Annotated in this window: 65 protein-coding genes and 1 riboswitch (2 of these 66 running past the window's edge); of the genes, 14 read left to right on the forward strand and 51 right to left on the reverse strand. The window is 31.9% G+C overall.

Annotated features, from left to right (window positions below):
- From KFV12_RS07570 to KFV12_RS07640, 15 genes are all read right to left on the reverse strand, one after another.
- A protein-coding gene (locus KFV12_RS07570) for a tetratricopeptide repeat protein (protein ID WP_436970145.1) crosses the window boundary here: on the reverse strand, nt 1-188 show its 5' portion. 1,027 nt of this gene lie to the left of the window's left edge; the window shows 188 of its 1,215 coding nt (coding positions 1-188); its start codon is at nt 186-188; the stop codon falls past the left edge of the window.
- Nucleotides 188-1,495 carry a 3-phosphoshikimate 1-carboxyvinyltransferase gene (aroA, locus tag KFV12_RS07575; protein ID WP_254256481.1) on the reverse strand — a complete coding sequence of 436 codons (1,308 nt, stop codon included), beginning with the start codon at nt 1,493-1,495 and terminating at the stop codon, nt 188-190. The genes KFV12_RS07570 and aroA overlap by 1 nt, the downstream gene beginning before the upstream one ends.
- Nucleotides 1,482-2,606, reverse strand: coding sequence for a 3-dehydroquinate synthase (locus tag KFV12_RS07580; protein WP_254256482.1), 1,125 nt, complete (start codon nt 2,604-2,606; stop codon nt 1,482-1,484). The genes aroA and KFV12_RS07580 overlap by 14 nt, the downstream gene beginning before the upstream one ends.
- Nucleotides 2,607-3,764 (reverse strand): chorismate synthase, encoded by a 1,158-nt coding sequence (gene aroC / locus KFV12_RS07585; RefSeq protein ID WP_254256483.1) that lies wholly within the window; start codon nt 3,762-3,764, stop codon nt 2,607-2,609.
- A gap of 257 nt (nt 3,765-4,021) precedes the next feature.
- The gene (locus KFV12_RS07590; protein ID WP_254256484.1) at nt 4,022-5,620 is read right to left on the reverse strand and encodes an SNIPE associated domain-containing protein; all 1,599 of its coding nucleotides are present in this window, start codon (nt 5,618-5,620) and stop codon (nt 4,022-4,024) included.
- Nucleotides 5,621-5,929: 309 nt separating this feature from the next.
- Complete coding sequence (locus KFV12_RS07595) at nt 5,930-6,373, reverse strand: ArpU family phage packaging/lysis transcriptional regulator (protein ID WP_254256485.1); 444 nt, start codon at nt 6,371-6,373, stop codon at nt 5,930-5,932.
- Between the two features lie 347 nt (nt 6,374-6,720).
- Nucleotides 6,721-7,053, reverse strand: coding sequence for an HNH endonuclease (locus tag KFV12_RS07600; protein WP_254256486.1), 333 nt, complete (start codon nt 7,051-7,053; stop codon nt 6,721-6,723).
- A gap of 52 nt (nt 7,054-7,105) precedes the next feature.
- Nucleotides 7,106-8,068, reverse strand: a complete 963-nt coding sequence (locus tag KFV12_RS07605) for a hypothetical protein (RefSeq protein WP_254256487.1) — start codon at nt 8,066-8,068, stop codon at nt 7,106-7,108.
- A 657-nt stretch (nt 8,069-8,725) separates the two neighbouring features.
- Entirely contained in the window at nt 8,726-8,980 is a 255-nt protein-coding gene (locus tag KFV12_RS07610) for a hypothetical protein (RefSeq protein WP_254256488.1), read from the reverse strand.
- Nucleotides 8,981-9,110: 130 nt separating this feature from the next.
- Nucleotides 9,111-9,917 (reverse strand): ATP-binding protein, encoded by an 807-nt coding sequence (locus KFV12_RS07615; RefSeq protein WP_254256489.1) that lies wholly within the window; start codon nt 9,915-9,917, stop codon nt 9,111-9,113.
- Between the two features lie 18 nt (nt 9,918-9,935).
- Entirely contained in the window at nt 9,936-10,859 is a 924-nt protein-coding gene (locus KFV12_RS07620; RefSeq protein ID WP_254256490.1) for a DnaD domain protein, read from the reverse strand.
- Between the two features lie 96 nt (nt 10,860-10,955).
- On the reverse strand, nt 10,956-11,306 hold the full coding sequence (locus KFV12_RS07625; protein WP_254256491.1) for a type II toxin-antitoxin system toxin TscT: 351 nt from the start codon (nt 11,304-11,306) through the stop codon (nt 10,956-10,958).
- Nucleotides 11,307-11,357: 51 nt separating this feature from the next.
- Nucleotides 11,358-11,633 (reverse strand): type II toxin-antitoxin system toxin TscT, encoded by a 276-nt coding sequence (locus KFV12_RS07630; RefSeq protein WP_254256492.1) that lies wholly within the window; start codon nt 11,631-11,633, stop codon nt 11,358-11,360.
- A 17-nt stretch (nt 11,634-11,650) separates the two neighbouring features.
- Entirely contained in the window at nt 11,651-11,920 is a 270-nt protein-coding gene (locus tag KFV12_RS07635) for a helix-turn-helix domain-containing protein (protein WP_111744924.1), read from the reverse strand.
- A gap of 184 nt (nt 11,921-12,104) precedes the next feature.
- Nucleotides 12,105-12,347, reverse strand: a complete 243-nt coding sequence (locus KFV12_RS07640) for a DUF739 family protein (protein WP_111744923.1) — start codon at nt 12,345-12,347, stop codon at nt 12,105-12,107.
- A 146-nt stretch (nt 12,348-12,493) separates the two neighbouring features.
- Between KFV12_RS07640 and KFV12_RS07645 the strand changes: the two genes are divergently transcribed.
- The 4 genes from KFV12_RS07645 to KFV12_RS07660 all read left to right on the forward strand — a co-directional run bounded on the left by KFV12_RS07645 (nt 12,494) and on the right by KFV12_RS07660 (nt 16,483).
- On the forward strand, nt 12,494-13,399 hold the full coding sequence (locus KFV12_RS07645) for a helix-turn-helix domain-containing protein (protein ID WP_254256493.1): 906 nt from the start codon (nt 12,494-12,496) through the stop codon (nt 13,397-13,399).
- A gap of 26 nt (nt 13,400-13,425) precedes the next feature.
- The gene (locus KFV12_RS07650; protein ID WP_254256494.1) at nt 13,426-14,676 is read left to right on the forward strand and encodes a tyrosine-type recombinase/integrase; all 1,251 of its coding nucleotides are present in this window, start codon (nt 13,426-13,428) and stop codon (nt 14,674-14,676) included.
- A gap of 775 nt (nt 14,677-15,451) precedes the next feature.
- Nucleotides 15,452-15,679 (forward strand): hypothetical protein, encoded by a 228-nt coding sequence (locus tag KFV12_RS07655; RefSeq protein WP_254256495.1) that lies wholly within the window; start codon nt 15,452-15,454, stop codon nt 15,677-15,679.
- Between the two features lie 600 nt (nt 15,680-16,279).
- Entirely contained in the window at nt 16,280-16,483 is a 204-nt protein-coding gene (locus tag KFV12_RS07660; protein ID WP_254256496.1) for a tyrosine-type recombinase/integrase, read from the forward strand.
- 724 nt (nt 16,484-17,207) lie between these two features.
- On the opposite strand, the gene KFV12_RS07665 is transcribed toward KFV12_RS07660, so the two are convergent.
- The 13 genes from KFV12_RS07665 to cmk form a co-directional block, all read right to left on the reverse strand.
- A complete protein-coding gene (locus KFV12_RS07665; protein ID WP_254256497.1) occupies nt 17,208-17,804 on the reverse strand; it encodes a hypothetical protein in 597 nt (198 codons plus the stop codon).
- Nucleotides 17,804-19,153, reverse strand: coding sequence for an AAA family ATPase (locus tag KFV12_RS07670; RefSeq protein WP_254256498.1), 1,350 nt, complete (start codon nt 19,151-19,153; stop codon nt 17,804-17,806). Before KFV12_RS07670 ends, KFV12_RS07665 begins: the two co-directional genes overlap by 1 nt.
- A 151-nt stretch (nt 19,154-19,304) precedes the next feature.
- A complete protein-coding gene (ndk, locus tag KFV12_RS07675) occupies nt 19,305-19,751 on the reverse strand; it encodes a nucleoside-diphosphate kinase (protein WP_240837896.1) in 447 nt (148 codons plus the stop codon).
- 72 nt (nt 19,752-19,823) lie between these two features.
- Nucleotides 19,824-20,795, reverse strand: a complete 972-nt coding sequence (gene hexs-b, locus KFV12_RS07680) for a hexaprenyl-diphosphate synthase large subunit (RefSeq protein ID WP_254256499.1) — start codon at nt 20,793-20,795, stop codon at nt 19,824-19,826.
- 21 nt (nt 20,796-20,816) lie between these two features.
- Complete coding sequence (locus KFV12_RS07685; protein WP_254257646.1) at nt 20,817-21,524, reverse strand: demethylmenaquinone methyltransferase; 708 nt, start codon at nt 21,522-21,524, stop codon at nt 20,817-20,819.
- Between the two features lie 40 nt (nt 21,525-21,564).
- Nucleotides 21,565-21,960, reverse strand: a complete 396-nt coding sequence (locus tag KFV12_RS07690) for a hypothetical protein (RefSeq protein WP_254256500.1) — start codon at nt 21,958-21,960, stop codon at nt 21,565-21,567.
- Nucleotides 21,961-22,078: 118 nt separating this feature from the next.
- On the reverse strand, nt 22,079-22,351 hold the full coding sequence (locus KFV12_RS07695) for an HU family DNA-binding protein (protein ID WP_096076444.1): 273 nt from the start codon (nt 22,349-22,351) through the stop codon (nt 22,079-22,081).
- Nucleotides 22,352-22,471: 120 nt separating this feature from the next.
- The gene (locus KFV12_RS07700; protein ID WP_111715033.1) at nt 22,472-23,185 is read right to left on the reverse strand and encodes a YphF family lipoprotein; all 714 of its coding nucleotides are present in this window, start codon (nt 23,183-23,185) and stop codon (nt 22,472-22,474) included.
- Complete coding sequence (locus KFV12_RS07705; RefSeq protein WP_099578261.1) at nt 23,178-23,384, reverse strand: DUF2768 family protein; 207 nt, start codon at nt 23,382-23,384, stop codon at nt 23,178-23,180. Before KFV12_RS07705 ends, KFV12_RS07700 begins: the two co-directional genes overlap by 8 nt.
- A 9-nt stretch (nt 23,385-23,393) precedes the next feature.
- Entirely contained in the window at nt 23,394-24,392 is a 999-nt protein-coding gene (locus KFV12_RS07710) for an NAD(P)H-dependent glycerol-3-phosphate dehydrogenase (protein WP_254256501.1), read from the reverse strand.
- Nucleotides 24,393-24,404: 12 nt separating this feature from the next.
- Complete coding sequence (der, locus tag KFV12_RS07715) at nt 24,405-25,715, reverse strand: ribosome biogenesis GTPase Der (protein WP_254256502.1); 1,311 nt, start codon at nt 25,713-25,715, stop codon at nt 24,405-24,407.
- Nucleotides 25,716-25,842: 127 nt separating this feature from the next.
- Nucleotides 25,843-27,003 (reverse strand): 30S ribosomal protein S1, encoded by a 1,161-nt coding sequence (gene rpsA, locus KFV12_RS07720; RefSeq protein WP_254256503.1) that lies wholly within the window; start codon nt 27,001-27,003, stop codon nt 25,843-25,845.
- Between the two features lie 81 nt (nt 27,004-27,084).
- The gene (gene cmk, locus KFV12_RS07725; RefSeq protein WP_254256504.1) at nt 27,085-27,741 is read right to left on the reverse strand and encodes a (d)CMP kinase; all 657 of its coding nucleotides are present in this window, start codon (nt 27,739-27,741) and stop codon (nt 27,085-27,087) included.
- 75 nt (nt 27,742-27,816) lie between these two features.
- Between cmk and KFV12_RS07730 the strand changes: the two genes are divergently transcribed.
- Nucleotides 27,817-28,779, forward strand: a complete 963-nt coding sequence (locus KFV12_RS07730; RefSeq protein ID WP_254256505.1) for an asparaginase — start codon at nt 27,817-27,819, stop codon at nt 28,777-28,779.
- A gap of 24 nt (nt 28,780-28,803) precedes the next feature.
- Here the strand turns inward: KFV12_RS07730 and KFV12_RS07735 are convergent, their stop codons facing one another.
- The 5 genes from KFV12_RS07735 to KFV12_RS07755 all read right to left on the reverse strand — a co-directional run bounded on the left by KFV12_RS07735 (nt 28,804) and on the right by KFV12_RS07755 (nt 34,109).
- Nucleotides 28,804-29,778 (reverse strand): YpdA family putative bacillithiol disulfide reductase, encoded by a 975-nt coding sequence (locus KFV12_RS07735; protein WP_254256506.1) that lies wholly within the window; start codon nt 29,776-29,778, stop codon nt 28,804-28,806.
- Between the two features lie 50 nt (nt 29,779-29,828).
- Nucleotides 29,829-30,470, reverse strand: coding sequence for a CBS domain-containing protein (locus tag KFV12_RS07740; protein ID WP_111715043.1), 642 nt, complete (start codon nt 30,468-30,470; stop codon nt 29,829-29,831).
- 23 nt (nt 30,471-30,493) lie between these two features.
- Complete coding sequence (locus tag KFV12_RS07745) at nt 30,494-31,669, reverse strand: LysM peptidoglycan-binding domain-containing protein (RefSeq protein WP_254256507.1); 1,176 nt, start codon at nt 31,667-31,669, stop codon at nt 30,494-30,496.
- Between the two features lie 62 nt (nt 31,670-31,731).
- On the reverse strand, nt 31,732-33,159 hold the full coding sequence (locus KFV12_RS07750; protein WP_170122454.1) for a RecQ family ATP-dependent DNA helicase: 1,428 nt from the start codon (nt 33,157-33,159) through the stop codon (nt 31,732-31,734).
- Nucleotides 33,156-34,109, reverse strand: coding sequence for a helix-turn-helix domain-containing protein (locus KFV12_RS07755; protein WP_111715047.1), 954 nt, complete (start codon nt 34,107-34,109; stop codon nt 33,156-33,158). Before KFV12_RS07755 ends, KFV12_RS07750 begins: the two co-directional genes overlap by 4 nt.
- A 105-nt stretch (nt 34,110-34,214) precedes the next feature.
- Here KFV12_RS07755 and KFV12_RS07760 point away from each other — a divergent pair, with 105 nt between their 5' ends.
- Nucleotides 34,215-34,466 (forward strand): ferredoxin, encoded by a 252-nt coding sequence (locus KFV12_RS07760; protein WP_099578285.1) that lies wholly within the window; start codon nt 34,215-34,217, stop codon nt 34,464-34,466.
- Between the two features lie 73 nt (nt 34,467-34,539).
- On the opposite strand, the gene KFV12_RS07765 is transcribed toward KFV12_RS07760, so the two are convergent.
- From KFV12_RS07765 to KFV12_RS07805, 9 genes are all read right to left on the reverse strand, one after another.
- Entirely contained in the window at nt 34,540-35,103 is a 564-nt protein-coding gene (locus KFV12_RS07765) for an ECF transporter S component (protein WP_111715049.1), read from the reverse strand.
- A gap of 59 nt (nt 35,104-35,162) precedes the next feature.
- Nucleotides 35,163-35,281, reverse strand: a riboswitch (FMN riboswitch).
- 37 nt (nt 35,282-35,318) lie between these two features.
- Complete coding sequence (locus KFV12_RS07770; RefSeq protein ID WP_254256508.1) at nt 35,319-37,067, reverse strand: ATP-binding protein; 1,749 nt, start codon at nt 37,065-37,067, stop codon at nt 35,319-35,321.
- Nucleotides 37,067-37,774, reverse strand: a complete 708-nt coding sequence (locus KFV12_RS07775; RefSeq protein WP_111715052.1) for a response regulator transcription factor — start codon at nt 37,772-37,774, stop codon at nt 37,067-37,069. Before KFV12_RS07775 ends, KFV12_RS07770 begins: the two co-directional genes overlap by 1 nt.
- 18 nt (nt 37,775-37,792) lie before the next feature.
- The gene (gene ccsB, locus KFV12_RS07780) at nt 37,793-39,001 is read right to left on the reverse strand and encodes a c-type cytochrome biogenesis protein CcsB (protein WP_254256509.1); all 1,209 of its coding nucleotides are present in this window, start codon (nt 38,999-39,001) and stop codon (nt 37,793-37,795) included.
- Entirely contained in the window at nt 38,994-40,631 is a 1,638-nt protein-coding gene (gene resB, locus KFV12_RS07785) for a cytochrome c biogenesis protein ResB (RefSeq protein WP_254256510.1), read from the reverse strand. Before resB ends, ccsB begins: the two co-directional genes overlap by 8 nt.
- 13 nt (nt 40,632-40,644) lie before the next feature.
- Nucleotides 40,645-41,175 carry a thiol-disulfide oxidoreductase ResA gene (gene resA / locus KFV12_RS07790; protein ID WP_111715056.1) on the reverse strand — a complete coding sequence of 177 codons (531 nt, stop codon included), beginning with the start codon at nt 41,173-41,175 and terminating at the stop codon, nt 40,645-40,647.
- Between the two features lie 80 nt (nt 41,176-41,255).
- Complete coding sequence (locus KFV12_RS07795) at nt 41,256-41,993, reverse strand: pseudouridine synthase (RefSeq protein WP_111715058.1); 738 nt, start codon at nt 41,991-41,993, stop codon at nt 41,256-41,258.
- 1 nt (nt 41,994) lies between these two features.
- Nucleotides 41,995-42,540, reverse strand: coding sequence for an SMC-Scp complex subunit ScpB (gene scpB, locus KFV12_RS07800; protein WP_111715059.1), 546 nt, complete (start codon nt 42,538-42,540; stop codon nt 41,995-41,997).
- On the reverse strand, nt 42,530-43,255 hold the full coding sequence (locus tag KFV12_RS07805) for a segregation and condensation protein A (protein ID WP_254256511.1): 726 nt from the start codon (nt 43,253-43,255) through the stop codon (nt 42,530-42,532). The genes scpB and KFV12_RS07805 overlap by 11 nt, the downstream gene beginning before the upstream one ends.
- Before the next feature lie 29 nt (nt 43,256-43,284).
- Here KFV12_RS07805 and KFV12_RS07810 point away from each other — a divergent pair, with 29 nt between their 5' ends.
- The gene (locus KFV12_RS07810; RefSeq protein ID WP_170122455.1) at nt 43,285-43,794 is read left to right on the forward strand and encodes a DUF309 domain-containing protein; all 510 of its coding nucleotides are present in this window, start codon (nt 43,285-43,287) and stop codon (nt 43,792-43,794) included.
- Here KFV12_RS07810 and KFV12_RS07815 read toward each other — a convergent pair.
- The 4 genes from KFV12_RS07815 to KFV12_RS07830 all read right to left on the reverse strand — a co-directional run bounded on the left by KFV12_RS07815 (nt 43,729) and on the right by KFV12_RS07830 (nt 46,053).
- Nucleotides 43,729-43,947: a hypothetical protein gene (locus tag KFV12_RS07815; RefSeq protein WP_254256512.1), complete on the reverse strand. Its 219-nt coding sequence runs from the start codon at nt 43,945-43,947 to the stop codon at nt 43,729-43,731. The genes KFV12_RS07810 and KFV12_RS07815 overlap by 66 nt on opposite strands.
- Before the next feature lie 9 nt (nt 43,948-43,956).
- The gene (gene xerD, locus KFV12_RS07820) at nt 43,957-44,844 is read right to left on the reverse strand and encodes a site-specific tyrosine recombinase XerD (RefSeq protein ID WP_111715066.1); all 888 of its coding nucleotides are present in this window, start codon (nt 44,842-44,844) and stop codon (nt 43,957-43,959) included.
- Nucleotides 44,845-44,936: 92 nt separating this feature from the next.
- Nucleotides 44,937-45,416 carry a ferric iron uptake transcriptional regulator gene (gene fur, locus KFV12_RS07825; protein WP_111715067.1) on the reverse strand — a complete coding sequence of 160 codons (480 nt, stop codon included), beginning with the start codon at nt 45,414-45,416 and terminating at the stop codon, nt 44,937-44,939.
- Between the two features lie 103 nt (nt 45,417-45,519).
- Nucleotides 45,520-46,053 (reverse strand): NUDIX hydrolase, encoded by a 534-nt coding sequence (locus tag KFV12_RS07830; RefSeq protein WP_111715069.1) that lies wholly within the window; start codon nt 46,051-46,053, stop codon nt 45,520-45,522.
- A 64-nt stretch (nt 46,054-46,117) separates the two neighbouring features.
- Here KFV12_RS07830 and KFV12_RS07835 point away from each other — a divergent pair, with 64 nt between their 5' ends.
- Both KFV12_RS07835 and KFV12_RS07840 read left to right on the forward strand, forming a co-directional pair.
- On the forward strand, nt 46,118-47,035 hold the full coding sequence (locus tag KFV12_RS07835) for an aldo/keto reductase (protein ID WP_254256513.1): 918 nt from the start codon (nt 46,118-46,120) through the stop codon (nt 47,033-47,035).
- On the forward strand, nt 47,032-48,021 hold the full coding sequence (locus KFV12_RS07840; RefSeq protein WP_254256514.1) for an alpha/beta hydrolase: 990 nt from the start codon (nt 47,032-47,034) through the stop codon (nt 48,019-48,021). The genes KFV12_RS07835 and KFV12_RS07840 overlap by 4 nt, the downstream gene beginning before the upstream one ends.
- 52 nt (nt 48,022-48,073) lie before the next feature.
- Here the strand turns inward: KFV12_RS07840 and KFV12_RS07845 are convergent, their stop codons facing one another.
- Nucleotides 48,074-48,829, reverse strand: coding sequence for an SDR family NAD(P)-dependent oxidoreductase (locus KFV12_RS07845; RefSeq protein ID WP_254256515.1), 756 nt, complete (start codon nt 48,827-48,829; stop codon nt 48,074-48,076).
- Nucleotides 48,830-48,935: 106 nt separating this feature from the next.
- Here KFV12_RS07845 and proC point away from each other — a divergent pair, with 106 nt between their 5' ends.
- On the forward strand, nt 48,936-49,739 hold the full coding sequence (proC, locus tag KFV12_RS07850; RefSeq protein WP_111715075.1) for a pyrroline-5-carboxylate reductase: 804 nt from the start codon (nt 48,936-48,938) through the stop codon (nt 49,737-49,739).
- A gap of 52 nt (nt 49,740-49,791) precedes the next feature.
- On the opposite strand, the gene rnz is transcribed toward proC, so the two are convergent.
- Nucleotides 49,792-50,712: a ribonuclease Z gene (rnz, locus tag KFV12_RS07855; RefSeq protein ID WP_254256516.1), complete on the reverse strand. Its 921-nt coding sequence runs from the start codon at nt 50,710-50,712 to the stop codon at nt 49,792-49,794.
- Nucleotides 50,713-50,820: 108 nt separating this feature from the next.
- Between rnz and zwf the strand changes: the two genes are divergently transcribed.
- From zwf to KFV12_RS07870, 3 genes are all read left to right on the forward strand, one after another.
- Entirely contained in the window at nt 50,821-52,299 is a 1,479-nt protein-coding gene (zwf, locus tag KFV12_RS07860) for a glucose-6-phosphate dehydrogenase (protein ID WP_111715078.1), read from the forward strand.
- 79 nt (nt 52,300-52,378) lie between these two features.
- Nucleotides 52,379-53,014: a hypothetical protein gene (locus KFV12_RS07865; RefSeq protein ID WP_254256517.1), complete on the forward strand. Its 636-nt coding sequence runs from the start codon at nt 52,379-52,381 to the stop codon at nt 53,012-53,014.
- Nucleotides 53,015-53,040: 26 nt separating this feature from the next.
- Nucleotides 53,041-53,877: an effector binding domain-containing protein gene (locus KFV12_RS07870; protein ID WP_254256518.1), complete on the forward strand. Its 837-nt coding sequence runs from the start codon at nt 53,041-53,043 to the stop codon at nt 53,875-53,877.
- 47 nt (nt 53,878-53,924) lie between these two features.
- Here the strand turns inward: KFV12_RS07870 and gnd are convergent, their stop codons facing one another.
- Together gnd and KFV12_RS07880 are read right to left on the reverse strand one after the other, a co-directional pair.
- Nucleotides 53,925-55,328: an NADP-dependent phosphogluconate dehydrogenase gene (gnd, locus tag KFV12_RS07875; protein WP_240839312.1), complete on the reverse strand. Its 1,404-nt coding sequence runs from the start codon at nt 55,326-55,328 to the stop codon at nt 53,925-53,927.
- A gap of 60 nt (nt 55,329-55,388) precedes the next feature.
- Entirely contained in the window at nt 55,389-56,492 is a 1,104-nt protein-coding gene (locus KFV12_RS07880) for a M20/M25/M40 family metallo-hydrolase (RefSeq protein ID WP_111715085.1), read from the reverse strand.
- A gap of 126 nt (nt 56,493-56,618) precedes the next feature.
- On the opposite strand from KFV12_RS07880, the gene prli42 reads away from it, so the two are divergent.
- Nucleotides 56,619-56,720 (forward strand): stressosome-associated protein Prli42, encoded by a 102-nt coding sequence (prli42, locus tag KFV12_RS07885; RefSeq protein WP_157742174.1) that lies wholly within the window; start codon nt 56,619-56,621, stop codon nt 56,718-56,720.
- A 30-nt stretch (nt 56,721-56,750) separates the two neighbouring features.
- On the opposite strand, the gene KFV12_RS07890 is transcribed toward prli42, so the two are convergent.
- Nucleotides 56,751-57,671: the 3' portion of an aromatic acid exporter family protein gene (locus KFV12_RS07890; RefSeq protein WP_111715087.1), read on the reverse strand. 48 nt of this gene lie beyond the right edge of the window; 921 of the gene's 969 nt are visible here — the last part of the coding sequence; its start codon lies off the right edge, out of view; it ends in the stop codon at nt 56,751-56,753.

Raw genomic sequence — 57,671 nt, forward strand, 5'->3', positions numbered from 1 at the left:
TCAGGGTACAACTCAAATAATCTTGCGAACACCTTCAATCCTTGTGGATTAAGACCATATTGCAATAATGTATCCCCGAGTTGAAATAAAGCGTCATGATCATCAGTAAATAGTGCTCCGTCAATTGATTCGTCCAGATTGTCCAAATTTTGCAGATGAATCTGGTCAATGATCTGATAAATATCCATTATTTTCCTCCTTGTAGTGTTCTTAAATCATCCATAAATGATGGATACGATATATTAACTGCTTCAAAATGATCAATTTCAATATCTTCATTTTCTAATAAATTCGCAATTGCAAGCAGCATACCAATACGATGATCATTAAAAGATGAAAATCGCGTGTTTAGCATCGATTCTTTTTCATGCCCATAAATTATCATACCATCATCAGTAGCTTCTAAATGATAACCGAGCTGATTCAAACTTTCAACTACCTTGTCTATTCTGTTCGTTTCCTTTACCTTCAATTCTTCTGCATCACGTATCACACTTCTACCATGTGCCTGTGTCATCAATAATGCAATAATCGGTATTTCATCAATCAATGTTGGAATCATGTCTCCATAAACATCTGTTGCATTTAACTGGGCTGTATATTTCACCTCTATATCGCATATCGGTTCCGCACCGTCAGAAACAGACTTTAAAGAAATTTGTCCACCCATTGCCTGTACAACTTCAATAATACCAGAACGTGTAATATTTGTTCCGACATTTCTGATGACAATATGACTTCCTGGAATGATTAAACCGGCTACGATAAAGAATGCAGCAGAAGAAATATCACCAGGTACTTGTACATCAGTAGTTACTAACTTATCTATGGAATAAGCTGGTAAGTGAATATAATCATCTTGTTTCTCAACTTCAACGCCAAACTGTTGTAACATGAGTTCTGTATGGTTACGTGAAGTCACCTGCTCTTTTATCCTTACATCGCTTTTTGCATACAAACCTGCAAATAATATTGCAGACTTAACTTGAGCACTTTTAACTTGCATATCATATGTCATCCCATTAATATTTACAACATTATTCATGCAATTGATAACAAGCGGTGTACGACTATTTTTTTGACTACCAGTAATATCCACCCCCATTAAACGCAATGGATCAATGACACGATCCATTGGTCTTTTTGCTATTGAATCATCACCACTCATCACAGACATAAATGGCAGCCCGGCAAGTACACCTGACAATAAACGTGTCGTTGTGCCTGAATTACCCGTGTCAAGCACTTGTGTTGGTTCAACAAAATTACGATAACCTTGCGCATTAATTATTATTTCTTTATTTACTTCATCAATCTGAATATCCACGCCTAACTTTCGGAAAATATTAATCGTACTTAAACAATCTTCACCTAATAAAGGGTCTATAATTTTCATTTTTCCTGTCGATAAACTACCTAAGATAATCGCACGATGTGTGATCGACTTATCGCCAGGCACTTTTATCTCACCTGTTAATCCTTTACTTTTCACCATAACAACTCCTTAATACAGTAACCCAGCGCTCAAAAGACTTTTTCAATGTGCCGTATTCAAATGATTTCAAATAAAACACATCTTCTAAATGACCTTGTCGTTGCTCCATAACAACAAAACTAATACTTTCGGTCTCATTTTTCTTATCTTTACTGAGCAGAGCGTAATAATGTTCAAATGATTTCACTTCTACTTCTGGATAACCTAACTGAATCAGCCAATGATAAAACTTTTCGATTATATTATCTTTATAACCACTTAAAATAAGCGCATACATCATCCCATGTATAACAGCAATACCATGTGGCAATTTGTGCGAAAATTCTAAAGCATGACCTAACGTATGTCCAAAGTTTAAATATTTACGTACGCCACTTTCTAACTCATCACGCTCAACGATATTCAGTTTTGTTTGAATGCCATAAGTAAGCCATGTTTGCATTTTAAGCATATCTTTTAAGTCGTCCGGTTTATTAAATACCTGCATTAATCTTGATAAATCATCATTTACGATATCACTTATCTGATTTACTTTGTAATTCCCATTCAATAATACGTGCTTCACGATTTCAGCAAACCCACTTAAAAGCTCAGCATCATTTAAAGTATTCAAAAAAGAAATATCATATATCACTCTATCAGGTCGTTTAAATGCACCGATTAAATTCTTGCCATGTTTAGAATTTATTCCTGTCTTACCTCCGATTGCAGCATCATGAGCCAAAATCGTAGTCGGTACCTGAATGAACGAGATACCGCGCAATAAACTTGCAGCAACGTATCCTGTGAAATCTCCAGTAGCCCCTCCACCGATAGCAATCAGACAGTCATTACGTTTAATATTCTTTTCAAGTAGTAGTTCTATCATTGTACTAAAATGATGCATCGTCTTTACAGCTTCACCTGAAGGAATCAGCACTTTTTCAATATCATATCTTTTCATGAATGCATCTATTTTTGCTTTGTGAAGACGATACACATAAGTATCAATCAATGCATAACATTTGTGATAATGACTTAGATCATATTCCAGTTCCAATGCATTTTCTGAAACAATAATCTCATAATTTTTCGCCTTTTGGTCCACCTGATAATTTGTTATGAGTTTCATCTAGAACTCCTTAATATAAGTTTTGTGACGTTCAATATTATCCTGTAATTGAGCTAAATCATTGGATTGAAACTCATCTAGTATTTCTTTCGCAATCTCAAAAGCAACAGCATGTTCACAAACAATTGATGCTGCTGGCACAGCACAGCTATCACTGCGTTCTATAGAAGCTTTATATACTTCCTTTGTATTAATATCGACTGAATCAAGCGGTTTGTATAGTGTTGGAATAGGCTTCATTACAGCATTAACGATAATTGGCATGCCATTGGTCATCCCGCCTTCAAATCCTCCAAGCTGATTAGATAAGCGATAATATCCTGACTTATTATAACCAATGGGATCCTGCACTTGACTACCAGGTAAATGCTTCATATCATAGCCTGCACCAAATGACACTGCTTTAAATGCATTAATGCTAATAACAGATTGTGCTACTTTACCATCTAATTTACGGTCATAATGCACATAGCTTCCTAAACCAGCTGGAACGTTCTCTACAATAACCTGTACTTCACCGCCGATAGAATCCCCATTTGATTTTGCCTGATCGATTGTATCTCGCATCTGTTGTGCAACATAGTCATCTATACAACGCACATCATTATTATCATTATTTTCTTTAATCGTATGAATTGGATAATCGTTATTATCTCTAGCACCACCAATTTCAACGACACGTGAAAATATATCAATACCCAGCTGACTCAATAACACTTTGCAGACAGCACCTACTGCAACACGCGCAGCCGTTTCACGTGCACTAGAACGTTCTAGCACATTACGGAGATCACGATGGCGATATTTCATGCCGCCTACTAAATCAGCATGGCCTGGACGTGGTTTCGTAATAACGCGCTTTACAGGTTCTGTATCATCTTTTGGATCTACACCCATCACTTTCAACCAATGTTTATGATCATCATTTGTAATCACTAAAGTAATCGGTGAGCCAAGTGTAACACCATGCCTCACACCAGAAGTTATCTCTACAGTATCTTTTTCAATCTGCATACGTCTACCTCGGCCATAACCACCTTGACGTTTAAATAATTCCTGATTGATCATATCGCTTGTAAGCTGCATATTTGAAGGCATACCTTCTATAATAACAGTTAGTTTAGGACCATGTGATTCTCCCGCTGTTAAAAATCTCAAAATAATCGCTCCTTAATATTTATCATTACTAAATCTTATCAAATATATGCTTGTTTCTCCAATGTATTATATTTAAATCCAAATAAAAAAAGACAGTCATCAAAATGATAACTGTCTATCTTATGAATTAGTACACCCAAGCAGATTATACTAAATAATGTGATTTTTCATTATTTTCATTTAAGAATTTCTAATAATTAAACTGACCCTAAAATATATCTTTATAGTTAAAAACTTTAACGACATACTATATATCTTTAGTAATTATATCTCAAAGACTCTCTGTATTGTTCAGCTTTAGGCTCTTTAATAAATTGAACAGTATTGTTATGGTTATCTCTAACAACTTGTTCAACTTCTTCTAAATCAACATTAAAGAATTCTTTTCTATGATTTACTTTGTTTACTTCTCTATCCCTAAAGCGATTATGTAATATGTTCTCTAGTCTTGGTGCATCTTCAGAAAATATTAAGGCATGAACATCAAATTCAAATGGTACAGATGCATCACCTAATTCTTTTATTCTATCCATAGGTTCTAAACGTCTTGTAACACCAATTTTAAGTACGTTTTCACCAAATGAACCAATATTAGAAATAACATACACATATCCAGCACGAGTATTTAATAAACGATTTTCTACATCTTTTTTATCTTCTTCTAATTGCTCTACTTTACCATTTAATTCATTAATTTTATCTACATACAATTGTTTTTGCACCTCATCACTTGATGAAGCTAAATATTTCATTAATTTACTAATCTCTTGGTTAAATTGTTTTTGCTCTTTAGCAATCTCATTCTTCTTCTTTTCAAGTTCTCTTTCAGCTTTTTGTTCTTCTGCTATTCTAAGTCTTTCTTCTTTTCTAATTTCAGCCTCTTCTTGAAGTTTTATTTGTAATCTATGAAATAGCTCTAATTTTTTTAATTTAATCTGTAAAAAGCTATCTTCTAAATGAACACCATCAGTTTCAAATAGTTTATTTAATTGTTCAAAGTTTTTAATAATCCTATTATAAGTAGTATCAAAATTATTTGAAGTCAATTTATTAAATAAAAACTCACATTCTACATTAAACAATGTAATAATTTGTTTAAGTTGGTTTTTAGCATATTTCTTATTATCAATATCAGCATTATTAATTATTTCATTAACATTAGATGTTCTTTTTTCTTGCATATTCAATTCATTAATTTCATTTTTAATATCATAAGATGACATATCATCAAACATACTAATTGGATATAGGAGATTAAAATTATAATCTTCAAGTTTCGGTTTAATTTGCTCGTTGATTTCATTAAGAATATGTTTTTTGTTCTCAATATCTTTATCTAGATTGATTAAAGTATTTTTATTTCTATGTATTTTATCTTCTAATGTTTCGTTATCCGTATGTAATAATTTGTTTTGTTGTTGTCTATTGTAAATACTATGTTTGACATCATATAGATCAGGTATGTATTCAACATCTTTCTTTGATACACCTATAAACTTAACAAGCAGTATGATAACTAATATTAAAGTAAGTAAAGCAAACATAGGCTCTATGAACGTCAATAAGCTAGAAATTACTAAAGTTATACTAATGAAAGTATACAAACTACTCTTTTTAGGCTCTGTAATGGTCTTATTATTGATATTAGTTTTAATTTCAGTATTTTTATCTTGATTTTCATCAATTTTTTCTTTATTCCATTGACCAGTTTCAACTAACCATTCATATACAATTCTATTTTTATCATCTTCAGGTAACCTTTTAAATTTTTTCTTATCTTCATTATCTAATGTTTTTAAGTAGTCAGGTTGTTTATAAGATATTTTAAATATTTCTTTCATACTAAATTTCTTCAAAAAAATTTCTCCTTTTTCAATACAGATTAATTACTTTTATAAAAATTTACTCTTTTTTATCAAAAATTTTAAAAAAGTAGCTATAAGCTTCAGAAAAGCCTATAGCCAAAAGGTTTATTAAATTAAATATTAATTAGTACACCCAAGCAGATGTAACTTTAGATTATATTTTTCTCTGTATTTCTCAGAAAAATAAAAAGCCATTATATCAGTGTTTTCTCACTCTTTCCATTTCTTCATTTCCCACTCCTTTTCTCAAAAAAATATTTTTCTGCCCTTTTTCTGCCCTTTTTATTATCATAAATTAGTTTATAACGATTCATATACCTCAAGACCCAAAAATATGGCCATTTTCATTAAGGCCGAATTCTTTATATCATAATACTTAGTTTTTCCAATATGTAAATCCATATATAATGAAATATCTGATTCAGTATATTTTTTCAAAAATTTATTTTCGATAATAAACCTTTCTTCTTCATCTAATATATTAAAGGATTCAGATATGTCTTTTTTTAAGTTCTCTCTTTCTTTTAATAATTGCTCACGTTTTATATTTTTATCTACAACTTTTTCTAATTTATTTAACCCATAGTTTTGTGTGACGATTTTCTCGGAATAACTACTTGTAACTCTCATTTCATTCGTAAACAAGCACAATTCATCTAATTTTCTATATCTTTTCAGGCATTTAATCATGTTTTTTCTCGTCATCTTAACGTTTAATAGTAAATCATCATTAAATTCTTTCATATATATACACCTTTTATTATATTATATTTGAAAAATCCCTGATCACGTGTTTTTAACATGTAACCAGGGATTTAAGATTGTTGCTGAACAAAAGTTGATAGAAATTTTTATTTCACAAAACATTAGCGTAGGAAGGAGGCCTCCGCCTATATTCAATTATAATATATTTACATAAAAGCATTCAATAACACTGAAAAAACGATGTATTTTTATAAAATCTTCATTTTATAATCATTAATTTAAATCTATATATTTTACCCCCTTTAAGCAAAAATTTTAACTTTTTCACACAGGATCCTCCCGTCGCCGATGTCCATGGGCTTCGTCTCAATACTTAGGGAAGGGGGCTATAACTTTACGACATTAATATTTCTTTTTCGATAATTTTCTTCACGTATTTTTTTCTTCGTCGTTTTAATCCTCTTTTCATCTTCACCATGAACACGATTGTGACATTCATGACATAAACTAATTAAGTTATCTATGTCTAATGCCTTATGAATATCATGTTCGATATATACAATATGATGTACAACGTCAGCAGGTGTCATTTCATCGTATTTTTCAAAGCAATGTTGACATAAATGATCATCACGTTCTAATGCAACAAGTCTAATCTTTTTCCATGCTTTTTTCTTATAGAACCAATCAAATTTCTGTTTCTTTCTGATGTTACTCATATAAATCACTCCTCAAAAAAGAGGTCACAGCAACTAAGCTATGACCTCTTCATTAATTTGCTACTTTTGCAATTCTAAAAGCCATCGGAACAAAGTTAATATCATAAATGTAGCTTAATACAAATGTACAAATGCCTAAACTTGTTTTCTTGTAAAACTCAAATTGATTAAATGTATAGTTAGCATGTAAACATTTAAAGTTTCCTACAACCGGTTCTTTAATATACGAGTTTACAATGATATTACTAATTCCAAAGTAAGCTTTTAAGTCGATAGAACCTAATCCAATAGAAGCAAGTTCTTTCATTAACTTAATGTAATCATCATTGTTAATAGCTAGTGTAGATAATGGTCTTACTGATCTGTGCAAATCTTTAACTGCGTTTGTGATGGCTTCCAGAACTGTTGTTCCCATTACTTGTTTAATTGGATCCTTAGTTCGGTATAAGTTCATATATGAATTATCTCTATCATCCGATGATGTTTGAACTTCACCTGTTATTAATCGCATTTCTTTATCAATCATAGCATTCATTAAATTAGTATTAATGGCTTCATCTAAGTAACCAACATCATTACAATAAACTATAGTGTCAGATACTTCAGCAAGTACACGTTCACCGTGATACTTAAAATCAATCTCATACGCTTTTAGTTCAACCTCTGTTAGCCCCTCATATTCAGCTACATCTTTAGATACATAATCTAATAATACAGTGCTTCTAATGTCATCTAAGTCAGTTACCTGCATCACACCACGTAATGACTGTGGTGCATCCTGAGTAAGTAACAAAGGTTTAGTGAATGAAGGTTTAATAAGTGAACTATCATGAGATGTAAGTGTAACCTCACTTTTATTAGCCTGAACCATTCTGTTAGCTGTCCTACCGATTCCATTGTTATTTGCGTATTGTTCTTGCATAGATATAGTACGAACTTGTTGATAGTCCTCAAAGTCTTTACTAGATAGCTTACCACTGATATATAGGTCATATTCATTAATTGTATTACTCATTGTGTTATCTCCTTTAGTTATGTTTAGTATTGGTTTTCCCTTATTCACTAACTTATTCTGTCTAGCTATACTATTACTTTTAATAATGTTTGGTTTATCTGAAAGCTTAGTGAATGAAGTCTTATATGGTTGTCGCTTATTTGCTTTCATAATTTCGTTAGCGTTGTTGATGATAAGTTCCCTATTATTTTTTATATAGTTCATATTTGCTATTGCTTCAGACATTAATGATTCTTGTTTACCACTGGACATTGTTTTTACCTTTAACTCTATGAATATTCAATTCACTATACTTCTTTAACAATATCTTACTTATAGTCAATTATATGACCTCCATTGATGATTATAGTTAGTATCTCACCACATGATGTATTATTGCGAATCTTGTTTAATTCAGTCTATATCCCTATCGTGATCTAATAATTATCTCATAGTGTATGGTTATCTAAGCCACACAAAACGTAAAATAGCATATCCTAAAAGCCCCATTATCCTGGGTATTTTATTTGTATTACTTAATATAACATCATGTGGTAATTACTAACTTTATTAAATATATGTAGTTATCGACAATTCTACATATATAGTTCTTGTTATTCTTAATCAATGTTTACGAAAAGCGGAATAACTGTCATATAATAGTCTAATAAATAAGTTCTAAATTTCCGCTTCCAACTCAACTTTAATAGCATTTTGTAGTTCAATTCGTCTTTTCCTTCTAGCTTTAGACATGCTGTTAATTCTTTTGTTCTTATTACTTTTAAGTAATTCTAGTATATTACTATCTATTTCCGCATATATATTTAGTTTTGTTTCTTTATCTAATTGTTTTAATCTCTTTTTCTTTTCAATTTTCAATTTATTTTTTTCACGGTACTTTCTTTGATATTCTCTTCTTTCAACCTTGTTCAATATATACACCTCATATTTTGCATTTTAGGATATGTACAAAGAAGAATTAATTTTTTGATAGTTTTATCCTAGAATTTAAAATTACAGCGATAGAATTATGGATTTAGCTAATATTAACTATGCAATATATTTAAAAGGGTGGAAGTGTCCTATAGTCATCACCAATTACTTTTAATACTGTGGTAGTAGTTCTATCAAATAATCTTGACTTTATTCTTTGCATGTTTTTATTTCGGCTAAAATCATCATTGCTTAGATTGCTAGTATATATATTCGCCCTTCCCTGACGTACCTCTATAATGTTTTCAAGCGTGTTAATTTCATATGGTGTACCTGATGTAACCATTATGTCATCTAATATAAAAACATCACATCGCTCAATAGTTTTAAAAATTTCTGTTTGTGTCATATCATTTCCTTTATCCATTGTTTCTCTGATATTCCTCATTAGAGTTGGAAAAGATGTAAAGTAAACACTGAACCCCCGTTTAACCAAATCCTTACCACATGCAATTGATAAATGTGTTTTGCCTGTCCCCATCGATCCAATCACTGTTAATGTCTTTGGATTTTCTTTCTCTAAAGAGTTTGCATAATATTTAAAGCCATGATACATATTTCTGATGTTATTAGTTAAATCTTTTTCAAATAATTCAAATGTTGATTTCTTTAGATTTTCAGGTATATTACTAATTCTCCAGTAATAATGTATCTTTTTTGATGTCTTACTTCTTACATTAGCTTTTATCTGACAATCACATAATTGTTCAATATGATCATCATATTCAGCAATGTCACATAATCTTCCACATTTATCGCATTCAACATCATATCTCACTGATAACAATTTATTTTTCACTTTACCTTTTTCATAAAGATAATTATGAATTGCAACTGGATCACTGATTTCAAATGACTTCGCAATAATCTCTTTCATGTCAATCCTCCTCCCTGCTTAAAGATAATATCTTTCATACGCCTTATATTCTTCTGCAGTAAAAGAAGCAATACCGCTTTTCTCCTTTTTTAGTTCTAAAGCCTGAAAAGATAGGTCTTGTCTATCACCGAATATATTAGTTACACCATTTCTTTCATTACTAAAATTGTTTACCTGCTTAGGATGATTTCTCTTATTTTCATATTGCTCTACCGCTTCTAGAGTTCGTAACTGTTGTTTACGCCATTCTTTTGTAAGATAATCAATAAATTTATAATCTCTATTACCTGCAATAGCAGACTTCTCAATGGCATATAACATTATTTCTTTTCCGAACATATCAAAGTCATCAGACAATTTATTTATAACGGTTAGTGGTGGTGTGGCCTGTATATCTCTTTGATAAAGATTTATAACTTCTGCAAAGTCATTATTCTGATTAGGCTCTACTACAACATTATTACTCATTATTAATTCATTATTTACATTATTGTTTGTGTGCTTTTGATATGCGTCTGTTTCTCTTTTGATATGCATTTCTGTCGTTTCTGTGTCGCTATCGTGTTTCATTTGCGTTTCTTCTGTGTCGTTTCTATGTCGCTTTTTAATTTCTTGATTTTGATATTTGTCATAATTCACAACGGTTATAACCGTTTTTTTAGTGTCGCTTTTTATTAATATCATTCCGTCATGTTGCAACATATCTAGATACTTTTTTACTTTATTATTCGACCATTTCCATCTGTCGCATAATTTGCGTATACTGGTTACTTTTTGACCTCTTTTTACAGTTATTAACTCATTTCCTAATGTAATTTTTTTATCTGTATGATTAACCATTAGTAATATATCTATCCAGGCTTCAAATTTAGAAAAAGTTCTATCTTCTTCATAAATCCAATGATTTTCTATGCTTCTATACAAACTTATCCACCCTGTCATATTACCTACCTCCTTTCTTAAGAAGAACTATATTAATTCTTTACTTCGCTTTTCTATTAACAATAAGTTTGTTATAATTTAATAAAGGTTTTTTCCTTAAAACCCTATGTTCACTGATATTACTTCGCTTTCGTCGGTTGTAGTGATATCAGGTTTTTTTGTATCTTCGTTCTCCTTTAATTCATTGAATATCTTTAAAAACTCACTATGTATTTCATCCATTGTATTAAGATATAATTCTAGTAAATCTCTATGCTGATTTATAAATACATATTGTTTTCTATAACTTAAAAAATGAACTTCAAGTTCTGATTGTTTTGATATACTTGGCTTAGAAAAATTATTATCTTTAAACCATGTTAAATTTACTTCTAACATTTCAAATTTGTCTTTTAATATATCTAATTTCGTAACAGCATTATCCAATTTCCATAAAATATTTCCCATATTAAATCTCCTTATAAGTAATTTGTGTACTTTATTTTCAAAAAATTTTTATTAATTTTGCAACGAGTTAATAGTTTGTTCCAACATAGCTATATCATTTTTCAGCCTCTTGATGTAAAGAAGTAATAAATCATTACTTTGCTCATTACCAAGTCTCATTTCATAAAACGATCTTCCAAATTCAAAAAAATCTTCATGTGTTTCTGGTGCTTTTCCTTCAAAATAATCTTCAGTGTAATAAGTATTTGTTATTTCCAATCCAGTTAATTTTTCTACCGTAACACTTAATGATGATTTAACATCTTGTAATTCAACTAATATTGACATATTTTATCCTCCGATTTTTATAAGTATTTTTTGTGCATAGAATATAAATATTTATCGAATTCATCTAAGTTAATAAGTTTTAATGAAGATGATAATTCTACATAAACACCTGGAAACTGTTGTTCATCTAAATTTTCTAGCCATCTATAAACCGTTGATTTACTTACATCATAGATATGTGAAATAGTAGAAATTTTAGCGAACCTTTTATTTTTCATATATATTTCCTTTGGAGACATATATGAATTTTCAATATTAGGTTTTTCCATGCTTATTAAATTAGTCATTTATAGAACCCCCTTTTTTATGTCATTGCAAATCACTTCATAACTTAAGATCCCTAAAGATAAGAAATAACTTAATGATAAAAATCCCAAACTGGTACTTGTAAATGTATTGCTCACACAAAAAATAACAATTAAATAAATAGATGATTTTAATATTCTCCACATAAAATCTCCCTCCCACATATTATTTTTGTACGGTTTTCTGTACAACTTCTTTAAAAAAATAATCATTAATTTTTGAGCTTTTAATTTTTAATAGTTTACACATCAATTTGATTTCATTTTGTTTAAAAAGTGTATTATTTGAAAGTTTTTCATTCAATGTGGTTCTACCTATAGACATTTCCTTAGCCAATTTAGTTTTAGTATAGTTCATTTCATTCATTCTCTCGATTAATAGAGAATAATCAAATTTTACATCCGACATATAAAACCTCCTAGTTCAGTTTTCTGTACAAAACTATCTTATTCTATATAATTAAGTATGTCAACAAAAAATGCACAGAAAACCGTACAAATTTTATTGAAGTTTATTATATATAGTGGTATATTCCTTTTTAGAGGAGGGATAAAATGACTTCATTCAGTAGTAGACTTAAATTAGTTCTAAAAGAAAAAAACATATCCCAATCAGAATTATCAAAGAGTACAGGTATTGGAAGAAACTCAATAAGTGACTATATCAATGGAAAGTACGAACCCAAAAACGATAAGTTAAATCTTATTGCAAAAGCTTTAAATGTTAATGAAAAATGGCTTGCTGGTTTTGATGTAGAAAAAGAAAGAATTAATGAAGATCTAATATACATGAATGTTGGAAAGCAAATATATGATGAAATTATTAAATCTGATGTTTTAAATGATTATGATATAAAGGCTCTAAATTATTTTAAAGATACTTATGAATTCGAATCGATATTAATCTATTCTATAAAAAAAATATTATCTGTACCCTTTTTAGAAGAAACTTTCAGATCTCCCCAGGATATAATAGACAAATTACCAACACATAAATCAGTTATCTATTTTTATTTTTTGCAAACTTTTAAAGATTACTATAAAGATATGGTAAAAACAAATGAAAATTTAATCTTAAACACTTTAGATTCATTGTATTATCTAAAGCCTGATGAAGAAATAGATAGATACCCTGAGTCAATGAAAATAGAATTCGATGAAAGAAATATATATGTTCTAGATATATTAGAAAATAATTTATCACAACAACTTATTAATGACATAGATAATATACTTGATAATGCTATGAAAAAAATTAAAGATTTGCAAAATAAATATCCTATGTCAGATAGTAAAAAAATTGCTTATCTCTATAATCTAGCCATAGAAGATATAGATGAATTTGAACAATCAATTAAAGAAATTGAAATACACCCTCAAAATTTCGCTTCTAAAAAAGAATATATAGAATATCTTGAAAATATTATTAATGAGTACTATCAAAACATAAGTAAGAATTAATATTTAAATAGTTATGAGGTGATTATATGTGGTGTGAAGCATTCATAGACAAAGAAGGTAATACTAAGTATCGCTTCTATGAAAAATATAAAGATCCACTATCTGAGAAATGGCGTCGTGTTTCCGTTGTTATGAATAAAAATACTAAACCATCTCAAAAAGAGGCATTGAAGCGGTTAGAGTTAAAAATAAATGAAAAAAGAAATTCAATAGAAAATACTGATTTACAATCTCTAACCTTTCATAAAGCATGTGATGAATGGTTAAAAGTATATTCAAATACTGCTGGTGTTAAAAGTAGTACAGTAAAGGAAAAAAGAAGTATAGTAAATGCTATAAAGTTAATTGTTCCTGAACATGATTTAATAAAAAACTATAAATATCAACATGTACAAGATATGTTTATTAAATGGCATGAAAATAATTTAAGTAATTCAACTATGATAAGTTATAAATCTGTTATTAATCGTGTGTTTAAACATGCTTCTGTTGTATATGGTTTAGATAACTTAGCTTTTTTACAAGATGTAAAGGTACCTACAAAAGTAAAAACAATACAGGATATTGAAAGTAAACGTAATAATTATTTAGAGATTGAAGAGTTAAAAATACTTTTAAAAGCCATGCATGATTTAAATTCTCAAAATAATCATCCAAGCAAAAATAGAAATAATATGCTTATTCCCCTTATCGTAGAGTTCCAGGCATTAAATGGTTTGCGTATAGCTGAATTACTAGCAATAAAAAATGAGAATATAGATTTTGAGAATGAAAAATTATTAATAAATGGTTCTATTCTGTGGGAAAAGAATAAAGCGGAAAATACTTATGGTATTAAAGACACCACTAAAAATGATGGAAGTTATAGAAAAATAGGATTAAATAAAAGAAGCATTGATATTTTAAATAAAGTCATGCTTGAAAATAAAAAATCAATTCAGTGGGAAGAAAATTATAATGATCGTGGTTTTGTTTTCACCAATACTTTAGGGAATCCAATTCATACTAGCAAAATTAACGAAAAATTAGCCTCTACAGTACAATTTATTCGAAGTAATGATAAATACCCCGAAAAAATAAACAAGCGCATAACGACCCATACACTTCGCCATACGCATATATCTACTTTATCACAATTAGGGGTATCTCTAAAAGCTATAATGGATCGTGTAGGACATACAGATCATAAAACTACATTGCAGGTATATTCACACGTTACTGAAAAAATGGATAAAGATTTAATTAATAAGTTAGACACAATAATTCTTACCTCATGACCTCGTGAAATACGAGGTCACTATTATTTATATAGGTCATAATAACACTAAATTATATGGCCGAAATCTTGTCTCTATTATTTTTAAATATGTAATAACCTCAAATTTGAGGCTATTGCCTTATATTGTTAATACGTCTGAAATATTGGGCTATATTTATATATAAATAAAACTGTAAGTGGTTTGTGACTATAAAGGCGACAATAATGGGGACATGTTATAAATATTTTTTTATCTGAAAATCTTAAAAATACCACATTTCCATTTTGACAATGTGGTTTAGAGAGTTTGAATTATTATTTTAAGGTATGTTCTCTTTTTAGCAGAACATACACCTACTTAATTTACAATAATAATCAAAACGCAAATTTACGTTGTGATAGTCGTAATAACATAACGTATTAACTATATAATATTATTTATATATACTAACTATGCATTTTAAAAATTTATTAATTATTGAATAGGTTTATCTATACATTTATCACAATGTTACTTAGAGATTTAATTAACGTTTGTATATATTACTATATATATTTTAAAGGGGGTCGTGTTTTACGACCCCCATTTTTAAATATATAAAAATCTAAGAAACCCTCTAAATAAAATAGTATAAAAAATATGAGGTCGTGTTTTACGACTCCATTTTCAAATGTATAAAAAGCCTAAGAAGTTTTCTAAATATTAAAATGAAATAAATATAGGATAAAAACATATACTGAACTTTATGGAAACATAAAGAAGCCGTGGATAAAAAGCCACGGCGATAACAACTTTGGATCTTGGAACAGTCGCCGTCTCAGATTTAATGGGGTTAGGTAAACTCACTAACCCACTTGGTCACTATACAGGTAAATCAGCATTAATTAAAATCGAAGGGATGGAAGACTCTATTAATAATATGAACTTAGGATCAACTATCTCGTTCGACAGACCTTTATCAACGCCAAAAACTACTGAGCCGTTTAAATTATCAGGTATTAATTTGCCCCTCTTTACGTAATGTATAGAGTGAATCGGGTGAATTCAAAGGAAGACTAAGTCATTCGATATGACACTTTAAACTTAGCTGTAGAACTCATTTTTAAGTAGTCAAAAAGTGTATCGCATAATCAATAAGTATGAGTACAACAATCTGACTACAATCGCCCGATATGCTATATAAAAAATATAACACACATTTATTAAAAACAATAAAAAATACATATATTTATTAATACAAAAATATATAGCATTTTACCTATTTACTTGGTAGAAGATTTTGGCGGAAAATAAACCTATAACAAAACATTCTAACAGAGAAACTAGATCATTAAATAATACAAATCCTATATGACCGAAGCACCAGGCTCTAAATAGTTAAAATATTATCAAATTAATAGCAGTTAAGAGAGAATTATATAAATATAAAATAATAATTTAAAAAGATTGTGATTAAAATGACGGAGCCTAAGAACATTGACACTACTATTGATGGAAGTTATAGAAAATAAGAAATCTAAGCAGTGGGAATATAATAATAACAATCGTGGTTTAATAATTTGCCAATACCTTAAGTAAGCCATTATATACTAGCAAAATAAACTAAGAATTAGCCAATACAGTGCAATTTATAAAAAATAATGATAAATACCCTGAAAAAATAAATGAGCGCATAACGACCCATACACTTCGCCATACGCATATATCTACTTTATCACAATTAGGGGGGTCTCTAAAAGCTATAATGAATCGTGTTGGGCATACAGATCATAAAACAACATTACAAGTGTACTCACATGTTACTGAAAAATGGATAAAGATATAATTGAAAAACTAAATTCAATATCACTTACTTCATGACCTAGCTTATTGCGGTTCTTTTTTTATATTTATGTTGTGCATAATTTAACGAGTCCATATATAGGCTTGATAACTATATTTAATTACGCTCAAAATTGAGCGCATTGATTAATGTATCCACACTTGGACGTATTTAAAGTTATTCAGAAAACGGAAATGTCGGTTCTCTAAAATACGAATGCATTTACTTAGCTCAAAATTTAGTTAAATAGTATTAACCTCATATTTGAGGATAATCAAAAATTTTCAATACAACACAAATATGTGGTATATAAATATTTAAGAATGGAAAAGTTATTAACTGCGAGTTACTTCATAACTCATGCTATAGTAGGCAATTTTTATATTAAACGGATTATATTATTTAAATATGCTCAAAATTAAACAAATTTACTGATTTTTAATTTGCATACATAAATATTATTAAATCTATACCTGGATGCATTTAAATTTAAAAATATAATAGTTATCTAAATAATAATGTATACACAAAGATCAAAATTTAGCACCGAAGTAATATGGCAGGAGTGCAGTAGCAAAAGATTTAAAAAAGTAACCAACGGAATACTTCATTTGTTATCAAAGAGTTAATAAATAATACTTCATCTAGTAAAAATTTATATATATATTAATAAATTAGGTAATACTATGATTGAAGCTACATGAAATTTCTTTCTTTATTAAAATTACTAATTCATTATTAATTGTGGAACAAATTGATCATCAAAATCTTCATTTGAAATTAGTATTATATCTTTGAATGGATAACCTTTATATTGATTCATTTTTTCTAATAATGCTTGATGATTTCTATAAGTGTACCTAAACCTAGCTTGTCTATTTGATCTTTCTGAAATTTTATTAACTTTTTCATCATATTTTTCTTTAGAATAAACAAGAACAAATTTCATTGGATAATTATGTATGTCTGATCTTCTATTAAAAACATTACATTCGATAAAAATATTTATCAAGTTCTCTATTCCTTCAATCATTTTCAATCTGATATCCTCAAAAAAATCCTTATTAAGAGCATCCATATTTCTAAATTCAATAAAATGATAGGTATTAGATGTGCAATAAATTGAATCAGGTGTTTTTGTTGCATTACAATTCTTTCTTTGACAATAGTCAAAATGTAATTTATCAAAGTTATATGCATTTTCAAGTGATTTTACTAGATAGACTCCATTACTATCATCATAAGAAATATTTTTAAACGATTCAATATGCTTGTTATTTAAATTTTTTATATCTTTTAAGTCAATTATATTATCGTTATTCATCACTTATCCTCGTCAGAAAAATATTTATTAATCTCTAAAGTATCTAACAAATCAAATGCACCATTTAATTCTTCATATAATAATTGAATTTTATTTTCTAAACTCACCGAATTTGAATATTGATTTATATCTTCAAGCATATAAAAATTTGTTTTATCATCATTTTTAGATAGTATTTGAAAAGCTTCAATTATGTGAGTACTATGAGTATTTATATACATCTTCACACCTAATTTTTTATGCAAATAATAAAGTATTTCAGCATATTTAACCTGCCATACCGGATGTAAATTAGTTTCTGGCTCATCAAATATAAGTAATAATTCATCATTTATCCAACCATTTTCAATTAAAATTTGTAAAATTGAAAAAGATTTAATTCCACTTGCCACATTTCGAGTTTCAATTTGATAACTTCCTTTTTCAAAATAATATGCTTTAGAAAGTGAATTTTTTCTTTTTTTCATATTACCTTTCACAATATTATTTATTTCTTTAAGAATATTATTGTTGTTACCAATCTCTTTAAAAGTAAGCTCTCTATCATTCTTGTGCATTAACATGTTATTTAGAGAATCATTAAAAATGTTATTATCCATAAAATCATTAAAGAGTAAAAATGCATTGCTTGAAACATTATCTAATATCTGAGGATTATCTATATAAGCTATATTTTTAATCAAACTATTATTCACGATATTCTTTTCATAGTTTATTTTCCCATGATCATTAAACTCTAAGTTAAAAACCACTGAATTATTTTCAGAAATCTTAATTTGAGCGTCTTTAGTATTGTGAAAACTTACAATTTGTTTTCCGAATGTTTGTTCGAAAAATTCTAAAATTAATGATGATTTGTGATCATTAATATTTGTAATAAAAAATTTATCAATATCATCAAAATATTCTTTAATTTTAGTTTTATTCTCATAAGTAATATATTTATTCAGTTCATTATATAAACCATTTAATGCTTTTAAATATATTTCTAAATTCTCTTTAAAGCTTTTTTTATTTAACCTTCTAAAAGTTCTAAAGTTAAATATTCCACCATCTTCAAAATCAATTAATTCACGTAGTTCAATTGGTAATTCATTAATATTGATATTGTTATCAATTAATGTATTTTCAAGCAAATCAATTATTCTATTTGTAATTTGTTGTATATTATTTATTCTATACATTTGAAATTTATCTTTATATTTATTCATGCTAATAAACGTAGTACCTAACACTTTAGAAATTGTACTTTTTCCACTATCATTTTTCGCACCAACGACAGTTATTCCATCTATGTTTATGTCAGCATTTCTAATTTTACCAATATTATTTATTTTTAAGTTAATCATGATTGCTCCTTAATAAATAGGAATTATCTAAATATATTTTATATAATAAATATGCCCTTTTTTTGCCCTTTTTTTAATCAAAAACTTTAAAAAAGTAGCTATAAGCTTTCAAAAAGCCTACAGCTATAAGTTTTTTAAAACAAAATATCAATTAGTACACCCAAGTAGATGTAACTAAGTTGTAATCTATAATTTCTTCTTGTTTGAACCATAATGCGATTTCTTTTTCCGCTGATGCTACTGAATCAGAACCGTGGATAATATTTTTACCAACTGTCATACCATAGTCACCACGAATTGTTCCTGGTGCACTTTCAGCAGGATTAGTTTTACCAACTAATGTACGTCCAATTTCCACTACATTCTCCCCTTCTAAAACCATTGCAAAAACTGGTCCAGAAGTAATGAAATCAACTAATTCTCCGAAGAAAGGTTTTTCACTATGTTCACCATAATGTGTCTTTGCTAAATCTTCAGACACTGTCATTAATTTAGCACCTACAATTTTAATCCCTTTGTTTTCGATGCGTTTTACGATTTCTCCAACAAGTCCTCGTCCTACGCCATCAGGTTTAATCATTAAGAAAGTTTTTTCCATTATTTATCCCTACCTCATTGTTTTTTGTGTAGCCTAGAATATTTTATCATTGTAAGCGATTTCTTTCAATTCCTAATATACACGGTAAAGCATTTTTTCATGTATTTCCAGAAGATGCTTTTTTTCTTCGCTATCTGGTAATTGATTTAAATGATATTTTGCTTTCTCCGCATACTGTTTACTTAAGCGTTTCGTAGCTTCAATGCCATAAGTTCTTACATTGTTGATAATGAATTCAAATATCGCTTCGTTTTGTTTATTTTCCAGATTGATGATAATTTGTTCTAACTTTAATCTTTCAGGATTATCTTTATTATTTATAGCTGCCATTAATGGATATGTGATATGCCCGTTACGAATATCGCTAGCAACTGGCTTACCTAATGTTATTTCATCACTTGTATAATCCAACATATCATCTATAATCTGATAGCTCATGCCGATATAATGCCCAAATTTGCGAATATGAAATAATGATGATCGTTCAACATAAGTACTTATCGCACCAAGTACACAACTGGCTTCAATTAATATCGCAGTTTTACGATTAATACGACGTAAATATTGTGTAAATGATATTGGATATTGGAATCGATCTGCCATCTGATCAAACTCTCCGAAACATACTTCCAGAATGGTCTGACTAAATACTTTATGAAAATCTGTTTGATTAATATCACTAATATTTGTTAATGCTTTAGCCAGTAAAAAGTGACCTGTTCGAAGTGCAATATCTTTATCAAATGCAGTATGCACACTCATTACGCCACGACGTTTATCACTATTGTCAATATAGTCATCATGAACTAAACTTGCCATATGAATTAATTCTAAGCTTACAGCAGTATTTAATAGATTTTCATAATATTTATCATCACCCATCAGACCCGTTAGTAAGACAAACATCGGTCTGACGCGTTTGCCACCTGATTGCAATGTATGCATACTTGCCTGTTGTATCACATTTGAGTTGCTATGGATAACTCGATTTAAATGCGCTTCAACTCTAGTGATATGTGGTTTTAAATATGACTTATAACTCATTGCAACCATCCATTTCTTTTATTATTTCTTAGGTTTGTAAGCTTTATGCATCGCACTTACGCCACCAGTAAATCCTTTAAATTTAATATGGGTAAAACCCACACCTGCCATTAATTTTGCTAATGTATATTTATCAGGGAAATCAAAAGCTGATTGTTGTAACCAGCTATATTCTTTCATTGATTTTGCAAATACTTTTCCGAACAATGGCATAACATATTTGAAATACAATGTATATCCTTCTTTAAAAACAGGCATGGTTGGATGACTTGTTTCTAAAATCACAATCATGCCACCTGGTTTTAAGACACGATAAATTTCTGCCAATCCTTTTTCAAAGTCCGGTAAGTTTCTTAAACCAAATCCAATGGTTACATAATCAAATTGATTATCTTCAAAAGGCATATCCATCGCATTACCATGAATTAGTTCTATATTGTCATAACCCTTTACTTTCTTCTTCGCTACTTCGAGCATATTCTCACTAAAATCAAGGCCGGTTACGTGACCGCCTGGTCCAACCGCATTAGCCATCTGTATCGTCCAGTCACCTGTACCGCAACAAACATCTAAAGCTATTGAACCTTTTTTTACTTTCATTTGCTTCATCGTATATTTACGCCATGCTTTATGTTGATTGAAACTAATAATGTCATTTAATTTATCATATTTTGTTGAAACGTTTTGAAAGACGTTATGTACCATTTCAGTTTTTTCTTCGCTTGTCATTGGTTTTGACATTTAAGCCACCACTTTCATCTATGTATAGTTAAGCCATAAAAGGCATTACAAAAATATTATCGATTTTTTCTTTCACTGCAGGATCATTTGACTGCGAATATTGTTGCTTAAGTTCATTTTGTCTTGCAACACATTCAGTAAGTACCTGATATTGCGTTTGTTGGAAAGGTGATGCTAAATAACGATAGAATAATGCACTTAATAAATCGGTTGAGAGCACATATCGATCTTTATTGCTATCATCCACCATATCCTGCATGCGCATACTTGTGTCAATCGCAAGTATCGCACATTTCGTCTGATCATCAAGATCTAACAATTTCGTTTGTGCTAATATATCCTGGTTGACTTGTATCATTTCGAAAAAGGGATATCGCTTCTTTAATTGGTCAATATCGTTTAGGAATCTTTCATAAAAGCTCATCGTCTTTACCTCTATCGTTTATTCTTTTTCTATTATAACTTAATATTAGAAAATTTAAACAAGATTAAACCGATTAGGACAAAAATAAAAAGCCCTATTCGGGCTTTTTATAACACAATTATTTAACTGCGTCTTTTAATGCTTTACCAGCTTTAAATGCTGGGACTTTACTAGCTGGAATATCGATTTCTTTACCTGTTTGTGGGTTACGACCCTTACGAGCAGCACGTTCACGAACTTCAAAGTTACCAAAACCGATTAATTGTACTTTCTCACCATTTGATAATGATTTTTGAATTGATTCAAAAACAGCATCAACAGCTAAACCTGCTTCTTTTTTAGTTAAGTTAGCACTTTCTGAAACCGCATTGATTAAGTCTGTTTTATTCACGTCAATTCACCTCCCCAAAGGTTATGTAAATGATACGAAAGTATCATTCTGTAATGACTTTAACATAATAAACGTTGTCACTGCAACGATTAATACAAAAAAATGAATAAATTTTTCATTTTAATGCTGTACTGTTCTGAAAATTGGTTCATTTTTCTCATTTATTGTATATGGAACAGAATATGCTGGTAATACTGGAGAATCTTTGTAAAGAATGTATCTGATATCTGTACCTTTCTTTAACTTAAGATGATTTTCATTAATCTTTTTACCAAGATCAATCGTATAATCGATTTTAAATTCATTACCACCATTAATATATATCGGTAGACTTTCATCACTATATGGACTTTTTACTGTCGGATACTTTTTTAGTCCATATTTTTTATAGTCTATCTTATAAAGGTTTGGTCCAATTTTTTTGCCTAAAGCGAGCATATCTGATTTTGTCTCAAGTCGTATCCTTAAATTTTTCAAAGCTTCAGAAGTTCTTAAGTCGATTAATTTAACAGTAGGATTTTTTTCTACATCCATTAAAACGTATTGATAGTAGCCTCCCATTTCAAAAGAACTTCCTGGTAACTGAGATAAATATTTTGGTTTTAATTTTTCAAAGTCTACAGGATGTTTTAAGTAAATTTCGTAGGACATATCTCGTTCTTTAATTGGTAATAAACCTCCACTATCTTTTTGATAGCTATCGACAGCACTTTGTACCATTTTTAACTGATCTTCAGGCGCTACTTGATTTTGAGCAAGTTCTTCTTTCGGATACATACAACCTGATAAGATAAATGATACTACAAGCAATAATCCAATAATTCTTTTACCCATGGCTCGACCCACCTAACACGACAAACATGAGTAATGCACTTATAATGAGCGCAATATAAGCTAAGCCGGTAACAATTACATTTAAAATTTTATTTTTTACTTTAAAACGCGCTACGTAAATTAACATCATAGCAAGTAACATAAGGCCTAATGAATAAAAAGAAACCCACATTAGGTCCATTTTAGATATATTGAACATAATTTCCCTCTATTCATTCTTTTTTTCTCGGCTCATGAGTTCCATGACACCAGTATTAACATCTAATCCTTCAAATAATAATTTATAGAGCGCAGAAGTTATCGGCATTTCAACATTAAAGGCTTTAGACATTTCGTAAGCTGCATCCGTACTTCTAACACCTTCAACAACCATCCCCATCTGAGCTAATGCCTCATCTAACGTTGCTCCTTTACCAAGCATGTTCCCACACTTCCAGTTACGTGAATGTACTGATGTACACGTTACAATTAAATCTCCAATTCCGGCTAAACCTAAAAATGTCATTGGATCTGCACCCATCTTAGTACCAAGTCTCGTAATTTCAGCTAAACCACGTGTCATAAGTGCAGCTTTAGCATTATCACCATAACCTAAACCATCTGTAATACCTGCTGCTAATGCAATAATATTTTTTAAGGCACCACCGATTTCTACACCGATCAAATCATCATTAGTGTAGACTCTGAAATATTCATTCATAAATAAATCCTGTGCGATTCGAGCAACAGATATATCTTTTGATGCAACTGCTACCGTTGTTGGTTGTTTTATAGCTACTTCCTCCGCATGACTAGGTCCACTTAATACACCTACACCTTTTAATAGCGCAGTATCCATTTCCTCTTCAATCATTTCAGAGATACGTTTAAAAGTTAAAGGTTCGATTCCCTTGGAAACATGTATGATTATTTTTGGCGCTTCACTTACATCATTGATTTGAATCGTTACAGAACGTATCGCTTTTGTCGGAACAGCCAAAATTAATATTTCAGCATGCCGCACTGCTTGTTTCAAATTAGTTGTTGCTTTTAAAGATTTATTCAATTGTGCCGAAGGTAAATATTTATGATTCGTATGTTGTTCATTTAATTCATTAATTGTCGCTTCAGTTTTACCCCACATCAGACAATTATGACCGTTATCAGCGAGGACATTTGCTAGTGCAGTACCCCAGCTTCCGGTACCAATTACAGAAACGTTTGTCATTAATTACACCCCTTAGTTTCGTTTGCGGGCAATAATATGAACTGGTGTGCCCTCAAATCCAAATGCTGCTCTTATTCTATTTTCAAGGAATCGTTTATATGAGAAATGCATCATTTCTACATCATTTACAAAAACAACAAATGTCGGTGGTTCGATAGCAACTTGTGTTGAATAGAATATATTTAATCGACTGCCATTATGTGTTGGCGTTGGATTCATCGCAACAGCATCTGTTATAACTTCATTTAAAGTACTACTTTGAACACGTTTACGGTGATTTTCACCTGCTTCATTGATGAATGGGAAGAATGTTTTTAATCGTTTACCTTCAAGTGCAGAAACGAACGCAATTCGCGCATAATCTAAAAATTGGAAGTTCTCTCTCACTTTATCTTCAAATTTCTTCATCGTTTTAGAATCTTTTTCAACTGTATCCCATTTATTTACAACAATCACTACTGCTTTCCCCGCTTCATGTGCATAACCTGCAATTTTCTTATCCTGTTCGATAATTCCAGTATCAGCATCAAGCACTACTAATACAACATTTGATCTTTCGATTGCCTTTAATGCACGTAATACAGAATAACGTTCAGTCGTTTCATATACTTTACCTTTTTTACGCATACCAGCAGTGTCAATCATAACGTATTCCTGATCTTCAAATGTATAAACCGTGTCAATTGCATCACGTGTTGTTCCTGCAATAGGTGACACGATTACACGTTCTTCACCTAATATTGCATTTATTAAACTAGATTTACCTACATTTGGACGACCAATTAAAGAGAATTTAATGACATTATCATCATATTCCTCTTCAGGTTGTTCAGGGAAATGTTTACTAGCTTCATCCAGTAAATCACCAATTCCTAATCCGTGTGAACCAGAAATCGGGAAAGGTTCTCCAAATCCTAAAGAATAAAACTCATAAATATCAGTACGCATTTCTGGATTATCAATTTTATTCACTGCAAGTACGACTGGTTTACTTGATTTGAATAATAATTTCGCTACAAATTCATCTTCAATCGTAATGCCGTCACGACCATTAACCATAAAAATAATGACATCTGCTTCATCAATGGCAATCTCTGCCTGCGCACGAATTTGTTCCTGAAAAGGTTCATCGCCAAGTTCTATACCACCAGTATCAATGATATTGAATTCATGTGTTAACCATTCACCACTTGAATATATTCTATCTCTCGTTATCCCCGGCGTATCTTCTACGATTGAGACACGCTCTCCTATAATCCTATTGAAGATTGTAGATTTGCCGACATTCGCTCGGCCTACAATCGCTATTGTTGGTTTTGTCAATTTTGTTCTTCCTCTCAAATAATATCTGTTCTATTTTAACACAGAAAGTGTGTTTATCAAATCGATATAAAAAATGCCGATATGCATACAGTATTATCTGTATACATATCGACATGTAAAAACTAAATTATAAATTTAAACCTTTAAATTTATCTCCGAAAACATCACCTAAAGTTGGTGCGTCTTCATCCGTTGTAGTTTGATTATTTAAATAAGAAGTATCAAAGTCTTCAGTTTGTTCTTCAGTTGCTTTAATTGATAATCCAATACGTTTTTCATCTTTATTAATATCTAAGATTTTAACTTTAACTTTTTGACCAGCTTCTAATACTTCATTTGGATTTCCAATATGTTCATGGCTAATTTGTGAAATATGAACAAGACCTTGTAAACCTTTGTCAATCTCAACAAATGCACCGAAGTTCGCTAAACGCATTACTTCACCTTCAACCACATCTCCAACTTTGAATTTTTCATCAATTGTTTCAAATGGCCCAGGTAAAGCAGCTTTAATTGATAATGACACACGTTCATTTTCTGGATCAACACTTAAAATTTTAACTTTTACTTTATCACCTACTGATAATGCATCTTCTACTTTATCAATATGGTCATGTGTAATTTGAGAAATATGAACTAAACCATCTACATCGCCAATATCAACGAAAGCACCGAAATTTGTCATGCGAAGCACTTCACCTTCAACCACTTCACCTTCTTCTAAATTTTGTAGACGTTCTGATTTTAAAGCTTTGTTTTGTTCAGCTTCAATCACTTTATGATTTAAGATTACTCTATTTTTTTCTTGATCTAATTCTTCAATTTTTAATGTTAATACTTTTCCAACATAATCAGAGAAATCTTCAATATAGCTTGTAGAAATTAATGATGCCGGGATGAATCCACGTAAACCAACATCTACAACTAATCCACCTTTAACAGCTTCTTTAACTTCAGCTTCTAAAGTTTCTCCATTCTCAAACTTTTGTTGTAAGGTTTCAAACGATTCAGATTCATCTAATTTACGTTTAGATAAAATGTAGTGACCATCTTCTTCTTTGTCTTCAATCTTAGTCACATATGCTTCAATTTCATCGCCAACTTTTACAACATCTTCCGCATTCTCAACGCGTAAGCTTGATAATTGACTGATTGGAATGATTCCATCATATTTAGCACCATCTAATTGTAATACAACATGTTTCTCTTCAATTGATTGAACAGTGCCTTTTACTTTGTCACCTTCATTAATTTCTAAAATCATGTTTTCGTTAAATTCTTCTGTCATTAGGGACGCCTCCTCAAAGTTTACAGCTTATAGCTTATAATAAACTTCTTATAAATTGACGATAAAGTCAAGAAATTCGCTTTAATTCTCAATAATTTCACGTGCTAATGTAATGATGTTATCTTTCACCGTTTCAATCGTCATGCCAGTTGTATCAATCTCGATCGCATCATTTGACTTCACTAGAGGTGAAATTTCGCGTGTCATGTCGAGATGATCACGTCGTTCTATATCTTTAACGAGATCTTCGAAATTTGCTTCAATGCCTCGTTGTTGATTGTCTATTAGTCTTCTTTCAGCACGTTCAGTTACAGACGCTATCATATATACCTTAAGTTCCGCATCTGGGATAACATGCGTACCGATATCACGACCATCCATCACAACACCCTTTGCGGCTGTCATCTCCTGCTGTATACCCACAAGTTTCTCTCTTACAGCTTTTTGACTTGCAACATGACTTACATTTAAAGTTACATCATTTTCTCGAATGCGTTCTGAAACATCTTCTCCATTTAAATAAATTTTTTGACCATTATCATTGACAATTTTTAAGTTTATATTTTGGACAAGTGTTTCAAAATCTACTTCAGGTTGTGCTAAATGTGCAAGTGTTATAGCACGATACATCGCACCTGTATCGACATAAACCATGCCAAGTTCAGATGCGACAAGTTTTGCAATGGTACTTTTACCAGCTGCAGCAGGACCATCCACTGCAATATTAATCTTTTTCATCTTATTACCTACCTTGTCGTTTAATCTTAATTATTTTATCATAGTAGTTATACGTTGTATATTTGGAGGATAAATATGAAAAATATTCTTGTGATGCATACTGGTGGTACAATCAGTATGTCAGAAAATGCGGAAGGATACGTTACAACAAACGAAGTCAATCCGATGTCGAATATCCAGTTAGACGCTTATGCCAATATTACTGAAATCCACCCTTTCCAAGTGCCCTCACCACATATCACCATTCAACATATGAATGAACTTAGAAAGAAAATTATTCAGGAAATCTATAATGAGAATTATGATGGTATCGTGATCACGCATGGAACAGATACTTTAGAAGAAACTGCATATTTCCTGGACTTAACACTGAATGTAAGTATTCCGGTCATATTAACTGGTGCAATGCGCTCTTCAAATGAAATTGGATCAGATGGATTATATAATTATATTTCTGCAATAAAAGTCGCTTGTCATGAAGAAAGTCAAAATAAAGGCGTATTAGTTGTATTTAACGATGAAATTCATAGTGCCACTAACGTCACTAAAACACACACATCTAATACGAGTACCTTCCAGAGTCCAAATTACGGACCGCTCGGTATCGTCACTAAAAATAATGTTTATTTCCATCACTTACCAATATTGAATCATCCACTCGTAAAAGTAGATGAAACAAAAAAAGTTGGATTAATCAAAGCACATAGTGATCTTGATGAAGCATTACTTTCATTCTTTGTAGAGCAAAACTACGATGGTTTAGTAATCGAAGCACTCGGACAGGGAAATTTACCGCCTTCTAGTTTAGCCGGCATCAATAAACTGATTGATGCAGAAATTCCAGTAGTACTCGTATCTCGCTGTTTTAACGGCATAGCAAGTAATACATACCACTATGAGGGTGGCGGTTATGAATTAAAAGAAAAAGGACTTATTTTTTCGAATGGATTAAACGGCCAGAAAGCAAGACTTAAACTTTTGATAGCTTTAAGCAATAATTTAGACCAGGAAGCATTAAATTCTTATTTCAGCAAATAAAAATAGGACATCACTGTCCTATTTTTATTTTGACTTTTTAGTTAAAATGCTATCAACAATCATGCCACCATGAAATTTTCCATTCTCGATAAATATTGTATTGGCATCATTACCTGCTGCAATAACACCCGCTATATACAGATTTTCGACATTTGTTTCCATTGTTGCACGATCGTAAAATGGCGCAGTGCCATATTCATTTGTCACAAGCTCAATACCCATAGATGCTAAGAATTCATAATCCGGATGATAACCAATCATCGCAAACACTGTATCGTTTTTTATATTGATTTCACCGTCCGGCGTACTAATTGAAACTGTTGATTCATCGATGTTTGTTACATGACTTTCAAAATATAATTTGATTTTCTCATGATTAACAAGAGATTCATAGAGCGGTAATATCCATGGTTTTACACTTTTAGAATACGTTCTTCCTCTATACACTGCAGTAACGCGAGCACCCGCTTTCTCAAGTTCTAGTGCAGCATCTATCGCTGAATTCTTTCCACCAATGATCAATACATCCTGATCAAAATATGGATGTGCCTCCTTAAAATAATGGTGCACTTTTGGCAGATCACTCCCTGGAACATCAAGTGTATTATGCTGTCCATAATAACCAGTCGCAACTGTAAGATATGTACATTCATACGTTGCTCTACTCGTACTTACGATAAAACGATCATGAAGCTTTTCAACTTTGATTACCTCTTCATTCGCATGTATTGTTAAATCATGATGCTTCACCACTTCGCGATAATATACTAACGCTTGGTTTCTTTTCGGTTTATGCTCTTCTACAATAAAGGGTACATCACCGATGCCTAACTTTTCACTTGTTGAGAAGAAAGTTTGATGTGTTGGATAATTATAGATTGCTTCAACCACATTTCCTTTTTCAATGACGATATTTTCAATGCCTGCTTTTTTCTGTTCGATACTTGCAGATAACCCACATGGACCTGCGCCAATAATAATACTTTCAATCTTAATCACTCGTTTCACCTTCCGAAAAAAAGAGACTCCGGCTAAAGAGTCCCCTTTTATTAATTATCTTCCTGAATATCTAATACTTTAAATCCATTTTGTTTTAAATATTTAGTGAACTTCTTGATATTTTTATGATCTTCAACTTTAACGATCATTCTGCGATGCATTTTGTCTGTTTCATCAAATGTTACAAACGAAATGGCATTTAATTTAAATTTAGATAAAGCTGAAGCAAGACGTTTAATACGTCCTTCTGCATCAATAGAAGTAATCGCGATACGAACACCAGGTTTACTCATACCAAATGCAGATTTAAATTGTTCCATAACATCAAAACGTGTTACAACACCTAAAAATTCTTTGCGGTCATTAATAATACTCAAAATCGGAAAATCCTGTAATGTTAAGAATGATTCTTCAAAGAAAGTTGTGTCATTCACACTATATTCATCTAAAGTAAGAATTTCTCCTATTTTAGTTTGTTCCATAAATTCATCACGTAATTTTGGTGTTTTCATAAAGAAGAAATGTCTAAATATATCATATCGCGTTGCTGTACCCATATATTTCCCTTCTTCTACTACAGGCATTCCATCAATTCCATGATGTTCTAATTTATCCAAAACACTTTTAATCGTATCATTTGGATTTGCTACGTAACATTTTTCTTTCGGAATCATAATCGTTTTTAAATACATAAATCCATCCCCTTTGTATATAGTTATTCTGGTATTACTAAAGTTTGACCTGCAGAAAGATTGTTACCAGAAATACCGTTTGCTCTTCTGATTTTCTCAACGTTTTCCGGAGATCCACTTCCATAATATTTAATTGCTATACGATATAAATTTTCTTTTGCACCAACAACATGTGATGCACCGCCATTTGTTCCCGTATTATTTGAAGAAGTATTATCAGCATTGTTATTTGTAGTTGAATTACTATTGTTTGTTGATGCATCGTTATTGTTTGTTGTTGCTGCATTATTATTAGTTGATGTATTGCTATCATTTGAATTTGCAGCAGTATCTTCAGTACTTTCATTCTCTGCGACTGCACTTTCTGTCGTAGCATCTTCCGTCGTTTTATTATTTTCTTCTGCCACTTTTTCTTCTGATGCTTTTTCTTCTGTTGATTTAGTTGCTGCAGTTTTATCTTTATTTTCTTTACCTTTGTTAACAACAACTTCTTCTGTTTTAGGTTTACCTTCATCCTGATTATTAATAAAGTTACTTAATAAGAAAATAATCGGTATCAATAATAATATCGCTGCAAGAAACGGTAGATACTTCTTCATTCCATTACCATCATCTTCTTTTTTGTCTTCAATCTCTTTATGGTCATGCTGCTTTTTATTAGCTGATGTTGCAGCTGCGGCAGTACCTGTTGCACCCGCACCAACTACCGCTGCACCTGCAGCAGCTTTTTTCTTCTTATTATTAGATTCTTTTTGTGATACTTCCTTTTCTGTCTGTTGCTGAGCTGTATTTTTATTGCCATGAATTCCACTTTTATTTGAAGCAACATTTCCAACTACGCTTCCGCCAACACCTGTAGCTGATGCGATAATTGAGCGGTCTCTTTTTTTATTTTCTTTAACCGCTTCTCCATTAGTTTCAACAGCATCTCTATCTGTCTGCGCATCGTAAGTTACTTTTTCATCGGGTTGAATTGATTTTTCACGATTTTTTCGTTCCTGCGAACGATTTCTTCTTGAAGCCCCGCGTGGTGGAAATATTTCATTTGATTCAGTTTTTTTGACTTGTTCACTATCCACTTTATCTTCATTAACTGCTTCATTTTCAACAGCTTGATCTTGGTCTGACAATTCTTGTCTTTCTCGTTCAATTTTCTGTTTACTTTTTTCAAATTCATCTTTGAAATTATCTCTTGACACAATATCCACCCACTTAATTAATATTTTAATAATACATATTTATTATAGACAAAATATGTTGCTTAAGTAAAGACATATAAATCATTAAACAGTTGATTTAGAAGCGTTTTTCCGAACTTTTTTTGAACATGATAACTTTGCTGTTCAAAGGAGATTTTAACTTGTTCATTGCATTGCGCACAACTTTTACACTTTAATATATTATCATGCTCCATACTTTTTAAATCTCTTACATTTTGTTTGTTTAAACTGGATTGATTTAATTTTTGTGTGAAACAGTTTTTTTCATTAATGTATTCAATCATTTGTGTCAATGCTGTTCGCTTCATATACTGGTGTTGCCTAATTTTTCGTATTATTTCTTCTCTGTTATACTTTGCTGAAAGTATATTCATTAATTCCTGCTTTTCCTCAGTTAGTGCTGCACCTTGAAAATATAAATCTATCTCAGTATGCGTCAATTCATTTAATTCATTAAGACGGTATGGAAGGATCTCATCATTTGGACTATATAATAATATAGATTGTGATAATTCACCATCTCTCCCTCCTCTACCTATCTCCTGAATAAACTGAAAAATAGATTTAGGCATATGATAATGTATTACTGTTCTAATATTTGATTTGTTAACACCCATACCAAATGCATTCGTCGCACAAATCACCTGTATTTCATCATTCATAAAGCGTTGTTGTACTGACATTCTTTCTTCATATTGCATATCTGCATGATAGCGTTCTACCATTATACCTTGTTCTAAAAGATATCTATACACGTATTCAACTTGTTTCTTTGAAGAAAAATAAATAACAGTTGCAGCAGATGCTTTTAAAGTTTCTAAAATAAGGGACAGTTTGTCTGCATCATCATTTGTATTTACTACGGATAAAAAGATATTCTCTCTTTCCGTTAAATAATCCATTACTGTTAATTCTCTTTTAATAACGTGCTGAATATCATATATCACTTGATCATTTGCAGTGGCGGTTAATGCAATAACCTGTGCATCATAATAAGACACAATTTCATCAATCATCAAATAATGGGGGCGGAATTCATACCCCCATTCAGAGATACAATGTGCCTCATCTATTACAATTGCTTCGCAACGATAGTGCTTTAAATAATTCAGACCATTTGTAACCAGCCATTCAGGTGAACAATATATAAAATCATATGTCTCAATACGAGATAGTAATAATTGTTTGTCCATATCATCTAACTGACTATGTATACAGCATGCTTTGATCTTTTTTTGTTTAAGCTGCATAACCTGATCTTCCATTAATGCAATTAATGGCGATATGACTATGGTCTTTTTATTATTTACCAGCATCGGCAATTGGAAAGTTAGAGATTTCCCAGAACCTGTCGGAAGAAGCGCTAATACATCATGTCCCTCAAGAATCTTTTGAACAATTTCAATTTGATTTTCTCGTAAGCTTTCTATACCAAAAGTTTCTTGTAAAATTTTATTGATTGCATTCATTTGCATTGCTCCATTTTATATTTTACGATTGCGATTTTTAGTTTGAAATAATCCTTTATCGGCGAAATTTCATACAATGTCTTTAGTTTCCCGTATCGATTGTTTTCGATAATTTCTTTGATGGTTATATATTCTTGTTCTGATAGATGATTTGAAATATCCAGAGGATAGTCTTTAATCAATATTTCAATAATATGATCCTGTATCGTATGTATTCTTACTGATTTATTTCGCTGAATCATATCTATTGAGTCGCCATTAATTAATCGCTGATACGTATCACTCGTATTGATATGCAGTGGCGTTCTGACATATAAATAACTTAATAACTTATATTCACGCGTCTTAAATGCATGAAGCATCAAATTCTTTTCGGTGATCATTTGAGATTTTATCTCATCAATACTTAAGTTAAATTGTTTAGATAATTGTTCATAACTATCAGGTCTTATTTGATGACCATGCAGAAAATGTATAAAATAACAGCTACCAGTTGATTTAAAGATATACTGCGATAAATCATCAACTTCCTGGGCTAACTGAATAAATTGATCTTCTTTTTTAATTTTCGTAAATAGTTGCTTAACATGTTGTTGTATAAATAAACGATTTGAACTTGGTAAATAGTCTGAAGAATGATAGAGATATTCTGAAACTGTTTGAAGCAATAATACAAATGAAGAAAAAGATAGCTCACTTGCATAGTAAAAATATGGATATAGTTTGAGATTATTATTAAGACTGATATTTTCCTCACTATCATTACGAACGAGTCGAGTGACAGCCTCAAATGAAACATTTGGATACAATTCATAAACTGGTAATAAATCCTGCATCACTGCGTCGAAATAAGTTTGCTGAGTTCTTGCACCAATTAATAATTTCCATAAACTTTTAACTGATTTGTCTGGTAAGTAATGCGACTTTATATAACGATTAATCGATTTCATTTTGTCACCCTGAAATATTTTTGTTGAAAATGTGCTTAACTATCACTAAAATAGTTATGTATGTTATAACTAGTGTAGCATGAAAGTGTGAGGAGGCGAAAAAATATGGCAGGTAAATATACGATCGTTGATATGGATACATGTATCGCTTGCGGTGCTTGTGGTGCAGCAGCACCTGATATATATGATTATGATGATGAAGGTATTGCCTATGTTATTTTAGATGATAACCAAGGAACTCAGGAAATACCGGAAGAATTAGAAGAAGATATGATCGATGCATTTGAAGGATGTCCCACTGATTCAATTAAAGTTGCAGATGAATCATTCGATGGCGACGCGCTTAAATTTGAATAATAATATTAAAAAGCTTGAAGTTCAAATCGAACTTCAAGCTTTTTTGTCAAGTTATGTTTTATGCGATTAATGATTACTCATTAATTTTCATCTGTTTTTTAAGTAACGGTACTAAAGGTCTAACAATAATATAGAATAGAATTGTCAGTAATAATCCTTTAATAATATTAAAAGGAATAATACCAGCTGTTACGATAACCTGAATGTTCTTGACAACATCATTCAAATTCATAATCATGCCATACATTGGTAATAACACGAAATAGTTCAGAATACTCATCACAATCGTCATTACGATTGTAGCACTGATAAATGCTGGTATTATCTTATTAAATCTTCCTTTTGTAATAACATACAGTATTATGATAAACGACGTCCCTGCTAAAAAGTTAGCAACAGGACCAACAGGATCAGTCATATTCATTACGAAGTTAAGTATGTTCTTAATGAACTCAATTAGTACTGCACCAACAGGTCCAACAGTAAAAAGTGCAATAATTGCCGGTAAATCACTGATGTCAATCGTTAAATACGGTGGTAAGAAAGGTACTGGTACTTTTAAAAACATCAGTATGAATGCAATTGCACTTAATAAACTGATCAGTATCAGACTTCTAGTTCTATTCAATTTTGTCATAAATTCTCCTTACTTCATCTTTGAATCAGGAGGACAAATTAACTTGACGAAACTCTGACCTCCATCTTCTCCCATCCAGACTGTACTGTCGGCTTTGGAATTACACCAAATCAGCTGCATAATGCAGGTCGCGGGCTTTTACCGCCGGCTCGGAATTTCACCGACCCCGAAGATGAATGTGTATTTTGGCTATTGCCATAAATCATTGTACCAAACTACTGCTCCGTGTCAACTAACGGAATTGAAATCGTGAATGTTGTGCCAATACCCTGCTCACTTTCAACATTAATTTCGCCATGATGTTTTTCAATGATAGCTTTTACGATAAATAAACCTAAACCAGTACCGTGCTTACCGCGTGTTCTTGCCTGATCTACTTTATAAAATCTTTCAAATATATGATTGATATGTTCTTTAGCGATACCGACACCCGTATCAGATATTTGGATATACAGGTTGCTAGAATCATTATATGTTGAAATTTTTATAGTGTCTCCACTCTTTGTATAACGCATTGCATTATCCAGAAGGTTTGTAATAACCTGGAATATCTTATCATAATCAATTGCTACCTCTTTTGTATGCTGTAAATCTAATTGTAATGTTGTTTTATGTTCTATAGCACTCTGCTTAAAGTTCTGAATATTTTTTTCAAGTAAAGGCGAAATATCCATCATTTCTTTATTTAACGTTGTTTCTCCGGCATCAATACGCGCAACATTTATTAATTCATTAACCAATCTGTTTAATCGTTTAGATTCATCGAGAATAATATTTAAAAATTCATCAACATCATCTTTTTCGACCACAATACCATCTAATATTGCCTCAGTATACCCTTGTAACATTTGGATTGGCGTACGTAATTCATGAGAAACATTTGCGATAAACTGTTGTTTCATCATATCTATCTTTTTCTCTTCACTCATATCACGAATGATAGCGACAGCACCGTTATTTTGTCCCTGCGTCGTATTTTTGACTGGCGAGATGATGAGTACATAATGTTTATTAAATGTAGAAATTTCATGATATATTGTTTCATCAGATTGCATTACCTGATTCACGAGTTTACTTAAAATATCAGTGTCTTCCTGAGAAATATCATCTAAAAATCTCTCTGCCATCGGGTTTTGAAGCTGTTTTTCAAGATCCATATTAAAGCTTAAAACACCGTCTTCCATTGCATTGATTAATCGATCCCTTAAATTACGTTCCTGGGATATTTTACTGATATTTAATGTTATCTCCTGCTCCATCTTATTAAACGCAAGTGCTAATTCACCAATCTCATCTCTGGAATATACAGCTATTTTATTGTTACGCTCACCTCTTGCTAAATTAAAAGCAGCTGTCTTTAACAGTAACAATGGTTTTGTAATCTTATTGGATAAGAAAAATGCAAAGATAGTAGTAAGTATCAATAATAACATTGCCACGATAAAAATAATAAAAGTAATATAATTTTGTGCATCATCCATTGAATTAGTATCCTGATAGATAAATATCCCACTGTCTTTATAATTAAAAGCTTGAGAAGGGTATCCGATAAGGATATATTCATGTCTGTTATCCTGGTAATTTACTTTAATATCTTTTACAACATATTCATCTTTCTCAAAAACTTTATCAAAAGCGTCATTTCCTTTGATTTCGTCTACCATTAGCTGTTTGAGTGGATCATCGTATGTTACATCTAAGTCCGATTTATTTTGAACAATAATAATACCTGCAGGATTTTCTATTAATTCTTTCACATAAGTTAATGCATCGCTTTGATCGTGATGACTCGTTAATACGAGCTCAGCTTTTTCAGCTTGCTGCTTAAGCGTATGGCCAGACTCGCTTTTCAAATACGAATTAAAGAATCCCATTAAAGAAACAGATAATATAATTAAAACTGCAGTCACTATAAATAATATAGTTAACCACAGTTTAATTACTACGCTATTAAAATAGCGCATTATTCTTTCACCTCAAACTTATAACCAACACCCCATACAGTGTGAATCATATCAGCAGCTTTCGGTGAAACTTTATTTAATTTTTCACGAAGACGTTTTACATGTGTATCTACTGTACGTAAATCTCCATAAAACTCATAATGCCAAACATCTTTCAGTAATTGTTCACGGTCGAAAACTTTATCTGGACTTTTAGCTAAAAATAATAGTAATTCATATTCTTTTGGTGTCAAATTAACTTCCTGATTTTCAGCCATAACACGATGTGCATCATTATCAATCACTAAAGAATCAAATACAATTAAGTCTTTCGCATGTGAATCCTGCTTTAAATACATTGTCGGTTGAGCACGACGTAAAATTGCTTTTACACGTAATACTACTTCACGTGGTGAGAAAGGTTTAACGATATAATCATCGGCGCCAATTTCAAAACCTTCAACGCGATTATGCTCCTCACCTTTTGCCGTGAGCATAATAATCGGTGTCGTTTTTTCTTCTCGTATTCTCCTGCACACTTCAATACCATCTATTCCTGGCAGCATAATATCAAGTAATATACAATGGAAATTCTGATTCAAAGCAAGTTCTAATGCTGCTTCGCCATCACTTGCTTCAACTGTCTCAAAACCTTCACGCTCGAGATACATTTTAGCTAGTTTTCTGATTCTGTCTTCATCATCAACGATCAATATCGTTTGTTTCATATCGATTACTCCTTTAATTTAAGCGTATGAGTGTAGACCTGCAATAATAAGATTAACTGCAATGACATTGAATAAAATGATTGCCATACCTACCACAGCAAGCCAGGCACTTTTCTTACCTTCCCAACCTCTTCCTAAACGCAGATGCAGGAAAATAGCATAGAATAAGAATGTAATTAAAGCCCAAACCTCTTTAGGGTCCCAACCCCAGAATCTACTCCAGGCAATTTGTGCCCAAATACTTGCAAATAATAAACCACCTAATGCAAATAATGGGAATCCAATAATTACTGATCTGTAACAAATTTCATCCATCAACTGGAGTGATACTTTATTCGTTAATGGTTTAACTACAGCAAATAATGTTTTTCTTAACACTAATCTTAACAGTCCATATAAAATTGTACCAATGATAACAGACCAAACTACTGTATTTAACTTTTGTGCATTTATTACTGGTGGTAATTCAATACCCGTATTGAATCTTTTAACTTCTTTGTAATCTTGTTTTGTCCCTTTAATTTTTTCAACAGGAATACTATCTTTAAATGTTACTAATCCTGGCAAATGATATTCAGCGATTGTCTTATTATCATTTTTATCATAATAATAATAATCTTCCTGATAATGAACGATACCTTTCATTACGATTGTCGTTAAAATGAAAGCTATCACAAGGGTAATGAAATACATTACAACCTCTAACCAGAAAGCATCTTTTGATTTTTCATTCGCATCAACATAACGTAATAAGTATATTAAACCTGCTACTGAGCTTACAGATAAAATACCATAACTGATTGTCACTGTAATTACATGAATTGCCAGCCAGTTACTTTGTAATGCCGGAATAAGTGGTGATACATCACGCGAGAACATACTGGCATAGACAATGACAAGCATTGCAATCGGTAATGAGAATAACGCTAGTATCGGTGTATGATATAAGAAATATAGTAATAAAAATCCACCGACCATCATGATACCGAACATCGTCAGGAACTCATACATATTACTTACAGGGGCATGACCTGCAGCAATCCAGCGTGTTACAAAATAGACGAGTTGCATAATAAAACCGATAATTGTTAACGAAACTCCTATTTTCTCACTTTTCTTTGATTTCGCTTTAATACTCGCTGAAAATGGTAATATTGCGATTAAATATAATATAAATGCAGCATACAATGAAGTACTACTGATATTTAATAAAGCTTCACTATTCATTTTCTTCCTCCGTATCCGCATATTTATCATTAACTTTCGGTAAGTTAAAAGGAGCTAACATACTGTTAATATCCTTAGCATAACCATAATAATTTCTATTCGTATGTGCTGCTAATTTAAATCCATCTTTCGTATCAATCCATATACGACGATGATGGATGTAAGATCCGATTGCTAGACCTATTAAGAAAATTGAAAATCCTACAAACAGTATAGGCAATGTTAAATCTTTTTTCACCGTTAAATATGTGATTGTTTTATTTGTCGCACTCACAAATTTAACTGCATATTGATTATTTTTAGTAATGTCTTGTGAAGAACGAATTTTAAGTAAACTATATTCAGGTTTCTTATTTTTATCTTCTACACCAAAGACAAAAGCTGGATTGTTCGGTATTGGCGAACTTGTTAATAAAGTTCCGTTATCCGCAATACCATTGAAATCAGGAGCATAGTTTTTCAGACTCACTGTTAAATCTTTACTTACTTTGTATTGTTTGTCCGGATTATCAAGTGCAACTTCAAATGTTTTACCGATAGGTTTGCCTGTCTTGATGTCTTCAACTTTAAACGTCATTGTTTTAAGTTGAGACTGATCGAAACTATTTTGATATAACGCAAAATTTGCAAATTTAACCGGATGGTTCACTTTGACACTATCATCTTTAATTTGTGCTAATTTTGGTTCAGCACCGACAACTGATTTATCAGCTTTATTCTCATAGATGGTAACTTGAGATTCGTAATTTTTAGCAATTTTGTTCATTCTGGAATCCGCAGCTTTACCATTAATATTTGAAATAGATTCTGCATCGTATTGTTCAAAAATAAATTTATTATTTTTTATATAATACGTATTTTCAGTTCCAGGTATGCTCTTCGTTTCACCTTCTGCAACACCAACAAATTCATCCACGTAAAATGCTGGAATAAAACGAAGCATAGCACCGGCTAACAAAATGATTAGCCCAGTATGATTAATATAAGGACCATAACGGCTTAAACGACCTTTTTCAGCTAATATTGCTGTGCCATCTGTTCTAACTTTGTATTTTCTCTGCGCTAAAGCATTTACAAGAGCCGCCTGATCAACTGTCGTCGGTACATCTAGTGTCAACCTCTGACGATTAAAGTACGTTGGATGTTTCTTCACCGTCTGACGCGTAAGCGATTTATGTAATGGAATGCCTCGGTCTATACTTGCAGCAATAATTGAAAATGCTACAAGCGCAAGTAGTATTAAATACCACCAAGATGTATATAGGTTATCTAATCCAAGTTTATAATAGATATATCCTAAAGTACCGTATTTATCTTTATAAAAAGTTGATGGATCTTCACCTACCGGAATAAAATATTCCTGAGGAAACATTGTCCCTAGTGCTGATGCTAAAACTGTTAATACAAGTAATATCACACCAACTTTAACCGAGCTGAAAAAAATCCATACTTTATCTAACAATGTTTTATTCTTTGTCTTACTTCTCACTGCCTGACCGTCATAACGCATGACATCTGTTGTTTTCTTTTTATCATAGCTGTCATTGATCAATCGGCCGCAGTTTTGACATAATTGAGTACCAGGAGGGTTAACATGACCACAAACACATTTAATCGATTGTTCCTGCATCGTCATCCTCCTTTTATGGTTTTACCATTTCCATATATTTCTGAATATCTTGTTTTGACATTTGACCTTTATGGTGTGCAACGATCTTCCCATCTTTATCAATGATATACGTATTCGGTAAATCATTCGCATTATATGCTTCCATAACATCACCATTATCTAAACCAACTGGTAAAGTTACTTCTTCGTCTAAAGCACTGAAGAACTGTTTAATTTGTTGTGGACTGTTCTTAACGTGAATCGTTAATACTTCAACATCTTGATTTTTGTACACATTATGTGCACGGTTTAAATCCGGCATTTCTTCTAAACAAGGTTCACACCAAGTCCCCCAGAAATTAAGTACTAGTCCTTTACCACGATAATCTTTTAAATTTACTTTATCGCCATCTAATGTTTTCAATTCAAATACTGGCGCATCATCACCTATCTTCACAACTTTTTCGCCATCTTTCGTTACAGAAACATAGATGATAAAAATTATTGCGAGTAAGATAAAGAAAGTCACTATATATTGAATCCATTTTTTTTGCTGTTTCGCCATGCTTAACCCCTTCTCTATTCAAAATGTCACATTACATTATATCATTTACGCAATGATTATCTGTGGCAACTATGTGAATTTTATGATTTATTCAAACTCATATTACGTAATGTTTTGACTTCATGAGGTGTAAGTTCTCTAGCATCTCCTGCATTTAATCCTTTAAGTGTTAACGGTCCGTATTCAATACGAGATAATTTCACAACCTCATGACCGAAATGGGCAAACATACGTCGCACTTGGCGATTACGTCCTTCATGAATAGTTATTTCTACTAACGTAGTATCCTTTAATTTGTCCTGGGACTTCACTTTCACAATTGCCGGAGCCGTCTTTCCATCTTCAAGCATAATACCACGTTCTAATTCTTTAACTTGTTCTCTTAACAGAAATCCTTTTAATTTAGCAACATATTTTTTCTTCATCTTGTATTTCGGATGGGTCATCTGATTGGCAAAGTCACCATCGTTTGTCAGTAATAATAAACCACTTGTCTCATAATCAAGACGACCAACAGGAAATATTCTTAAGTCCAGCTGCGGAAAATAGTCAGTTACAACTGTTCGACCTTTATCATCAGAGACACTCGTAATCACACCTGTCGGTTTGTGGAACAATAAATATATCTTTTCTGGATTTTCTAAAGGAATGCCTTCTACTTCAACACGATCTTTTGAACTTACCTTTGTACCAAGTTCAGTTACAGTCTCGCCATTAACGGTAACTTTACCTTCTGTAATCAAAATTTCTGCTTTACGACGTGAAGTCACACCACTTTTAGCGATGACTTTTTGTAATCTTTCTAATTGTTCTCCCATTTTATTCATCCTCTTCATTTAAATTTTTAAAGAATAATTCCATTTCACTTGCATCACTTGTCATCATCTCATCTCTCGGTAAATCATCTAAAGATGTAAGACCAAATGTCATCAGGAAGAATTCAGTCGTTGCTAATTGTCTTGCACGCTCACCATGTACTTCTGTACTTTTTACCAGACCTCTCTCAATCAATGTTTTTACAGGTCCATCACTATTCACACCACGCATCATTTCAATATCATGACGCGTTACAGGTTGATTATATGCAATTATTGCTAAAGTTTCGAGTGAAGCCTGCGTTAATTTCTTTTCATTTGTAGCAGTAACCAGATCTTCCAGGTAAGGATTTAACGTCTCATTGGTCATCAGAAAGTATTTTGATCCTAACTTTTGTATTTCAAAAATTTCATGATTATACGCACTTACAATATCAGATAATTGTATTGGTGTAAGTTCCATAATCTCTGCAAGTTGTTCAATTTCAACACCTTCATCACCTACTGCATATAATAGTCCTAGTATGACATTAATTTTTTCATTCGACATAGTTTTTTCCTCTTTCAATCTCAATTTCACCAAAATCATTAGATTGATAAACATTGATCTTATTATTTTTTATAAGTTCCAGAATGGCCAGAAACAAAGTTACAACCTGTGTTTTTGTTTCAGAAAATGAAACAAAATCATCAAAAGTAATTATCTTTTTTTGAGATAATGCATGTGTCACTGTCTCAATCGCTTCTTCCATGGAGTAAGTATCTCGGGCTACACTAACAGATTCACTGGCAATCTTTTTACGACGTTGCTTTGCTTTCTGATATGCAGTGATTAAATCGGTAAGTTCAATGTGTATCGGTGTTTGTTTTGCATTCTCGAAATGGGACAAATCATTGCTACGTTTGACAAAATATTTTTCATGTGACTCTTTTTTCGTTTTTAAAATATCAGCATATAAACGGTAATTTTGATATTCTAATAATTGTCGCATCAAATCTTCACGTGGATCTTCGATGATTTCACTTTCATCTACATTTGTATCGGGTAATAATGTTTTACTCTTGATTCTTAATAACTCACTTGCCATTACTAAATAATCACCATGTTGATTAATATCTAGATCGTCAACATTTTTGATATAATTAATATATTGTTCAGTTAAAACTTTCATCGATATATCATAAATATCTATTTCATATTTCTGAATGAGATGAAGGAGTAAGTCTAACGGACCTTCAAATGAAGCTAATTTTACTTCGTACATATATTCACCTTACTTCTGGAGGATTTCTTATGCATGCATTATTCAAACAAGCATTTTCTGATTATATTATTCAATTTCATGTGCATCGGGATTATTTTGAATGCCATGAAATTATGGAGGATGCCTGGAAACAAAAATCACCTTTCACTAAACAGGATCCTGAAGTGGCACTTATAATGCTCGCAACTGCCATGTATCATTTAAGACGTCAAAATAAACGTGGTGCCACTACATTAATCAAAAAAACGATACTGTTACTTGAAATGAATTCAAACTTCTTATCTGAATATCTCAATATTTCTGTTTTAATAGAGCAATTATCTGCTATTCAACAGAATTTAACTTATCAACCTATCACACTGCCTGTTATTGATGCAATAGATACAAATTATTACTGCGAACCTACACAAGCAATCATTCATAAGCATAAACTGCGTGATAGATCTGAAGTCATTCATGCGAGACAACTTGCTTTAAACGATAAATATCCAGTACAGGATACCCCAAATGATACACATCAAAGCGATAAAACCAAATAATATCCAGTTATTTTTATTTTGCTTTGGATCATTTTCCTGATTAATCTGAGTATGAATTTCATGCGTGTCTTTTGGCGCAAAAACTTGTTTTTTTCTATCATTTTCTGATTTATGTTTCTCTTGATTTCTTTGAATTTGTCTTTGTTTACTCATATTTTCTCCTTATGCTCTAGGATGTGTATTTTTATACACTTCCCTTATTTGTTTCTTACTGATATGGGTATATAGTTGTGTTGTTGAAATATCTGCATGACCTAACATTTCCTGAACAGCACGTAAATCTGCACCATTTTCTAAAAGATGTGTTGCAAAAGAATGGCGTAATGTATGTGGCGTTAATTTTTTGTCAATACCTGCTTCAACTTTAATTTGGCGCATTATCTTCCAGAAACCTTGACGTGTAAGTCGTTTTCCATGAAAATTTAGAAATAGACTGTCTGTCATTTCTTTTTTGAGCATCTTATAGCGCGTAGACTGGATATACGTCTCCAACAATTTAATCATGTTATCTCCAATAGGAATAATACGTTCTTTATTACCTTTACCGAACACACGAACAAATCCCATGATTGTATTCACATCATCTACGTTTAAATTTATTAGCTCTGATACACGCATACCAGTAGCATATAACAGTTCAAGCATTGCCTGGTCACGCTTTCCGGTAAGCTTTGATGTATCTGGTGTCGATAAAAATTTATCAACCTCTTCTATAGAAAGAATATCAGGTAGATTACGTTCATATTTTGGTGCTTCAAGAATAACAGTAGGATCTTTAACCGCATATTTTTCTCTCAAAGCAAACTGATGAAATCCTCTAATAGTCGCTGAAACGCGAGCTAACGTTTTTGCAGATTTGCCCTGATCTTTTAAATAACCTAAAAATAATGTGATTGTATATCGATCGATGTTATCAATATTACCGATTTTCTCTTCTTCTAAAAAAGCCTGATAATGATTTAAATCTCTACGATAGGCTGCTATCGTATTCTTACTCAATCCCTTTTCGATCATTATAAAATGTAGAAATTCGTCTATTATTGTTTGCATATCAACACCTCAACTCCTAGTTTACCATAATAATTATATAATCAACTAAAAATATAAAAAAATACAGATGAAATTATCATCTGCATTTCAATTTATTCTGTTATTTTTTTATCAAGGTCTTCAGGTTGAACGCCTTTTTCAGTACATTTTTTACAAATACCATGGAAAGTTAAACGATGATCCATTATTAAGAAATGATAATCCGATTCTACTTTCTTTTCAACTTCATCCAGTAAATCTTCTTCTATTTCATCCACGTCTCCACAACTCATACATACAAGATGATGGTGAAAGTGTTTTGCACCTTCTTTTCTTAAATCAAAACGTGCAACGCCATCTCCAAAATTAATCTTATCAACAATCTTCAATTCAGCTAATAATTCTAAAGTACGATATACAGTTGCGAGACCAATTTCAGGTGCACGTTCCTTTACTTTTAGGAAAACATCTTCTGCACTCAAATGATCAGCTTCATTTTCTAATAATACGGTCACTGTCGCTTCCCTTTGAGGGGTTAATTTATAAGAAGCATCATGTAATTGCTCCTTTATTCTATTGATTCTCTCCTGCATTACTAACACTCCTAAAGGTTACGATTGATATATATAAAATATCAGTAATTGAGAATTAAAGCAAGAAAAATAATGCCTTTTTTAGAATTATTATAATCTAATATTATTTCATTGATAATAGCAAATATTGAATTGCTATTATCGTCTTCGCATCTTTAATCTTACCTGATTTTATCCAGTTATTAGCCTCTTCTATTGTTAACCAGTGTTTCAATACAAATTCATCTTCATCCGCTTCAAGGTTATGAGATTCTATAAGTTCACCAGCTTCAAATAGTGAAATGAACTCATTACAAAATCCGGGTGAAACATAAAACTCATTAACCAGTTCCATCGTCTTTGAAGTATAACCAGTTTCCTCTTCTAGTTCACGCAGTGCAGTATCACGTCTTGCTTCACCTGGGTCAACTTTACCAGCAGGGATCTCGATTAAATTTTCTTCAGGTGCTTTTCTGAATTGCTCTACAAGTAGTAATTTATTTTGTTTCATCGCAATCACTGCAACTGCGCCTGGGTGCAGTACAACTTCCCTTGTACTTTCCTTACCATTGGGTAATTCAACCTGGTGTCTCTCGACAGTCAACACCTTACCGTCTAGTATCGTTTCTTTTGATCGTGTGCGTTCTGTTAGATCCATATTAATACACTCTCCTTTTTGTACATGTTAAACTATATTTATTATAACGAATGGAGGGAAAGACATGAAATTTAATACTACAAAAAGTGGCATAAAGTTTTCTGAACTGGGACTCGGTGCGATGAATCTCCCTCAGGATGCACTTGACAGTCAATATATTCTTGATCAGGCAGTGGATTTAGGTGTTACGTACATTGACACTGCTGACCTGTATCAAAAAGGACAGAACGAAAAAAATATCGGCCATTTCATTAAACATTCTAAAAAGCGTGATCAGATCACTTTAGCGTCAAAAGTGGGTAATCGATTTAATATGTTAAATGATGAAGTTGTGTGGGATCCTTCTAAAGTTCATATTACACAAAGCATTCATGAAAGTCTGAAACGTCTTGAAACGGATTATTTAGATTTATATATGCTGCATGGCGGTATGATTGAAGATAATAAGGATGAAACCATCGAAACATTTGAACAACTAAAAAAAGATGGTCTTATTCGTGCATACGGCATTAGTTCTATTCGACCAAATGTCATCGATTATTATTTAAAGCATAGTAATATTGATACGATCATGATGCAGTTTAACCTAATTGACAATCGTCCTACTGATTTAATTGAATCTATACAATCAAAAGACGTGCAAGTTTTGACTCGTGGACCATTGATGAAAGGTTTATTAACTGAAAAATATGATGAAATATTAGAGAAAAAATTTGAATCAGGTATTTTAGGATTAACTCAGGAAGAATTAAGACAAAGTCTTGATGCAGCTACTACAATTGCGCCGTTACAACAGGCTGTATATCAATATTTAACTTCATACCCTGTTGCTTCAATTGTAAATGGCGCATCGAGTGTTGATCAGTTGCAGGCAAATGTTAAAGCATATGATACTTCAATTAAACATCCCATTGACAAACAAAAGCTTAACAAAATAGTTGAGGCATTCAAAAACTTACACTACGAGGATCATTTAGTATGAACAATAAACTACTAACAAGAACGTTACTCGGTGTATCACTCGCATCAGGTATTACTTCTAGCATCGTTGGATTGGTCGCTTCAAACTATGTCTTAAATTTTAAATTGCGTGACGTTGAAGTCATACGTCGACGTGAAATTAAAGCGAAACGATTAGATGTTGAAGCATTTAACGCAAAGCAACCGCTTAACGTTACTATCCCTTCACGCAATGGCTACAACTTAAGTGCTACTGTTGTAAAGCCATATGAACATAAGCACTGGATGGTATTCTGTCATGGTGTAACTGAAAATAAAATTACGAGCATAAAATATCTAAATATGTTTAATGAGCTAGGATTTAATGGTATTATCTTTGATCATCGCAGACATGGGGAAAGTGGTGGTAATCACAGCACATATGGCTATTACGAAAAGACAGATTTAGAATCTGTTATTGCATTTTTAAAAGAACAATATGGTTATGACATTACTTTCGGTGTCCATGGTGAATCAATGGGTGCAGTTACAACATTACTTTATGCTGGAGAATTAGCGAATGAAGCAGCATTCTATGTTTCAGATTGTGCATTTTCTAATTTTGCTCGATTATTGACACAAATCATAGAACAGAAATCATCATTTGGAAGTGGCTTTGTATTATCAGCCTTAAATCAGGTACTGAAAATGAGAACACATTTTTCACTGAAACAAGTATCACCGATAGATGTCATCCAAAATGTTGAGCAGCCTATCTTGTTTATCCATTCTAAACCAGATGTATTTATTCCTTATACGCACTCTGTCGATCTTTATAATAAGAAACGTGGCCCTAAGATGCGCTGGTACCCAGAACATGGCGGACACGCTGCAAGTTATAACGTTAATCCAATTTCATATAAGAACAAAGTGGAACATTTCTTAACAACATTTGACTTATTGCCACCGAAAAATGACAATACTGACATTAAAGCGAATGAAAAACATAAAATAAAAAAGAAGAAATAATAATGACATAACAAAAAAATAAAGTCAAAATAACAAGTGTAGCTTACACCTGTTATTTTTTTGTCATAAAATATCTTTTAAATATTTTTTCAAATCTTCTTGGCGCAAGTGCATAAGCCTTTAGACCAGAATCCATCCAAACTGGTAGATTAAGTTCTAGTTTTTTATCAATCATTGCATTTACTATTTGCTTACTTAACTGATCGACATCTAGTTGTACCTGCTCTGCTAACTGATTCATTGGTTTACCCTTATTTGCCTTCTGAATAAATTGTGTATTTACTGGTCCCGTATTAACAGTTAAAAAATGAATATGACTTTGTTCCAGTCGTAATGCGTTCATTACCTGATTTATTCCTGATTTTGAAGCGGCGTATATAGCACCAAATGGCGTCGTTACTTTGCCAGAAAGACTACCAATCGTAACAACCATGCCTCCTGGATTCATTTTATGTAGAACATGTTTCGTAAGAATAACGGTCTGCGTTAAATTGACATGTATCATATCTGCAATAACTTCGTCACTTTGATCAATTAATGATCCGTATTCTGCAAATCCAGCGCAATTGATTAGATAATCAAATGATCCTTGCCCATCAATCCATTTTAAAAATTGTGCGTACTCATCATCGTTAACCAAATCTACTCTGTGCACCACCAGATTATCATACTTATTTTTTAGAACATCTAGTTGTTCTATACGTCTTCCAACAGCAGTTACATGGACGCCACACGATAATAAAATCTCTGTTAACTTCAAACCTACACCACTTGTAGCACCTGTAATCAATGCATTTTTTCCAATCAATATGTATACCACCCTTTTATTTTAACAATTTATTTTGTGTCAAAATTGTGTTTTATCCACTACAATCTTATAATAATACTAACAAAGATTCCAGGAGGCATGTGACATGAAAATCGTATTTTACGGCTCAGGTAATATGGCGAGCGCAATTTTTACAGGCTTGATAGAAAGTAATACAGTAAAAGGTGAAGATATATACTTAACAAATAGAAGTGACATTGAAGAATTAAAAAGATTAAACAGTACATTAAATACACAATATAGCTATGACGATGTTGAATTATTATCAAATGCTGATTTTGTATTTTTAGCTGTTAAGCCTCATGACTTTGATTCGCTTGTTGAGCGTATTCAACCTCATCATAATGCACACAATAAATTTGTTTCTATGATGGCTGGTGTACCAATAAATCAAATCAAGACAAAGCTTCAGACATCAAATCCAGTTGCACGTATCATGCCGAATACAAATGCGCATGTACAGCAGTCAGTGACTGGTATATCTTTCTCTGATAATTTTGAAGAAAGTGATAAACAGCTTTTATTTGATTTACTTGATGCTTTTGGTACTTCAATTGAAGTTGAAGAAGATTCATTACATGATGTTACTGCAATCACAGGTAGTGGCCCTGCCTTTTTATACTATATGTATGAACAGTATATCAATGCAGCTAATCAACTTGGCTTATCACATGAAGACACTGATATTGCGGTACGTAAATTGATTATCGGTACAGCAAGAATGCTTGAAAATAGTGAACTGTCTCTTGATCAGTTACGTGAAAATATCACTTCAAAGGGTGGTACAACGAAGGCAGGACTGGATGCCTTAGCGAAACATCCTATCGAAGCAATTTTTGTAGATTGCTTGAACGAAGCTTTAAATCGCAGTAAAGAATTAGGAAAATAAATATAAGGATACATATAAATAATGCGCGCTCAGCTAATTGAGTGCGCATTATTTATATTTCAAAACTATCAAAGTCCTTCACGATTTCAAATATCATTTCCGGATATTTATGCTGTATTACATCTTTCAATAATGCAATATCCTGTAAATCATAACGATTACTCACATGATTGATCAATACTTTTTTTGCATGCGATTGTGCAACAAGTTTTGCTACGTCATCAATATGACTATGGTAATATTTATGACTCAAATCCAGGTCACCCTCTAAATATGTACTTTCATGTACGATAACATCTGCATTTTTTGCCAGAGCTATTTCTGCTTCACATGGCATTGTGTCACCAAATATCGTAATAATCTTACCAGGTTTATTTGGATTTCGGTAGTTTTTCGTTTCATAAATGATACCATCTACCTCAACGAATTCCTGCATTTTAAACTGTTGATAAATTGGACCCGGCTGAATGCCTGCTTCAATCAACTTATCCGAGATTAAATTACCCTCTGTGTCCGGAAACTGGATACGATATCCAAATGAATCTATACCATGTTTTAACATTCCTACATTCACCTTTATCTGATTGATATATAAGACGTCTCCATCAGCAATTTCGATGATTTCAAGCGGATAATTCAAGTGAGAACCTGAAATTAACAGTGTCGTTTCGATGTATGCTTTAATTCCTTTTGGACCAAATACTTTTAAAGGTTTATTTTCTCCACCTTGAAAGCTTCTTGACGTCAGAAGACCCGGTAATCCAAAAATATGATCGCCATGCAGATGTGTAATAAAGATATGATCCAATTTTCCAAGTTTAATATTTGTATGTAATATCTGATGTTGACAAGCTTCACCCGCATCAAATAACCAGAACGTATTATTTAACGGTGCAAGAGAAAGTATGATCGTTTGTGTATTTCTTTCTTTAGTTGGTAAACCTGCACTCGTCCCTAAAAAAGTTATTTTCATTTTTCTACCACCTTTTATTTCATCACGTCATTATAGCATGTTTTAATTGTTTTTTTAGGCATTGTATGAAAAAATAAAATAGACTTTAATAGAATCGAGGTATTTATTTTGGATATTGAAAAGCAAAATATTCCCTGTTTAATAACAATTTTCGGTGCAACAGGTGATTTAAGTCACCGCAAGTTATTCCCATCGTTATTCCACCTTTATCAGCAAGATAACTTGAATGAGCATGTTGCAATCATTGGTATTGGACGACGTGACTGGACGAATGAAAAATTCAGAGCTGAAATTAAATCATCTATCGAAAAATTTGTTAAAGATACACATAAAATCGATGAATTTATGGAACATGTTTATTACCAGTCTCATGACGTTAATAATAAAGAAAGTTATGACGCGCTGCTGACACTCTCTGAATCTTTAGATGCACAATATAACTTAAATGGTAACCGTCTATTCTATTTAGCAATGGCACCAGAATTTTTTGGTACTGTATCAGATTTCTTAAAATCTAGCGGACTGACAAAAACAAAAGGATTTAAACGCTTAATTATTGAAAAACCTTTCGGTAAAGATCTTGCTTCTGCTGAAAAACTAAATAATCAGCTAAGAAAATCATTTAAAGAAGAGGAAATTTATCGAATTGACCATTATCTTGGTAAAGATATGGTGCAAAACATCGAAGTAATTCGATTTAGCAATGCAATGTTTGAACCGTTATGGAATAATAAATATATCTCAAATATTCAAGTCACTTCTTCAGAAATTTTAGGTGTTGAAGACCGTGGTGGCTATTACGATAATAGTGGCGCTTTAAAAGATATGGTACAAAATCACATGTTACAAATTGTTTCACTTCTTGCAATGGAGCCTCCTATTTCATTATCATCTGAAGATATTCGGAATGAAAAAGTAAAGGCACTTCGTTCTATCCGTAAAATTCAGCCTGAACACGTAAGAAGCTATTTCGTTCGAGGACAATATGATGTCGGTGAAATAAACGGCGAAAAAGTAAAACGATATCGTGATGAAGAAAATGTAAATCCAGAAAGTAATACACCTACATTTGTTGCTGCTAAAGTTATGCTCGATAACTTTAGATGGGCAGGTGTGCCCTTCTACATTCGTACAGGTAAACGTATGAAGGAAAAAGAAATACGTGTGGTTGTTGAATTTAAAGAGATGCCGATGAATCTTTATTATCAAAAGGATAATCAGCTAGATTCCAATTTACTTGTTATTAATATTCAACCAAATGAAGGTATTGAACTACATTTAAATGCACGTAAATATATCGAAGGTATCGATACTGAACCAGTTAAATTATCATATGCGATGACGACACAAGATAAGATGAATACAGTCGACGCATATGAAGGATTAATTTATGACTGTCTAAAAGGCGATGCCACTAACTTTACACACTGGGAAGAATTAAAGGCAACATGGAGTTATGTGGATACTGTTGCTGATTACTGGGATGCACATCCTGCTCCATTCCCAAATTATCAGGCTGGATCTAACGGCCCTGTAAAAAGCGATTTGTTATTAAGTCGAGATAATTTCCACTGGTGGGACGTTTAATATTTAAATCAATAAAAACCTTTGAATCATAATGATTCAAAGGTTTTTATTGTGCCATAATTGTGTTAATATTTGAATTATGAATAAATTTATACACTCATCATTTGAACTTTACTCAGAGCAGGATTTTGATACATTGCTCAATATAAAGACTAAACCTTATCTTGAAACTTTTACAAATCATCATTCTCATCGTTATGAACCAACGATTTATCGTGATTTATTATCATTATTTAACATGATTAAAGAAGACTTAACTGAAGATGCATTGTTAGTAGATTTTGGCTCTGGATTAATGCGCGTTCCAATCTTCACTAACTATGTATTCAAAATAAAAACGATAGGCATTGAATTGAATAAGCAGCTATACTTAAAAAGCCTTGAAAACATTAAAAATTATAACTTATTGCATCATCAAGAAAATGATGTTCATGCTCAAAATATTAATGCATTACAGTATCAATTTAGTGGTGAAGAGACACATTTATTTTTCTTTAACCCATTTTCAGTGTTCGTATTTCAAAAAGTGATGGAAAACTTAATGACATCATCTATAGAAAAATGTGATATCATTCTTTATTATGCAAAACCAGAATATGAAGTATATTTACAGGATATCATTCATTTCAATCTAAAATATCATATACCTTTGCAACAAATAAATAATGATCCATCAGAAAAAATAAATATTTATGAATACACGAAATCTATTTAAAACATACTTTAAGGAAGATGTGAATTATGAATAATATTGACTTAATGCAGAAAACAATCGTATATATTGAAGATCATTTATTCGAACCATTTAAATATGAAACAATCGGAACATATTTAAATGAAAATCCAATGCATATAAATCAAACATTTACTATGATTACCGGCATGAATTTAGAAGAATATATATATCATCGTAAAATGACCGAGGCCGCTAAAAAGTTGTTAAATGGTAATTACCGTCTTGTGGATATCGCCAATCAGTTTGGTTTTTCAACTGCACACGAATTTAGTACTGCATTTAGCAATCACCATCAAATTTCACCGATTCAGGTTAGAACTAACTCTGAACAATTAAGAATGGTAGAACGACTCTACATTCAGCTTTCTGTGACGACGAAGCCTCCGATGCCTTATAAAATGCAGACGATGGATAGTTTCAGAATTGTAGGCATACAAGAAATCGTTTCATTTAATGAATTAGGTAATCATTTTCTAGTGCCGGATATTGTCTATGAGTTAAAAGAAAAGGAAGAAATTAAATCATTATTATCATTTAGCTCAGACAAAAATATTTATGTAGTTGTTCAGCCTAATCCAAATGATATAGAAATATTTGTAGGTGTAAAGTCAGAACGTACTTTTGATTATGAAAGCAAACAAATCTATAACGGTAATTACGCTAAATTTGAAGCTCGTGGAAAGCTTGATTATGTATTTAATGAAATTTGGCAATCTGTCGAAAAACAAGTAGACTTTAATATACACTACGAACGTAATAGTCAGTATATTTATATTTTTCCTGATGATATGGATTTTGATAATAGTTTCAATAAAGTTGAACTTTGGATACCAACATTATAAAAAGCGCGCAAGACGTTTGTCTTGCGCGCTTTTTGATATAAACAAAATTATTTCCAGTCTGTATGGAATACGCCTTCCTTATCTTTACGTTCATAAGTGTGCGCACCGAAATAATCACGTTGTGCCTGAATTAAGTTTGCAGGTAAATCTTTTGATGTATAAGAATCAAAATAATTAATTGCTGCTGCAAAACTTGGTGCTGGTGTACCTGTAGTGATTGCAGTAGCTGCCACCTTACGTAAACTCGTTTGATACTTTTCTACAACTTCTTTGAAATATGGGTCTAATAATAAGTTTTGTAAATCTGCGTTATTATCATATGCTTCTTTAATCTTTTGTAAGAATTGTGCACGAATGATACAACCTTCACGCCAGATCATTGCTAAATCACCTAACTGTAAGTTCCAGTTATAAGCTTCACTTGCAGCTCTCATCTGTGCAAAACCTTGTGCATAGCAACAAATTTTACTCATATATAATGCTTCACGAATTGCTTCTAAAAATTCAGCTTTATCCCCTTCGAAGTTTGTTTTATTTGAGTTGATATTTTGACTCGCAACAATTCTTTCGTCTTTTTGACTAGAGATGAAACGTGCAAATACACTTTCTGTGATTATTGTTAATGGCTGACCTAAGTCTAACGCGTTAATTGATGTCCATTTACCTGTTCCTTTTTGACCAGCTTTATCCATTACTTTTTCAACGAGTGGCGTACCATCTTCATCTAATTTCTTGAAGATATCAGCTGTGATTTCGATTAAGTAGCTATCTAATTCGCCTTCATTCCATGATTTAAATGTATCAGCGATTTCTTCATTTGACATAGCTAATACATTTTTCATTAAATCATAACTCTCAGCGATTAACTGCATATCTGCATATTCAATACCGTTATGTACCATTTTAACGTAATGACCGGCACCATCTGGACCAATATAAGCAACACATGGTTTGCCGTCTTCAGCTTTAGCAGCAATAGATTCTAGAATAGGTCTAACAAGTTCATATGCCTCTTTTTGACCACCTGGCATAATTGAAGGGCCATGTAATGCGCCTTCTTCACCACCTGAAACACCAGTACCGATGAAATTGAATCCTTTTTCTGAAAGATATGCATTACGACGAATCGTATCGTTGTAGTTAGTGTTACCACCATCGATTAAAATATCACCTTGATCTAATAATGGAATCAAGCTTTCGATTGTTGCATCTGTTGCTTCCCCAGCTTTAACCATCATCATGATTTTACGTGGCTTTTCAAGGCTATTTACGAATTCTTCGAGAGAGTATGTTGGGAAAATATTTTTACCAACTGATTCTTTCATCATCTCTTCAGTTTTTTCCTTTGAACGGTTAAATACTGAAACAGTATTTCCGCGTGATTCTATATTCCACGCTAAATTTTTACCCATTACGGCTAAACCGATTACACCTATTTGTTGTTTACTCATAATATACCTCTTTCAAATGAATTTTCATGATTATTATAGCACATGTCTATATTGTTTTAACTAAACAAGCTTAATGATTTCAATTACTTGTTCTGTTAATTTATTTAATTCATCAATCGGCATCTTTTCATTTACCGTATGAATATCCTGATAGCCGACAGCTAATACAACAGTTGGAACAAACTTGTTAATAAAGTTAGCATCACTACCCCCACCGTTAGATACAACTTCTGGTGTTCTACCAACACGTTCAGCTGCTTGACTTGCAATCTCGATAACCTTGCTTGTTTTTTCAACATTGAATGAAGGATAATTAACTTTAACCTCAACATCAGCTTTACCACCAAGTTCTGCTGCAGCAGTTAGGATCGCTTCTTTCATGTGTGCAACTTGTGCTTCCATTTTACTATCAACTAAACTACGCGCTTCAGCAACAATATAACATTTTTCAGCGACGATATTTGTTCTTGAACCACCTTCAATCGTACCTATATTAGCAGTCGTTTCTGCATCTATTCTACCTAGTTTCATATTACTGATTGCACGTGAAGCAATGTTTATCGCACTCACGCCGTTTTCTGGGGCCACACCCGCATGTGCCGTAACACCTGTAATTTCAATGTTAAGCGTTGCGTTTGTTGGCGCCTGGTTTACAATTGTACCAACTTTACCACCAGCATCCAATGCATAGCCAAGTTTCGCATCAAATTTAGATCCATCTAATACACTAGCACCTATTAAATGAGATTCTTCTCCAACTGAAATAACAACTTCAATATCACCATGTGGGATTTGTTCTTCATTAATCGTTCGAATTGCTTCAATCATTGCAGCAATCCCCGCTTTATCATCTGCACCAAGAATCGTAGAACCATCTGTATGAATGACATTATCTGTAATAATCGGGTTTATGCCATTACCAGGTGTAACAGTATCCATATGACAAGATAGCAAGATTGTCTCCTGATCTGTTGTCCCTTTTAATTTCATAATCAGATTGCCCGCACCAAAACCTGTTTTGCTTTGTGTATCATCTTCAGTGACTTCAAAGCCAAGCTCTTCATATAAAGTTTTTAAATGATTTGCAATCTCACGTTCATTACCACTCTCGCTATCAATCTTTACAAGTTCAATAAAAGTATCCACTAATCTTTGCTGGTTCATTGACAACACTCCTCAAAATATTATTTATATTTATCGTACCAAACAACTGTTCATCAATAAAGGATAAGACGTAAAATCAATTATTTGATATAATAAATAAAACGCACTTATGAAAGGAAGTACAGAATGAATAACAAAACAGCACGCAAAGTCTTTATCATCGTCTTACTTGTATTAATTGTTGCAGCTTTAGTACTTAGCGCTGTATTACCATATCTTAATATGTAAAAAACGTTGAGAATAATTTCTCAACGTTTTTTAGTACATCTTTAAAGAACCAAATTTAGATTTAATCATTAAATAACTTTCAATCTCTTTTAGCAGCTGGATTGCAGCTGAACGAGATTTTAATCGCTCATGTGAATCCGGTAATGGATAATTATCAAGATCCAGCATTATCTCATATAAATCATGTAATCTTATTGCAGTAAAATTATTACTTGTAATATTATTTGATAGATCCTCTAATAATCCGCTACACTGCATATGTAGCTTATCTTTACAGCTTATATCATTAATCAGATGTGTCATGCGTGCCAAAAGTTCAAGTTGAGATTCACGCATATCAAAATAATGATAATACGAATTATCATTACGTGAAAAATGATTCTCGACTTCCATGTAGGCAAGTGACTTTGCACGTTCAATCGTTTCATGCAGCTTATCAATATCATTTGTGTTCAATACAATTTCAGGATGCTTTAACGCATCGCTCAATCGGCTGACAATAACCTGAAATTCCATCTCGATCGCACGTTTATAACCATTTAATGCATTGTTGTGATTCGGCATATAAAGATTTAAAATTAAAGCGATGCCCATACCTACACAAAGTAATAGAAATTCATTAACAGCTAATGCCCAGTCGATATGACCTGAATTAAAGCAATGTAGAATGATAACGATACTTGTGACAACACCTTCTTGTATACCGAACATTACTGTAACAGGAATAAACAGTAAGACGAGAATACCGAGGACAACCGGATTAAAGCCTAAATTCATAAAGAAAATATATGAAAACAAAATACCAAGCAAGCACGAGAAAAATCTCGCACTTGCAGCTTCTAAAGATTTTACTTTTGTATTCTTCACACAAAGAACGACTAAAATAGCAGCAGATGAGAAATTCTCGAGACCCATCATCTTACAGATGATTACGCCGAGAGACATACCGAA

The sequence above is a fragment of the Macrococcus epidermidis genome (assembly GCF_024205965.1).
Taxonomy (GTDB): Bacteria; Bacillota; Bacilli; order Staphylococcales; family Staphylococcaceae; genus Macrococcoides; species Macrococcoides epidermidis.

What these genes read in the sequence shown, in the direction of transcription:
- KFV12_RS07705 (WP_099578261.1), bottom strand. Translation starts at nt 23,384, where the DNA reads ATGTTCAATATATCTAAAATGGACCTAATGTGGGTTTCTTTTTATTCA.
- rnz (WP_254256516.1), bottom strand. Translation starts at nt 50,712, where the DNA reads ATGAAAATAACTTTTTTAGGGACGAGTGCAGGTTTACCAACTAAAGAA.
- resA (WP_111715056.1), bottom strand. Translation starts at nt 41,175, where the DNA reads ATGGCGAAACAGCAAAAAAAATGGATTCAATATATAGTGACTTTCTTT.
- KFV12_RS07740 (WP_111715043.1), bottom strand. Translation starts at nt 30,470, where the DNA reads ATGTATTTAAAAACGATTATGATTCCGAAAGAAAAATGTTACGTAGCA.
- KFV12_RS07815 (WP_254256512.1), bottom strand. Translation starts at nt 43,947, where the DNA reads ATGAGTAAACAAAGACAAATTCAAAGAAATCAAGAGAAACATAAATCA.
- KFV12_RS07630 (WP_254256492.1), bottom strand. Translation starts at nt 11,633, where the DNA reads ATGTCAATATTAGTTGAATTACAAGATGTTAAATCATCATTAAGTGTT.
- ndk (WP_240837896.1), bottom strand. Translation starts at nt 19,751, where the DNA reads ATGGAAAAAACTTTCTTAATGATTAAACCTGATGGCGTAGGACGAGGA.
- KFV12_RS07810 (WP_170122455.1), top strand. Translation starts at nt 43,285, where the DNA reads ATGCATGCATTATTCAAACAAGCATTTTCTGATTATATTATTCAATTT.
- hexs-b (WP_254256499.1), bottom strand. Translation starts at nt 20,795, where the DNA reads ATGAGTTATAAGTCATATTTAAAACCACATATCACTAGAGTTGAAGCG.
- KFV12_RS07755 (WP_111715047.1), bottom strand. Translation starts at nt 34,109, where the DNA reads ATGAAATCGATTAATCGTTATATAAAGTCGCATTACTTACCAGACAAA.
- KFV12_RS07625 (WP_254256491.1), bottom strand. Translation starts at nt 11,306, where the DNA reads ATGGGAAATATTTTATGGAAATTGGATAATGCTGTTACGAAATTAGAT.
- KFV12_RS07580 (WP_254256482.1), bottom strand. Translation starts at nt 2,606, where the DNA reads ATGAAACTCATAACAAATTATCAGGTGGACCAAAAGGCGAAAAATTAT.
- KFV12_RS07865 (WP_254256517.1), top strand. Translation starts at nt 52,379, where the DNA reads ATGAATAAATTTATACACTCATCATTTGAACTTTACTCAGAGCAGGAT.
- xerD (WP_111715066.1), bottom strand. Translation starts at nt 44,844, where the DNA reads ATGCAAACAATAATAGACGAATTTCTACATTTTATAATGATCGAAAAG.
- fur (WP_111715067.1), bottom strand. Translation starts at nt 45,416, where the DNA reads ATGCAGGAGAGAATCAATAGAATAAAGGAGCAATTACATGATGCTTCT.
- KFV12_RS07805 (WP_254256511.1), bottom strand. Translation starts at nt 43,255, where the DNA reads ATGTACGAAGTAAAATTAGCTTCATTTGAAGGTCCGTTAGACTTACTC.
- KFV12_RS07775 (WP_111715052.1), bottom strand. Translation starts at nt 37,774, where the DNA reads ATGAAACAAACGATATTGATCGTTGATGATGAAGACAGAATCAGAAAA.
- KFV12_RS07600 (WP_254256486.1), bottom strand. Translation starts at nt 7,053, where the DNA reads ATGAGTAACATCAGAAAGAAACAGAAATTTGATTGGTTCTATAAGAAA.
- KFV12_RS07730 (WP_254256505.1), top strand. Translation starts at nt 27,817, where the DNA reads ATGAAAAATATTCTTGTGATGCATACTGGTGGTACAATCAGTATGTCA.
- KFV12_RS07700 (WP_111715033.1), bottom strand. Translation starts at nt 23,185, where the DNA reads ATGGGTAAAAGAATTATTGGATTATTGCTTGTAGTATCATTTATCTTA.
- KFV12_RS07690 (WP_254256500.1), bottom strand. Translation starts at nt 21,960, where the DNA reads ATGAGCTTTTATGAAAGATTCCTAAACGATATTGACCAATTAAAGAAG.
- KFV12_RS07750 (WP_170122454.1), bottom strand. Translation starts at nt 33,159, where the DNA reads ATGAATGCAATCAATAAAATTTTACAAGAAACTTTTGGTATAGAAAGC.
- KFV12_RS07830 (WP_111715069.1), bottom strand. Translation starts at nt 46,053, where the DNA reads ATGGATCTAACAGAACGCACACGATCAAAAGAAACGATACTAGACGGT.
- KFV12_RS07710 (WP_254256501.1), bottom strand. Translation starts at nt 24,392, where the DNA reads ATGACAAACGTTTCTGTAATTGGTACCGGAAGCTGGGGTACTGCACTA.
- gnd (WP_240839312.1), bottom strand. Translation starts at nt 55,328, where the DNA reads ATGAGTAAACAACAAATAGGTGTAATCGGTTTAGCCGTAATGGGTAAA.
- KFV12_RS07605 (WP_254256487.1), bottom strand. Translation starts at nt 8,068, where the DNA reads ATGAGTAATACAATTAATGAATATGACCTATATATCAGTGGTAAGCTA.
- KFV12_RS07670 (WP_254256498.1), bottom strand. Translation starts at nt 19,153, where the DNA reads ATGATTAACTTAAAAATAAATAATATTGGTAAAATTAGAAATGCTGAC.
- KFV12_RS07620 (WP_254256490.1), bottom strand. Translation starts at nt 10,859, where the DNA reads ATGACAGGGTGGATAAGTTTGTATAGAAGCATAGAAAATCATTGGATT.
- aroA (WP_254256481.1), bottom strand. Translation starts at nt 1,495, where the DNA reads ATGGTGAAAAGTAAAGGATTAACAGGTGAGATAAAAGTGCCTGGCGAT.
- KFV12_RS07615 (WP_254256489.1), bottom strand. Translation starts at nt 9,917, where the DNA reads ATGAAAGAGATTATTGCGAAGTCATTTGAAATCAGTGATCCAGTTGCA.
- KFV12_RS07835 (WP_254256513.1), top strand. Translation starts at nt 46,118, where the DNA reads ATGAAATTTAATACTACAAAAAGTGGCATAAAGTTTTCTGAACTGGGA.
- KFV12_RS07635 (WP_111744924.1), bottom strand. Translation starts at nt 11,920, where the DNA reads ATGACTAATTTAATAAGCATGGAAAAACCTAATATTGAAAATTCATAT.
- rpsA (WP_254256503.1), bottom strand. Translation starts at nt 27,003, where the DNA reads ATGACAGAAGAATTTAACGAAAACATGATTTTAGAAATTAATGAAGGT.
- KFV12_RS07760 (WP_099578285.1), top strand. Translation starts at nt 34,215, where the DNA reads ATGGCAGGTAAATATACGATCGTTGATATGGATACATGTATCGCTTGC.
- KFV12_RS07840 (WP_254256514.1), top strand. Translation starts at nt 47,032, where the DNA reads ATGAACAATAAACTACTAACAAGAACGTTACTCGGTGTATCACTCGCA.
- cmk (WP_254256504.1), bottom strand. Translation starts at nt 27,741, where the DNA reads ATGAAAAAGATTAATATTGCAGTGGATGGTCCTGCTGCAGCTGGTAAA.
- KFV12_RS07765 (WP_111715049.1), bottom strand. Translation starts at nt 35,103, where the DNA reads ATGACAAAATTGAATAGAACTAGAAGTCTGATACTGATCAGTTTATTA.
- KFV12_RS07685 (WP_254257646.1), bottom strand. Translation starts at nt 21,524, where the DNA reads ATGACAAGCGAAGAAAAAACTGAAATGGTACATAACGTCTTTCAAAAC.
- KFV12_RS07795 (WP_111715058.1), bottom strand. Translation starts at nt 41,993, where the DNA reads ATGGGAGAACAATTAGAAAGATTACAAAAAGTCATCGCTAAAAGTGGT.
- resB (WP_254256510.1), bottom strand. Translation starts at nt 40,631, where the DNA reads ATGCAGGAACAATCGATTAAATGTGTTTGTGGTCATGTTAACCCTCCT.
- ccsB (WP_254256509.1), bottom strand. Translation starts at nt 39,001, where the DNA reads ATGAATAGTGAAGCTTTATTAAATATCAGTAGTACTTCATTGTATGCT.
- KFV12_RS07665 (WP_254256497.1), bottom strand. Translation starts at nt 17,804, where the DNA reads ATGAATAACGATAATATAATTGACTTAAAAGATATAAAAAATTTAAAT.
- KFV12_RS07645 (WP_254256493.1), top strand. Translation starts at nt 12,494, where the DNA reads ATGACTTCATTCAGTAGTAGACTTAAATTAGTTCTAAAAGAAAAAAAC.
- KFV12_RS07770 (WP_254256508.1), bottom strand. Translation starts at nt 37,067, where the DNA reads ATGCGCTATTTTAATAGCGTAGTAATTAAACTGTGGTTAACTATATTA.
- KFV12_RS07880 (WP_111715085.1), bottom strand. Translation starts at nt 56,492, where the DNA reads ATGAACCAGCAAAGATTAGTGGATACTTTTATTGAACTTGTAAAGATT.
- KFV12_RS07870 (WP_254256518.1), top strand. Translation starts at nt 53,041, where the DNA reads ATGAATAATATTGACTTAATGCAGAAAACAATCGTATATATTGAAGAT.
- prli42 (WP_157742174.1), top strand. Translation starts at nt 56,619, where the DNA reads ATGAATAACAAAACAGCACGCAAAGTCTTTATCATCGTCTTACTTGTA.
- KFV12_RS07640 (WP_111744923.1), bottom strand. Translation starts at nt 12,347, where the DNA reads ATGTCGGATGTAAAATTTGATTATTCTCTATTAATCGAGAGAATGAAT.
- KFV12_RS07650 (WP_254256494.1), top strand. Translation starts at nt 13,426, where the DNA reads ATGTGGTGTGAAGCATTCATAGACAAAGAAGGTAATACTAAGTATCGC.
- proC (WP_111715075.1), top strand. Translation starts at nt 48,936, where the DNA reads ATGAAAATCGTATTTTACGGCTCAGGTAATATGGCGAGCGCAATTTTT.
- KFV12_RS07595 (WP_254256485.1), bottom strand. Translation starts at nt 6,373, where the DNA reads ATGAAAGAATTTAATGATGATTTACTATTAAACGTTAAGATGACGAGA.
- scpB (WP_111715059.1), bottom strand. Translation starts at nt 42,540, where the DNA reads ATGTCGAATGAAAAAATTAATGTCATACTAGGACTATTATATGCAGTA.